The following is a 56246-nucleotide window of genomic DNA, read 5'->3' as shown; positions in this document are numbered from 1 at the left end:
ACATTCTTCCAGGCAGCGGCCATCCGGGCTTGACGGCCCGAACGGGTCGACCCCGACACGCAAGCACGAGCCGCCTCACAGCAGTTTGTGCTTGCGCTTGCCAGCGACACCCTTCATGTTTTCGCTCGATACATATTGGCAGAGCCGATCCACGCTCAAGATCGTGATCCTGCTGCCATCGAGTTCGATCAACCCCTGGCTGCAGAACTCCCGGAAGTAGCGAGACAGTGTTTCGGGCTTCAAGTTCAACTGTGCGGCCATCAGGTGTTTGTGCAAGAACAATTGCACGTTCCTGGTCTCGATGCTGCGCGGCGGGATGAGGCGCAACAGATAGGTCGCCAATCTCGCGGCAGGCGGCTGCAACAGGAAGTCGTCAATGTCATCCACCATCAGATGCAGGCGGTAGGCCAGATTGGCCAGCATGCGCATGGCCAGTCGGCCATCGGATTGCAAAAGCTCGGTCACGACATCTTTGGGGACATAGACGAGGCCTGAGTCCTCCACCGCGATGCCGGTGGTGTAGTGCGCCAATTCCTGCAGCATGGTCGCGTCGCCAAAGCTGTTTCCCATGCCAGCAATCTGGATCGGCTTCTCAAGTCCTTGGCTCGAAAACAAGGACAACCGGATGCGGCCATAGGACACCAGATAGAACCCATCGCAAACGTCGCCCTTGCGATAGACGATGTCTCGCTTCAAGACTCGCATCACGCGCGCCGCCTTCGCGATCTTCTCGACCAGCGCGGCATCCAAGCCTTGAAAAAGCGGCAGATTCTCGATGAGTCCTATGGTGTGCGCGAACTTCATTGCCGGATGCTCCTGAATTTCGGGTGAATTTCCAGCCTGTATCCGCTGCGATGCAGTCGACGGGCGCGCAGGAAGCCATTCGGGGTTGAATACCGTCGTTGGCCTCAAGGGGCGAAGCTACGTAAAACGCCTTGCTGTATCCATAGGAGCGGTCTCGATTTGGCGAAGAAGGGTCCGTCGGGGAGGCACTTCCTGTCGGGCCGTCGCTGCGCATCGCGTGCAAGGGAACGAGCACCGCCAAGCGAGCGGTCGTGCGCGAAGATCGAAGGGGGAGGGTCGTGGCCGCCACGGGATGGCGCCGCACAAATGAAAAAAGAGGCCGAAGCCTCTTTTTTTTTGACTCATGGCGCGCCGTGGACGGCCATGAAACTTGAATTGGAGCGGGAAAAGAGTCTCGAACTCTCGACCTCAACCTTGGCAAGGTTGCGCTCTACCAACTGAGCTATTCCCGCGTTTCGAGCCTCGAATTATATAGCATTTTTTCGGGGCTCCGCAACTCCCGAAGCTCAATGCTTCACCGATCCTTCGGCCGGCGCCGCCGCGCGTTGCTTGGCGAGCTCGGCCACCGCGGCCGCGGACGCAGCGACCTCTTCGTCGGACAGCGGCGTCGGCATCTTCTCGAGCGCGATCTCGAGCACCTTGTCGATCCACTTGACGGGCACGATCTCGAGGCCGTTCTTCACGTTCTCGGGAATGTCCTGCAGGTCCTTGGCGTTCTCCTCGGGGATCAGCACGGTCTTGATGCCGCCGCGCAGTGCCGCCAGCAGCTTTTCCTTCAGGCCGCCGATCGCCGTGACCTCGCCGCGCAGCGTGATCTCGCCGGTCATGGCGACGTCGCCGCGCACCGGGATGCCGGTCAGCGCCGACACGAAGGCGGTGGTCATCGCCGCGCCCGCGCTCGGGCCGTCCTTGGGCGTCGCGCCATCGGGCACGTGGATGTGGATGTCGCGCTTCTCGAACACCTCGTCCTTGATGCCGAGCCGGCGGGCACGGCTGCGTACCACGGTACGCGCCGCTTCCACCGATTCCTTCATGACGTCGCCCAGCGATCCGGTGCGGCTGATCACGCCCTTGCCGGGCATCGTCACCGCCTCGATCGTCAGCAGATCGCCGCCGACCTCGGTCCAGGCCAGGCCGACCACCTGGCCGACCTGGTTCTGCTTCTCGGCCAGGCCGAAGCTGTACTTGCGCACGCCCAGGAAGTCGTTGAGGTTGGCGCCGGTGACCAGCACCTTGGGCTCCATCTTCTTGAGCAGCAGGCCCTTGACCACCTTGCGGCAGATCTTCGACAGCTCGCGCTCGAGCGAACGCACGCCAGCCTCGCGGGTGTAGTAGCGCACGATGTCGCGCACCGCTTCCTCGTTGATCAGCAGCTCGTCTTCCTTCACGCCGTTGTTCTTCATCTGCTTGGGCAGCAGGTACTTCAGCGCGATGTGGGTCTTCTCGTCCTCGGTGTAGCCCGCCAGGCGGATCACTTCCATCCGGTCCAGCAACGCCGGCGGGATGTTCATCGAGTTCGAGGTGGCGACGAACATCACGTCGGAGAGGTCGAAGTCGACCTCGACGTAGTGGTCGCCGAAGGTGTGGTTCTGTTCCGGATCGAGCACTTCGAGCAGCGCGCTCGACGGATCGCCGCGGAAGTCGGTACCGAGCTTGTCGATCTCGTCGAGCAGGAACAGCGGGTTGCGCGTGCCGACCTTGTTGAGGCTCTGCAGCACCTTGCCCGGCAGTGCGCCGATGTAGGTGCGGCGATGGCCGCGGATCTCGGCCTCGTCGCGCATGCCGCCCAGCGCCATGCGGGTGTACTTGCGGCCGGTCGCCTTCGCGATCGACTGCCCGAGCGAGGTCTTGCCGACCCCCGGAGGGCCGACCAGGCACAGGATCGGCGCCTTCACCTTGTCGACGCGCTGCTGCACCGCGAGATATTCCAGGATACGGTCCTTGACCTTCTCCAGCCCGTAGTGGTCTTCGTTGAGCACCGCCTCGGCATTGGCGAGGTCGTGCTTGATCTTGGTCTTCTTGCTCCAGGGCAGGCCGATCAGCACGTCGATGTAGTTGCGCACCACCGTGGCCTCGGCCGACATCGGCGACATCAGCTTGAGCTTCTTGAGTTCGCCCTCGGCCTTCTTGAGCGCTTCCTTGGGCATCTTGGCGAGCTTGATCTTCTTCTCGATCTCCTCGATGTCCGCGCCCTCCTCGCCTTCGCCGAGCTCCTTCTGGATCGCCTTGACCTGCTCGTTGAGGTAGAAGTCGCGCTGGTTCTTCTCCATCTGGCGCTTCACGCGGCCGCGGATCTTCTTGTCGACGTTGAGGATGTCGACTTCGCGCTCGAGCTGGCCGAACAGGTTCTCGAGCCGGGCCTTGATGTCGTCCAGGTCGAGCACCGCCTGCTTGTTGTCGAGCTTGAGCGGCAGGTGGGCGGCGATGGTGTCGGCCAGCCGGCCCGGATCGTCGATGCTCGAGATCGAGGTCAGGATCTCGGGCGGGATCTTCTTGTTGAGCTTCACGTACTGGTCGAACTGCTGCATCACCGCGCGGCGCAGCGCCTCGATCTCGGTTCCCTTCTGGGTCGCGGCCTCGGCCACTTCGACCGGGGTCACGTTGGCCGAGAAATGGGTCTCGCCGTCGTCGATGCGGTTCACGCGGGCACGCTGCTGGCCCTCGACCAGCACTTTCACCGTGCCGTCGGGCAGCTTGAGCATCTGGAGGATGGTCGAAATGCAGCCGACCTCGAACATGTCCTCGACCGAGGGCTCGTCCTTTGCGGCGGCCTTCTGCGCCACCAGCATGATGCGGCGCTCGGCCTCCATCGCCAGCTCGAGCGCCTTGATGCTCTTGGGCCGGCCGACGAACAGCGGGATGACCATGTGGGGAAACACGACCACGTCGCGCAGCGGCAGCAGCGGGAGGTCGAGCTCGGTGGCAGGCAGGGGGGTATGACCGGACATGGGAATCCTTTACTTGATCATGGAAAGATGGTCGGCCGCGCGCACTTTTCAAGTGCGCGGGCACGGTCTTCGTCGAAGACGCCGGACGCCTCGCGGGAAAGGGCCGTCCGGAGCTGCATTCAGGCCTTCTTGGCCGCCTCGCGATAGACCAAGAGCGGCGGCTTGTTCTCGTCGATCGTGGATTCTTCGACCACTACCTTGTCGACATTGGTCGCGTTCGGCAGCTCGAACATGGTGTCGATCAGCGACTGCTCGAGGATCGAGCGCAGGCCGCGGGCACCGGTCTTGCGGGCCAGCGCCTTGCGGGCGATCGCCTTCAGCGCCGCCGGACGGATCTCGAGGTCGACGCCTTCCATTTGCAGCAGCTTGGTGAACTGCTTGACGACCGCGTTCTTGGGCTCGGTCAGGATCTGCACCAGCGCGTCCTCGCTGAGCTCGGCCAGCGACGCCACGACCGGCATCCGGCCGACCAGTTCAGGGATCAGGCCGAACTTGATCAGGTCCTCGGGCTCGACCTCGCGGAACACCTCGGTGAGGCTTCGCTGCTGCTTGCTCTTGACTGAGGCGCCGAAGCCAATGCCAGAGGCCTCGGTGCGGTTCTCGATGACCTTCTCGAGCCCGGCGAAGGCGCCGCCGCAGATGAACAGGATGTTGGTCGTGTCGATCTGCAGGAAGTCCTGGTTCGGGTGCTTGCGCCCGCCCTGCGGCGGCACGCTGGCCATGGTGCCTTCGATCAGCTTCAGCAGCGCCTGCTGCACGCCCTCGCCCGAGACGTCGCGGGTGATCGAGGGGTTGTCCGACTTGCGCGAGATCTTGTCGATCTCGTCGATGTAGACGATGCCGCGCTGGGCCCGCTCGACCTCGTAGTTGCAGCTCTGCAGCAGCTTCTGGATGATGTTCTCGACGTCTTCACCGACGTAGCCGGCCTCGGTCAGGGTGGTGGCGTCGGCCATCACGAAGGGCACATCGAGCATGCGCGCGAGCGTCTGGGCGAGCAGCGTCTTGCCGGAGCCGGTCGGACCGATCAGCAGGATGTTGCTCTTGCTGAGCTCGACGTCGTCACCCTTGGACTTCTCCTTGTGGCGCAACCGCTTGTAGTGGTTGTAGACCGCCACCGCGAGCATCCGCTTGGCGGGCTCCTGGCCGATCACGTAGTTGTCGAGGTTGGCCTTGATCTCGAGCGGCGTCGGCAGGTCGTTGCGCGCCTCGCGCGACTCGTCACCCGCGGGCAGTTCGTCGCGGATGATCTCGTTGCACAGATCGATGCACTCGTCGCAGATGAAGACCGACGGACCGGCGATCAGCTTCTTGACCTCGTGCTGACTCTTCCCGCAGAACGAGCAGTAAAGCGTTTTTTCGCTGGAGGAGCCTTTTTTCTCGGCCATGGGCAGATGCCTCGTAACAGGGGTTTAACAATGATAGCGAAGATGAAAGCCCACAAGCCCGTCGGTGACCTGAAGAAAAACGGCGCTTTCCCCTATGGAAAACGCCGTTGTTGCTCGCGCGCCTCGGCGCGGGGGCTTTTTTTCAGCTGCGCTTGGCGATGACCTGGTCGATCAGGCCGTATTCCTTGGACTCGTCGGCCGTCAGGAAGTAGTCGCGCTCGGTGTCGCGGGCGATCTTCTCGAACGACTGGCCGGTGCGGTCGGCCAGGATGCGGTTCATCTGCTCGCGGGTCTTGAGGATGTCGCGGGCATGGATCTCGATGTCCGTGGCCTGGCCGCGGGCGCCGCCGAGCACCTGGTGGATCATGATCTTGGAGTTGGGCAGCGAAAAACGCTTGCCCTTCTCGCCGGCCGCCAGCAGGAAGGCGCCCATGCTGGCCGCGAAGCCGATGCACAGGGTCGAGACGTCGGGCTTGATGAACTGCATGGTGTCGTAGATCGCCATGCCGGCGCTGACGCTTCCGCCCGGGGAGTTGATGTAGAACGAGATGTCCTTGTCGGGGTTCTCGCTTTCGAGGAACAGCAGCTGCGCCACCACCAGGTTGGCGGTCTGGTCGTTGACTTCGCCGACCAGGAAGATCACGCGCTCCTTGAGCAGGCGCGAATAGATGTCGTAGGAACGCTCGCCGCGGCCCGATTGCTCGATGACCATCGGAACCATGCCGAGGCCTTGAATGTCCTGTGCGCTCATGTGTGCTCTCCAGAGGGGTTTTATACGGTACCCAGACGACATGGGGCCCGTGCCGCAAAGCACAAGCCCCAGGGCGCGGTGGCCGGCAGGATCAACCCTGCTGGGCCATCAGTTCGTCGAAGGACACCGACTTGGCATTGACCTTGGCCTTGCCGAGCACGAAGTCCGTGACGTTGTTCTCGATCACCACCGCTTCGACTTCGGCCAGGCGGCGGTTGTCGCTGAAGTACCAGCGCACCACGTCGGCCGGCTTCTCGTAGCTGGCGGCCAGCTCGTCGATGTGGGCCTTGATCTGCTCGGGCTTGGCCTGGAGGTTGTTGGCGCGAACCAGTTCGGCCACCACCAGGCCCAGGCGCACGCGGCGCTCGGCTTGCGGGCGGAACACGTCGTCGGGGATCGGCGCCTTGTCGGCGTCCTTGATGCCGCGCTGCTTGAGCTCGGCGCGGGCGCCTTCGACCATGCGGTCGACTTCGGCCTGCACGCTGGAGTTGGGCAGGTCGAGTTCGGCGTTGGCGATCAGGGCGTCCATGACGGCGTTCTTGTTGCGCGCCAGCAGGCGGAACTTGACCTCGCGCTCGAGGTTGCGCTTGATGTCGGCGCGCAGGCCCTCGACCGTGGCGTCGGCGATGCCGAGCGACTTGGCCAGCTGTTCGTTGACTTCGGGCAGGTGCGAGGCTTCGATCTTCTTCACGGTGACCATGAAGTCGGCCTGCTTGCCGGCCACGTCCTTGCCGTGGTAGTCGGCCGGGAACGAGAGCGGGAAGGTGCGGCTGTCGCCGGACTTGAGGCCGCGCACCGCGTCTTCGAATTCCTTCAGCATCTGGCCTTCGCCCACGATGAACTGGAAGTCCTCGGCCTTGCCGCCCTGGAAGGTCTCGCCGTCGATCTTGCCTTCGAAGTCGACCGTCACGCGGTCGCCATCGGCCACCGTGGCGTCCTGCGCGCGCTGGGCGAAGGTGCGGCGCTGCTTGCGCAGGATGTCGAGGGTCTTGTCGATCGCTTCGTCGCCCACTTCGGCGTCGAGTTTCTCGACTTCGGCGCCCGACAGGTCGTTGATCTTGACGTCGGGGAAGACTTCGAACACCGCGTCGAAGGCGAGTTGGCCTTCGGGCGACTCTTCCTTCTCGGTGATGCGCGGCTGGCCGGCGACGCGCAGCTTGGCTTCGTTGGCGGCCTGCGAGAAGGCCTCGCCGACCTTGTCGTTCATGACTTCGTAGTGGACCGAATAGCCGTAACGCTGGGCGACGACGTTCATCGGAACCTTGCCGGGACGGAAACCGTCCATCTTGACGGTGCGGGCCAGCTTCTTGAGGCGCGAATCGACCTCGGACTGGATGGTGCCGACCGGCAAGGTCAGCGTGATCTTGCGTTCGAGCTTCTCGAGGGTTTCAACGTTCACGGTCATTTCAGTCTTCCTTTTGAGGGGTCTTTTTTGCTGGTGCGCGGGGCCGGACTCGAACCGGCACGTTCTTGCGAACGTCAGGACCTAAACCTGGTGCGTCTACCAATTTCGCCACCCGCGCAATTCCAGTTTTTCAGGTGAATACCGAGAAAGGCTCAGCTCAGACGTGCCGCGCTTCCGGTAAATGGCGGCGGGTGGGCTTGCGCGCCACCCGCCTGAAATCGGTCAACCGCGTATTTTAAACGCTAACCGGAGCGATTCCTGACGCCACCGGCGTCTCGCGCTTGACGCGGAAGCAGGCTGCGTACATCGCCGGCAACGCCAGCAGGGTCAGCACGGTGGCGACGATCAGGCCGCCCATGATCGCGACCGCCATCGGGCCCCAGAACACGCTGCGCGACAGCGGGATCATGGCCAGCACCGCCGCCGCGGCGGTCAGCACGATCGGCCGCAGCCGCCGCACCGCCGATTCGACGATCGCGTCCCAGGCCGGCACGCCGGCGGCGCGGTCGCTCTCGATCTGGTCGATCAGGATCACCGCATTGCGCTGGATCATGCCCATCAGCGCGATCACGCCCAGCAGCGCCACGAAGCCGAAGGGCCGGTTCAGGGCCAGCAGCGCGCCGGCCACGCCGACGATGCCGAGCGGCCCGGTGATGAACACCAGCAGCGAGCGGCTGAAGCTGTGCAGCTGCAGCATCAGCAGGGTGAACACCAGGAACAGCATGATCGGCACGCCGGCGACGATCGAGGCCGAGCCCTTGCTGCTCTCCTCGACCGCGCCCGCGACGTCGATGCGGTAGGCGCCCTGGCCGTCGGCGGCCCATTTCGCCTCGAGCGCGCGCAGCTGGGGCAGCAGTTCGTTGGTGACGGTCGCGCCCTGCATGCCTTCGACGATGTCACCCTGGACGGTGATCGCGTAGTCGCGGTTCCAGCGCCACATCACGCCCGGCTCCCAGCTGAACACCGGCTTGGCGATCTGGGTCAGCGGGATCGAGCGGCCCGAGCTGGTCGGCAGGTAGGCATTGCCGATGTCCGAGATCGCCTCGCGCTCGTCCGGCGACTGGCGCAGCACGATGTCGATCAGCAGGTCGTTCTCGCGAAACTGGCCGACCGTGGTGCCGCTGAACATGGTGCGCGACGCCTGCGCGATCGCCTGGCTGGTGACGCCGAGCGCGCGCGCCTTGTCCTGGTCGACCTCGAGGCGGATCACCTTGACCGATTCGTTCCAGTTGTCGTTGACGCCGCGCATGTGGGCGTTCTCGCGCATCACGGCCTTGACCTCGTCGGCCCGCACCCGCAGCTGGGCCGGGTCGGCGCCGACGACGCGGAACTGCACCGGGTAGGGCACCGGCGGGCCGTTGGGCAGCAGCTTGACGCGGCCTCGGGCCTCGGGGAATTCCTGCGCCAGCACCGCCGGCAGCCTGAGCCGCAGCTTCTCGCGCCAATGCAGGTCCTTGGACAACAGCAGCAACTGCGACACGTTGGTCTGCTGGAACACCTGGTCGAGCGGCAGGTAGAAGCGCGGCACGCCCGAGCCGATCCAGCTGGTGACGGTGTCGACGCCCTCCTCTTCCTTCATCCGCTGCTCGACCCGCTTGACCACTTCCTCGTTGGCGGCGAACGACGTGCCCTCGGGGAACCAGAGCTCGACCAGGATCTCGGGCCGGCTGGAATCGGGGAAGAACTGCTGCTGGACCTTGCCCATGCCGACGATGCCCAACGCGAACACGAGCACGGTGGCGCCGATGGTGAGCCAGCGGTGCTCGACGCACCAGTTCACCGACTTGCGGAAGGCGTTGTAGAACGGCGTGTCGAACAGCTCGTGCGGCGGCGCGTCGGGGTCGTGCGGCTTGACCTTGAGCAGCAAGGTGCCCAGGTAGGGCACGAAATACACCGAGACGAACCAGCTCAGGACCAGCGCGATCACGGTGACCGCGAAGATCGCGAAGGTGTATTCGCCGGTGACCGATTTCGCCAGCCCGATAGGCAGGAAGCCGGCCGCGGTGATCAGCGTGCCGGTCAGCATCGGCTTGGCCGTGACGTCGTAGGCGAAGGTGGCGGCGCGGACCTTGTCGTAGCCCTCCTCCATCTTGCGCACCATCATCTCGACCGCGATGATCGCGTCGTCGACCAAGAGGCCGAGCGCGATGATCAGCGAGCCCAGCGATATCTTGTGCAGCCCGATGCCGAAGTAGTTCATTGCCAGGAAGGTGACGGCCAGCACCAGCGGGATCGTGATCGCGACCACCAGCCCGGGCCGGATGTCGATATACCAGCCGAAGCGCCCGCCCTTGTGCAGGCCGAGGGCGACGAAGCTCACCGCCAGCACGATCGCCACCGCCTCGATCAGCACGTGCACGAATTCGTTGACCGAGCGCGACACCGACACCGGCTGGTCCTGCACCTGCACCAGCTTGACGCCCAGCGGCAGCCGCTTGTCGATCTCCGTGGTGGCGCCGCGCAGCGCCTTGCCGAGCGCGATGATGTCGCCGCCCTTGGCCATCGAGACGCCGAGCGCGATCACCTCGCGGCCCTCGTGGCGCACCTTGATCGCCGGCGGGTCGATGTAGCCGCGGCGGATCTCGGCGATGTCGCCGAGCCGCAGGTGGTTGCCGGAGCTGCCGCGGATCGGCATGGCGCGCAGCTGGTCGACGCTGATGAACTGGCCCGCCACCCGGACCTGCACCACGTCCTGCGGCGCCTGGATCGTGCCGGCGCTCTCGACCGCGTTCTGCGACCCGATCTGGGCCAGCACCGCATTGAAATCCAGGCCCAGCTGGGCAATGCGCTTCTGCGAGACCTCGATGAAGATCTTCTCGTCCTGGACGCCGAACTGCTCGACCTTGGCCACGTCCTTGACCCGCAGCAGCCGCTGGCGCACGTCGTCCGCGAAGGTCTTGAGTTCGGCGTAGCTGAAGCCGTCGCTCTCGAGCGCGTAGATCACGCCGTACACATCGCCGAAGTCGTCGTTGAAGAACGGGCCCTGGACGCCCGCGGGCAGCGTCTGGCGCATGTCGGAAATCTTCTTGCGCACCGTGTACCAGACGTTGGCGACGTCGCCGGCCTTCGACGAATCCTTGATCTCGAAGATGATCTGCGACTCGCCAGGCTTGGAATAGCTGCGGATCTTGTCGGCGTACGGCGCCTCCTGCAGCGTGCGTTCGAGCTTGTCGGTGACCTGCTCGGCGACCTGCTGCGCGGTGGCGCCGGGCCAGTAGGTGCGCACCACCATCGCCCGGAAGGTGAATGGCGGGTCTTCGTCCTGGCCGAGCTGGAAATAGGACGCGAAGCCCAGCAGCATCAGCACCAGCATCAGGTAGCGGGTGAGAGCCGCGTGCTCGAGGGCCCATTTCGAAAGGTTGAATCCGGCCTTGCCGGCGTCGGCGTTCTGCTGCGCGCTCATCGCGATGTCCTCAGCGCACCGCCACCGGCGCCGCCGCGGACTTGTCGCGGTAGATCGACACTTTCTGCCCCGGCGACAGCACGTGCACGCCGGCCGCCACCACCAGCATGCCGGGCATGAGGCCGGAGGCGATGACCGCCTCGTTGCCGTCGGCGGTCGCCACCTGCACCGGCTGCGAGCGCACCGTCAGGCTGGCCGGATCGAGCACCCAGACGGCGCTGCCGCTGCCCTCCTGGCGCAGGGCGCTGGTCGGCAGCTTGAGCACCGGCGTGCCGTTGTGCGACAGGGCCTTGGGCCGCGCGTAGACAGTGGCGCCCAGCGCCGGCGCCGTGGCGGCATCGATCGCCACCTTGACCGAATAGGTGCGGGTGACGGCATCGGCGCTGGCCGCGACCTCGCGCACCTTGCCCTCGAGTTCGCCGCCGCCGGACCAGCCGCGCACCGCGACCGGCGAGCCCGGCTTGACCAGGGCCGCGCGGTCTTCGGGCACCGCGAAGACCACGTCGCGGGCGCCGTCCTGGGCGATCCGCACCACCGGCGCGCCGGCAGCGACCACCTGGCCGGGCTCGGCTTCGATCGCCGTCACGATGCCGGGCACGTCGGCCACCAGCGAGGTATAGCTGGTCTGGTTGCCCTGCGCCGACAGCTGCGCCTGCGCCTGCTCGAGCTGCGCCTGGGCGGCCTTGTAGGTGCTTTCCCGGCGCTCGAGGTCGGCACCGCTGATGAAGTTCTGCTCGCGCAGTTCGCGATAGCGCTTCAGGTCGGCCAGCGAGAGGTCGCGGTTGGTCAGGGCCGCGGCATGCGCGGCGCGCGCACCTTCGGCGGCCAGCCGGAAGTCCTGCGGATCGAGCTGGGCCAGCACCTGGCCGGCCTGGACGTGCTGGCCCAGTTCAGCCTGGCGCCGGGCGATCTTGCCGGCAACCCGGAAGCCGAGCCGCGACTCGACCCGGGCCTTCACCTCGGCCGAGAACTCGGGCTCGGTGTCGTAGGCGCTGGTCCCGACCTGGACCACCTTGACCGCACGCAAGGGTTCCTCGGCCGCCGGCGGGCGCGAGCAGCCGGCCAGCGCGAGCACGGCCAGCAACAGCCAGGCGCGGCCAGGAAATGGGTTGGAGGTCGACGCGGTCATGGAGCACCCTTGAGATTGCGGATGGGGCCATTAATGACCCGCCGGTTAGTAATCTAGGGTAAACGCGAATCGGTGTCAAACGGAATCGGGGGCGACTGGCCTCCCGCCGGCCCTCCGCTATCCCCGCTGCCCCATCTCCACCAGCCGGTTCCCCGGCAGCTCGAAATAGTCGGAAGCCCGGCCCGCGTTGCGCTGAAGCCAGCGGAACAGGGCCCGGCGCAAGGGGTTCATGCCCGGCAGGTGGGCATCGACGACGGAGGCCCGCGAGACGAAGTACGAGGTCGTCATCGAATCGCAGGCCAGGCCCTTCTGGTAGGCCAGGATGCGGATGAACTCAGGCACGTCGGGGCGTTCCATGTAGCCGTGGCGGGCGGTGACCACCCAGACGCCGCTGCCGAGCGACGCGGCCTCGATCCGCTCGCGGGCGTCGACCCGCGGCGTGTTGCAGGGCAGCACCCGCAGCACGATCGCCTGTTCGTGCAGCACCTGGTTGTGCTTGAGGTTGTGCAGCAACGCGTGCGGGACCGAATCGGCATCGGCATTGAGGAACACCGCCGTGCCGCGGACCCGGTGCGGCATGTGGGCCTCCAGCGAGCGGACGAAGGGTTCGAGCGGCAGCCGCTCGGCCTCGGCCGCGGCCAGCCCGAGCCGGCGGCCCTTGCCCCAGGTCGTGAACAGCAGCATCACCCCCACCGCCACGGCCAGCGTGAGCCAGCCGCCCTGCAGGACCTTCAAACTGTTGGCGGTCACGAAGGTGACGTCGACCAGGGCGAAAAGCAGCACCCCGGCCAGCACCGCCACCCGGTTCCAGCGCCACAGGCGCCAGGCCACCACCCCGGTCAGCAGCGTGGTCGTGACCATCGTGATCGACACCGCGATCCCGTAGGCGGCCGACAGCGCGCTCGAACTGCGAAAGCCGATCACCAGCAGCAGCACGCCCACCATCAGCAGCCAGTTGATGGTCGGCACGTAGATCTGACCGATGGAGTGCCCGCTGGTCTGGACGACCTGCATGCGCGGCAGGTAGCCCATGCGCATGGCCTGCGCCGTGATCGAGAAGGCGCCGGAAATCACCGCCTGCGAGGCGATCACGGTGGCCATGGCGGCCAGCACCACCATCGGCAGCACGCCCCAGGACGGGAAGAGGCGGAAGAACGGGTTGTCGATGGCGGCCGGATTGCCCAGCACCAGCGCACCCTGGCCGAAATAGTTCAGGGCCAGCGCGGGCAAGGCGATGAAAAGCCAGGCCAGCCGGATCGGCCGGGCGCCGAAATGCCCCATGTCGGCATAGAGCGCCTCGCCGCCGGTAAAGGCCAGGAACACCGCGCCCAGCACCGCCAGCGACTGGGCCCGGTGGTGCAGCAGGAAGCCGATCGCGTGCCGCGGGTCGAGCGCCGCCAGCACCTGCGGCTGCTGCAGCACCTGCCACAGGCCCGACAGCCCGATCAGGACGAACCACAGCAGCATCACCGGCCCGAAGATGTTGCCGACCACCCCGGTGCCCTTGCGCTGGACCGCGAAGAAGGCGATCAGGATCGAGACCGTGATCGGGATCACGAAGGGCTGCAGCCCCGGCGCTTCGACTTCGAGGCCCTCGACCGCCGACAGGACCGAGATGGCGGGCGTGATCAGGCTGTCGCCATAGAAGGTGGCGGCACCCACCAGGCCCAGCCAGCCAACGCCCTGAACGAGCCAGCGTCCGGCCGGCGGCTTCGACACCGCGCCCGCGGCCAGCGCCTGCAGCGCCAGGATGCCGCCTTCGCCGTCGTGGTCGGCTCGCAGCACGAACACCACGTACTTCAGCGTCACGACAAACATCAGCCCCCAGAAGATCAGCGACAGGAGCCCGAGGACCGAGTCGGGCGTGAACGGCACGCCGTGTTCCGGGTTCAGCGTCTCCTTGAAGGCATAGAGCGGCGAGGTCCCGATGTCGCCGAAGACCACGCCGAGCGCGGCGACCATGACGAGCGGCAGCCGCGGCCGATGCAGCGCAGAGTGGGAGAGATTCGTCTGCGGCGTCGAGGTGGGCATGGTGGGTGGTCCGTGGCGGCTCCGATCGTAGCGTGCGGGACAATCTGCTGCGTGTCATCCCTCTCCCCTCCCCCGCTCGCAGCCGCGCCCACGCACTACGAGAACTTCCCCGTCGCCTCCTGGCTGTGCCCGCCCCGGCTTCGCCCGCCGATCGCGGCCATCTACGCCTTCGCCCGCACCGCGGACGACATCGCCGACGAAGGCGATGCCGGTCCGGCCGAACGGCTGGAGGCCCTGCGCGACTTCCGTGCCGACCTCGCCGCCGCCGCGGGAGGTGCGGCGCCCGCCAGCCGTTGGCCCGAGGTATTCGGGCCGCTGGCCTTCGCGATGCGCGAATTCGCGCTGCCCGAGAAGCTGTTGGCGGACCTGCTGTCGGCCTTCGTGCAGGACATCGAGAAAACCCGCGATCGCGCCGGCTATGCCGACCGTGCCGAGTTGCTGGACTACTGCCGGCGCTCGGCCAACCCGATCGGGCGCCTGCTGCTGCACCTGTACGGCGTCACCGACGCGCGCTCGCTGGCGCAGAGCGACGCCGTCTGCAGCGCGCTGCAGCTGATCAACTTCTGGCAGGACCTGAGCGTCGACCTGCCGCGCGGGCGCCGCTACCTGCCGCGCGAGGACTGTCGCGTACATGGCCTCGCCGAAGGCGATTTCGACCGCTTCGCGCCGCTGGCGACCACCGCGCCGCCGTCCGCCGCCATTGCGCTGGTGGCGAGCGAAGTGGCGTGGGCCCGCGGGCTGATGCAGGAAGGCGCACCGCTGGTGCACCGGCTGCCCGGGCGCGCCGGCTGGGAACTGCGCTTCGTGGTCCAGGGCGGCAGCCGGATCCTCGACAAGATCGAGGCCCAGGGCTGCGACACCTTCTCGGCCCGGCCGACCCTCGGGCGCGGCGATGCGGCGCTGCTGGCCTGGCGGGCCTTGCGGATGCGGAGACAATCGGCCGCATGAAGAGTCCCGCAAGATGACCCCCGAGCAGTACGTCCAGGACAAGGCCGCTGCGTCGGGCAGCAGCTTTTACTACGCTTTCCTGTTTCTCCCGAAACCGCGCCGCGCGGCGATCACGGCTTTCTATGCCTTCTGCCGCGAGGTCGACGACGTGGTCGACGAAGTCAGCGACCCCGGCGTCGCGGCGACCAAGCTGGCCTGGTGGCGCAGCGAGGTCGCGCAGTCCTTCGCCGGCCAGCCGCACCACCCGGTGATGCAGGCCCTGATGCCGCACGCGGCCGCCTACGGCATCGAGGAACGCCAGTTGCAGCAGGTGATCGAGGGCTGCCAGATGGACCTCGACCAGACCCGCTACCTCGACTTCCCGGCGCTGCGCCGCTATTGCCACCTGGTGGCGGGCGTGGTGGGCGAAGGCGCGGCACGCATCTTCGGCCAGACCGATTCGCAAACCACCGAGTACGCGCACAAGCTGGGCCTGGCGCTGCAGCTGACCAACATCATCCGCGACGTCGGCGAAGACGCGCTGCGTGGCCGCATCTACCTGCCGGTCAACGAACTGCAGCAGTTCGACGTCAAGGCCCACGAGATCCTGAACCGGGTCCATTCCGAGCGCTTCGTGGCGCTCATGAAGTTCCAGGCCGGCCGGGCGCTGGGGGCCTATGACGAGGCCCTGGCGCTGCTGCCCGCGGCCGACCGGCGGACCCAGAAGCCCGGACTGATGATGGCCAGCATCTATCGCACGCTGCTCGAGGAGATCGCGCGCGACGACTTCAAGGTGCTCGACCAGCGCGTGAGCCTGACGCCGGTGCGCAAGCTGTGGCTGGCGTGGCGTGTCCAGGCACTCGGGAAATTGTGACTTGAGCACTGTTGCGGTCGTCGGTGGCGGCTGGGCCGGCATGGCCTGCGCGGTCGAGGCGGCGCGGGCCGGTCATTCGGTCACGGTCTTCGAGGCCGCGCGGCAATGGGGCGGGCGGGCGCGGGCGCTGTCGGCGACGCTGCCCGACGGAAGCCCGCTCTTGCTCGACAACGGGCAGCACATCCTGATCGGCGCCTACACCGAGACCCTGGCGCTGATGGCGCGGGTGGGCGTCGATGCCGGCGCGGCTCTCCAGCGCATTCCGCTGGTGCTGCGCTTTCCGGACGGCGGCGGACTATCGCTGCCGCAGCTGCCGCACTGGCTCGACCGGGCGACGCGCCGGCTGGCACCGCTCGACGTGCTGGCCGGGGTGCTGGCGGCGCGCGGCTGGTCGTGGCGGGACAAGCTGTCGCTGCTGCAGACGTCGACACGCTGGCAGCGGCAAGGCTTCGCCTGCGCCGACACGGCCACGGTGGCCGACCTGTGCAGCACCTTGACGCCGCGCGTGCAGGCCGAGCTCACCGAGCCGCTGTGCCTGTCGGCCCTGAACACGCCGCCGGCCGAAGCCAGCGGCCAGGTGTTCCTGCAAGTACTGGCCGATGCGCTGTTCAAGACGCCCGGCGGGTCGCAGCTGCTGCTGCCGCGGGTCGACCTCGGCGCGCTGTTCCCTGACGCGGCCGATCGATGGCTGCGGCAGCACGGCGCCCGGACCGAAACCGGCCGCCGGGTGCGCACGCTGGCGCGCCATGGCGCCGGCTGGCAGGTCGACGGCGAGCCCTTCGATCGGGTGGTGCTGGCCTGCCCGCCCTGGGAAGCGGCACGGCTGGCGGCCGACGAGGCGCCGCACTGGGCGGCGGCGGCCGGGGCACTGGCGCACGAAGCCATCGCCACCGTCTACCTGCACGGCGACGCCGTGCTGCCGGCGCCGATGCTCGCACTGCGCAGCCGGGACGACGCGCCGGCGCAGTTCGTCTTCGATCGCGGCCAGCTCGGCGGTCCGCGCGGCCTGCTGGCCTGCGTGATCAGTGCCAGCGGTGCCGACCGCGAACAATTGCAGCGGCAGGTGCTGGCGCAAGCCCGGCAGCAACTCGGCCAGCCCGACTTGCAGGTGGTGCTGACGGTGGTCGAGCGGCGCGCCACCTTCGCCTGCGTGCCCGGACTGGTCCGCCCGCTGCAGGCGGTGGCGCCGGGCCTGCTGGCCTGCGGCGACTATGTGGATGGCGCCTATCCCGCCACGCTCGAAGGCGCCGTGCGCAGCGCGATCGACGCCGCGCGCGCGCTGGCCTAAGCCCGCCCCGCCGGCTTGCCGGCACCCGCCCAATCGGCGTGGAAGCCCGCGGACGGCGCATTCATCATGGCCTCGAGCGGATCGCCGACCCGCGGCGAGGGCGTCGGCCGAATCACCGGCGCCGGCTCCGGCCAGACCGGGGCCACGTGAAGCCGGGACTCCGATTCGAGCGCGATGCCGTGCTTTTCCATCAGCCGGTACAGGGTCATGCGCGAGACTCCGAGTTCGCGCGCGGCATGCGTGATGTTGCGTCCCACCCGCGTCAGCGTCAGGCAGATCACGTCGCGCTCGGCCGCCGTGCGCGCCACGTCGAGCCCCATGCCGGCCACGTTCTCGACCGCCTGCAGGCCCAGGTCGGCGGGTCCGATCAGGCGCCGGTCGGTCATGACGACCGCGCGCTGCACGCGGTTGAACAGCTCACGCACGTTGCCGGGCCAGGCGTGGGCGAGCATCGCGGCCAGCGCCTGGCGGCTGAACCCGCGCACCCGCGTGCGGCTCTTGGCGACGCAGCGCTGGAAGAAATACTCGGCCAGGATCGGCACGTCTTCCATCCGCCGGCGCAGCGGCGCGACGTCGATCGACAGCACGTTCAGCCGATAGAACAGGTCTTCCCGGAACTGCCCGACGGCGACCGCCTCGGCCAGGTCCACGTGGGATGCGGCGACCACCCGCACATCCACATGGATGTTGCGCACGCCGCCCACGCGGCTGATCGTCTTTTCCTGCAGGAAGCGCAGCAGGTTGGTCTGCAGCTCGATCGGCAGGTCGCCGATCTCGTCGAGGAAGATGGTGCCGCCGCTGGCTGCTTCGATCAGCCCTCGGCGTTCAGACGATGCGCCGGTGAAGGCGCCGCGCTCGTGGCCGAACAGTTCGGACTGGATCAGCGACGGCGATATCGCGCCGCAGTTGACGGCCACGAAGGACCCGGCCGAGCGGTGCGAGCACTGATGGATCGCGCGCGCCGCCAGTTCCTTGCCGCTGCCGCTCTCGCCTCCGATCAGCACCGGCGCCTCGGTCGCGGCGACCTTGCGGATCTGCTCGCGCAAGCGGGTGATCGCGGGCCCCTGGCCGACCATGCCGAGCGCATCCACCGCATGCCGGCGGGCCGCGTCGTGGCGCTGCCGCAGGATGGCGCGCTGGGTCGCGTGGCCGAGCACCAGTTCCAGCTCGTTCAAGTGGAAGGGCATCAGCAGGTGATCGAAGAAGCTCCCCAGGACGAGGTCGCGGAAGGCCGGAGACTCCAGCGCCTGGGGCTCGCACACCGCCACCCACTCGCTGCCGCCCGAAGCGCCGATGCAGGCCTCGACCGCCGTCTCGGGCACGGTCGACTCGGCGCCAACCACCAACAGGCCGAGCATGAAGCTGCGGTGCGCCTGCAGGCGGCCGGCGGCGGCCAGGTCGTTCGCCTGCGCCAGGTCCCAGCCGCGCCCGAGCAGCTGCTCGGCCACCCGCATCGAATGGCCGCCTAGCGTCACGCAAAGAATGCTGCCTGGTTGCTGCATGGTGACCAATCCCAGCCGCGGCTAGAACGACATCGGCACCCGGACTGTCATCTGGAGATCGGGCGTGTCGCGCGTCAGCCCCGCGCCCACGGTCACGTTCAAGGTGGTCTTGGGGCTGTAGCGATACGAGTAGCCCAGCAGCAGCGAAGCCAGTTGCGTGCGCACCGAGCCGATCACGCGCTGGCCGTTCTGTTCGGTGGGGCCGATCGAATACAGCTCCATGCCGAGGCTGAAGGACGAACGGTCGTTGATGGACAGGCCCATGCCGAAGTTCAAGCCCCACACGTTGCCGGGCTTGACGTCGCCGATGAACTCGCGCTCGCCGTTGAGCACCAGCCGGCTGATGCCGCTGCGGGGGAAGTTGTAGGTGAAGTTAAGACCGCCGAAGAACACCGCGGGGTCCGAAGGCAACAGCCAGGTGAATCCCGGCTGCAGCGAATAGAAGCCCGAACCAGTGGCCAGGTCGAGCGGCAGGCCGGTGCCGGTGGTGTTGCCGATGCAGCGAGTCACGCAGTCGGTGACCACCTCGAACGGGTCCGTGCCGGTCCGGGACTTGAAGCGCAAACCGCCGATCACGTAGGGCATGCCGTCCTTGCCGTCGGTGATCTGGTAGCGAGCCGCGAATTCGGCATCGCCGATGCCTCTTCCCGTGGTATTGAAGACGTTGTCGAACGCCGAGCCGGTGAAAATCTCGCGGCTGATCGTGTCGTCCGAACGCGAGACGTAGGGCAGCTTGGCTTCGAACTCGAGCCGGTTGGTGGCGCCCCAGCGGCCGGTCAGGGTGCCGATGAAGGTGTTGCGCTTGAACTCGCGCACGTCGATCAGCCCGATCAGCAGAGCCGGGATCACGGTGTAGCCCACCAGCGCGGCGCGGTTGCTGGACGAATAACCGTAGAAGAGCGAAGGCTCGAAGACGAACTTGCCCTTGGGCGTGAGGACGCCGGGTTCGTCGAACAGCTGCGCATATTGCGGCGGCTGCGGCGTCTCGTCGCTGGGCGCGACGCCGACCTGCACCGGCCTCGCGCCGGCATCGGCCGCCTCGCCCTCCGGGGCCGGCTTGCGGGTGGCGGTCCGGGTCGCATCGGGGGCTGGCGCGCCGCGCGCCTCCTGGGTCTCGAGGCGCTGCTGCAGTTCGCGGTAGCGAGCCTCCTGCTGGTCGGCCTGCTCCTTCAGTGCGTCGATCTGCCGGCCCTGGTCCTTCACCTGCTGCTGCAGCGCCTCCAGGCGCTTGGCTGCATTGCGCGTCGAGGAAGCACCCTGGCTCTGAGCAAGGGCACCCGACCATGCCAGTGACGAACAGGCCAGCAATGCCAGCGCCCTGTGCGGACCGAAGGTCTCCATGGTGTCCCTCTCATGCTTCTTGGTACGAGCGTTTTCGCGTGCCAGCCTAATCGTAAAGAACAAGCACACCAAGCTACAAGTTGCAAACAAAGGTAAGGAATTTGTAGCGAATTCGGTCGCTGTCTCAGATTTGTTGCACTTCGATCCGGACGACCGCCGGCGGCTGCGCGGCGCGCGGCGCCAAGCCTGGCCTCGCAGCCAAAGGAGCGCCCCCCGAGCAAGGCCTAGCTTCGACGCGATCGACTGTCACACCCACGTGACGAAAAGCACGCCGGGACAAGGCTGGAGTCGGTCCGAGGATTGTCGGACCCTTCGGCGCACGGCCCTGCCGCTACATCGAACGGCCGTCAAGGGAGTGTGACAAAGCGAGTGCTCATTCGATGGGCCCGCAGCCCTTCCGACCGCCGGCGTCGAGCCTGCGAACCGTGGCCGAAGCGGGCCCTTGCCTCTGTACGGAAGCCCTCGCGAAACAAGCCGTAAATTGCTGGCACCGAAGTTGCACATGGCCCCACCGATTTGCGGCCGCATATCAAGTCAAGCCTTGTCCGTTCAACTTACTGGAGGGTTCATGAAAAAGTCACTTCTGGCTTCAGCCATTGCTGTGGCGTTCGGTTTTGGTGGCGCCGCGTTCGCGCAGCAGACGGCCGGCCCATCGGGTGCCGGCGCCGACACCAATGTCAACGTCAACTACAGCGACAGCAGTACCTATTCGCGCACCGACAGCAGCCAGCGCACCCGCACTGACAGCAGCACGCATTCGAGCACGCGTACCGACAGCAGTACCAACAAGGACTCGGGCGACGCCGTGAGCAGTGCGGCGCGTTCAGCTGCGCTGAACAACGGTTCCACGGGCACGTTCGACAACGCCTTCAACTTCAACAAGACCACAGCCACGGCGAGCAGCGAGTTGAATGGCACGGTGTCGAACAACGGCATCTGGGGCATCGGCAACCAAGCCACCAACAACGGCTCGGCCGCGGGCGGCAAGGGCTATGGCGGCACCGGTGGTCGTGGTGCTGGCGGCACCGCCTCCGGAAGCGGCACGGGCGGCAACGGCGGCGTCGGCAACGGCGCGGTCGGCGCATTGGGCGGCACCGCCTCGAACGGCTCCATCACCCATGGCAGCGCCACCAATGGCGGCGCCGGTGACGCCGGCAACGGCGGTCGCGGCTCCGGTGGCAGCGCCAGCGGTTCGAGCGAAAGCGGCAGGGCCGTCTCGAGTGGCGGCGACGGCGGACGCGGCGGCTCGAGCGGCGACAGCGGTCGCGGCGGCGGCAGCGGCAGCCTGGCGGCAGGCCTTGGCGGCCGGACCGGCGGTGGTGGTGGTGGTGGCAGCACCGGCAGCACCTCCGGCGGCTCGGGCGGCGACGGCGGCAACGGCACCCTGGGTGCCGGCGGCGCTGGCGGCGCAGGTGGCGCAGGCGGCACCAGCGGCACGGCCGGTGCGGGCGGCGCGAGCGGCACAGGCGGCGCGGGCTCCGGAACGAGCACCGCAGGCGCAGGCGGCGGGAGCGGTGCCACGGGCGCTGGCGGCGCTGGCGGCGCAGGCGGCGCAGGCGGCGCAGCCACCAGCACCTCGGGCGGCACCCGCACGGCCGGCAACGGCACGGGCGGCAATGGCGGCTCGAGCACCAACGGCAGTGCCACCAACGGCAGCGCCAGCAACGGCAACAACACCGCCGGCAATGGCGGCAACGGCGGCAATGGCACCGGCGGCGCTGGCAGCGGCGGCAACGGTGGAACCAACACGGCCGCAGGCGGTACCGGCGGCGTGGGCCAAGGCGGCTCCGGTGGTGGCGGCGGGACGAACACCGTCGATGCAGGCACGTTCAACATGTCGAACACGATGTCCAGCGTCGGACAAAGTGCAGCCGGCATCATGATCGCTAACCAGAACAGCGGCTTGTCCTCGCTGGTTCAGCAAAGCGTGAACGTGCAGGCCAACCTGTCAGTGGGTCGCTGATCGAAGCGCGGGACCGATCGCCGCCGTGCGTTCCGGGTGACCGGGGTGCACGGCGTGGATCGGCCTGCCCTCCACACAGGCCGAAGGGAGACACGATGAAATCCATCACCCGCCTCGGGCCCATTTGCCTGGCGCTCGGGATCATGCTGCCGGTGACGGTGGCGGCGCAGAGTGCGCAACCGGAACGCGACGCCGCCGGCGCCGAGTCCCGAAGCGTGGCATTCGTCGCCCAACCGGTCGACGCGGACACTCTGGCACACACCCGCGGCGGCGCCGAAGTCGTGAACAACGACATGACCCTGCGCGGCGTCACGGCCAACAACTCGGCACGCAATGTCACGACGGGCGACAACACGATCAGCGCCGGATCGTTCGCCAACATGAGCGGGCTGCCGACGGTGATCCAGAACAGCGGCGCCAACGTGCTGATACAGAACGCCACGATCCTCAATCTCCAGATGAACTGAAGGGCGTTCCATCATGCGTCGGTTGTTGCTCTGCATCGCGTTGTTGGCGACGGCCGACCTGGCCGTCGCCGATGGCGCCTACATGCCGTCGATCGCCATGGGCGACGTCGTCATTCCACTCACGTCGCTGAAGCAGGCCCGTACGGGACGCACGCTGATCCAGAAATACGACTTCAGCTGCGGCTCGGCCGCGCTGGCCACGCTGCTGACCCACCACTACGGCTTCCCGGTCACGGAGCAGACCGTGTTCCAGCAGATGTACGAGCACGGCGACCAGGCCAAGATTCGCACCCAAGGATTTTCGCTGCTAGACATGAAACGCTTCCTCGAGGCCCAGGGCTTCGAGGCCGACGGCTTCAAGCAGCCGCTGGACAAGCTCAGCGAGGCCCGCGTCCCGGCCATCGTGCTGATCAACTCCGACGGCTATCACCATTTCGTGGTCATCAAGGGCCTGCAGGACGACCGGGTCCTGCTCGGCGACCCGGCGCTGGGAACGCGCGCCATGCCGCGCAAGGTGTTCGAGAGCAAGTGGCAGAACGGCCTGCTGTTCGTGATCCACAACCGCATGAATTCCGCGCGCTTCAACGTCGCGGCCGACTGGCGCGCCGCGCCACGGGCACCGGTGGGCACGGGCATCAGCCGCGACGGCATGAACGACATCGCGCTGCCCAAGCTGGGACCGGGAGACTTCTGATGCGCCGCGTACGCGCCCTGTCGATGCGATCGGTCCTCGGCCTGTCGTTGCTGGTGGGCGCCTGCGCCGCCCCGGCCTGGGCCGATGGCCTGGCCGACCCGGTGCAGCGGCACAACGAGACATGGATGGCGGTGGGCGACAGCACCCTCGACAGCCTGCGTGGCGGCTTCGACACCGGCAACGGACTGATGGTGACTTTCGGCATCTCGCGCGCCACCTATGTCAACGGGGACCTGGTGACGCAGACCACCCTCAACTTCGGACAGTTGAACAACCTGAGCGCGGCCCAGGCGGCGCAGCTCAGCAAGCAGATGGCGGCCATCAACCTGATCCAGATCGGCCCCGGGAACAGCTTCCTGCCCCAACAGGCCGGGACCTCAGGCACCGTCATCCAGAACACGCTGGACAACCAGCACATCGTGAACCAGACCGTGATCGATGCCAGCAGCAACGCGCTGGGCATGATCAAGAACCTCAACACCCAGGCCCCCGTGACCGACGGCCTGGCGCGCGCGATCACCGGGCCGCGCTGAAACGCTGCGGATCAGCTCAATCGCGGGCCGTGTCCAGGGCCATGCACAGCGCGTGCAGGTTCGGCACGATCAACTGCGGCCGCGCGCCGTGCTCCCAGGGCCGCTCCTCGCGCACCAGCCAGGCGGCCTGCATGCCGGCATCGAGCGCGCCCACCACATCGAGCGCCGCATCGTCGCCGACGTGCAGCACGTCCTTGGGCAGCAGGCCGACCGAGGCCGCGGCGGCCCGGAAGATCGGCGCGTGCGGCTTGCCGCTGCCGAAATCGCGCGCATTGAAAGCGGTGCGGAACCAGCGTCCGACGCCGGTGCGATGGATGTCGGCGTTGCCGTTGGAGACCGCCACCAGCGGATAGCGTTCGCTGAGCCACTTGAGCGCCGGCAGTGCGTCGTCATAGAGGGTGACGCGCTGTCGCTCTTCGAAGAAGACATCGAAAGCCGGCTCGGCCAGCGCCGGGTCTTCGCCGGCGCGCCGCAGCGCGCCGCGGATCGACTCGCGGCGCAGCGCGCTCAGGTCATGCGCAAGGTCGGAGCGCTCCTTGGCGGCGGCCTCGCGCAGCTCGCGCAGGATGCCCGGCGTCACCAGCAGGTCGGCGGTCCTGGGCGCCTCGCGCAGCAGCCAGTCGTGCAGCACGCGCTCGGCGCGCTCGATGGTGGGCCAGATCGGCCACAACGTGTCGTCGAGGTCGAGCGAGATCGCGGCGATGCGCTTGACGTCGAGCGCGAGGGAATCGGGGGTCGCAAAAGCCATGACCGAGAATATCGCATGCCCTTCAGAGACGAACCGCCCGCCGCCCCCATGACCCCGGAGCGCACCTCGGTGCTCTGGTGCAACCTCGGCTCGCCCGACGAGCCCACCGCCCGGGCCGTGCGGCCGTACCTCGCGGACTTTCTCGGCGATCCGCGCGTGGTCGAGATCCCACGCCTGCTGTGGGCGCTGATCCTGCACGGCATCATCCTGCGGACTCGGCCGGCCAAGTCGGCTGCCAAGTACGCCAGCATCTGGACGCCCGCGGGATCGCCGCTCAAAGTCTGGACCCGCAAGCAGGCCGTGCTGCTGGCCGGCTGGCTCGGGGAGCGCGGCCATCGCCTGACGGTGCTTGATGCCATGCGCTACGGCCAGCCCTCGATCGCCTCGCGGCTGGACGAACTCAAGGCCGAAGGCGCGACCCGGGTGCTGGTGCTGCAGGCCTACCCGCAGTACTCCGCCACCACCACCGCCAGCGTGATCGATGCGGTCAACGCATGGAGCGCACGGGTGCGCCGCCTGCCCGAGCTGCGCTTCGTCAACGACTACCACGACGACCCGCTCTACATCGACGCGCTGGCGCAGAGCGTGCAGCGGCACTGGCAGCACAACGGCCGCGGCGATCTGCTCGTGATGAGCTTCCATGGCATTCCCGAGCGCAACATCCGGCTCGGTGATCCGTACCAGGCGCAATGCCTCGCGACGGCGCGCCTGCTGGCCGAGCGGCTCGCGCTCGCGCCGGCGCAGTACCGCGTGACTTTCCAGTCGCGCTTCGGCCGCGCGAAGTGGCTCGAGCCCTACACCGAGCCCACGCTGCGCGAACTCGGCGCAGCGGGGGTCTCAAGGGTCGATGTGATGTGCCCGGGCTTTCCGGCCGACTGCCTGGAGACCCTGGAAGAGATCGCGATGGAAGGCCGCGAAGCCTTCATCGCGTCGGGCGGCAAGGAGTTCAACTACATCCCCTGCCTCAACGACAGCCCGGCATGGATCACCGCGCTCAGCGGCATCGCCGAGCGCCATCTCGCGGGCTGGCCGACCCGGCCTTAGAAGCGTCCCAGGTAGTCGAGCTTGCTCAGCGGCACGCCGCTGTGCCGCAACACGTCGTAGGCCGTCGTCACGTGGAAGAAGAAGTTCGGCAGCGCGAACTGCAGCAGGTAGCGTTCGGCCGTGAACTTCAGCTCGTTGCCGCGCACCTTCATCACGACCTCGCGCGCCTCGGCGCCGTCGACGCCCGCACGGTCGACGCCATTGAGGAATTCGATCGTCTTCGCGACCCGCGCCTGCAACTCGGCGTAGGTGGTCTCGGTGTCGGGAAAGCTCGGCGCCGTGATGCCGGCGATGCGGGCCGTGCCGAGCTTGGACGCATCGCTGGCGCTCTGCACCTGGCCGGCCAGCGTGAACATGTCGGGCGCGAGGCGCGCATTGAACAAGGCGGCCGGGTCGGTGCCGCTGGCCTGCGCATGGGCCAGGCCCTTGTCGAGCACGTGCGAGAGTTGGCCGAGTCCGCGGACGAAAACCGGGACCGAGATGTCGTAGAACGAAAGCGCCATGGATGAAAGTCTCCGAGTGAATGAGCGGGCCGATTGTCTGCCCGTCTCGATTCACATGCCGGCGGCGCGCACAAAGGCCTCGATCGGCGCCAGATGCCCGGGCACGTTGAGCGCCGGCGCGTGGCCGCAGCCCGGCACCTCGATGATCTGCAGGCGGCCGGCGGCACCGGGGCCGCGGCTGCGCATCTCGGCCAGGGTCTCGGGCAGCACCAGGTCGGAGTCGACGCCGCGCAGGCACAAGACCGGCGCCTCGATCGCGTCGTAGTGCTGCCACACCAGATAGTCGTCCGGATGGGCTTCGAACTGCCGCACCATCGCCGGATCGTAGTGCGGCGTCACGCGGCCGTCGGGCAGGCGCCGGGTCGAGCTCTCGGTCAGGCGGCGCCACTGCGCGTCGCTGAGCCAGCCATAGGGCTTGTAGACGGTGCGGAAGAACTGCTCGAGTTCGACCACCGTATCGAAGGCCGGCGGATGGCCGGCATAGGAACGGATGCGCTCGACCGCTGCCGCGGCGATCTGCGGCGCGTTGTCGTTGAGCACCAGGCTCGCGATGCGCGGCTTCATCGTCGCCTCGAGCAGGCCCGACGCGCAGACCATGCCGATCGCGCCGCCCATCGAGGTGCCGATCCAGTGGACGCGCGCGAGCTTCAGCGCATCGAACAGCCCGAGCGCGAGCCGGCCGTAGAAGGACAGCTGGTAGTCCTCGTCCGGCGCCGGGCTCCACTGGCTCAGTCCGCGGCCGATGGTGTCGGGGCAGATCACGCGGAAGCCGCGCTCGGCGAAGTGCCGGGCCAGCTCGTCCATGTCGCGGCAGGTGCGCGCCAGCCCGTGCCAGGCCACCACCACCGGGCCATCGCGCGGGCCCCAGTCGAGCCAGTGGACCTCGCGGCCGGCGATCTGAAGGTAGTTCGAGCTTGGAGCGTTCATTTCAATGCCCTCGCGCGCAGGCGGCCGACGATGCCGGTCGGGAAGTAGTAGACAGAGAGTACGAACAGCACGCCCAGCCACAAGAGCCAGCGGTCGGGCGACAGCAGCGCCGCGAGCCAGCCGATGCCGCTCGCCGCCTCGCTGCCGATGCGCAGCAGATCCTGCAGGTAGCTCTGCGCGATCACGAACAGCACCGCGCCGACCACCGCGCCATAGATCGTGCCCATGCCGCCGATCACCACGATCAGCAGCACGTCGACCATGATCTCGAAGCTCAGCGAGGTGTCGGGCCCGTTGTAGCGCAGCCAGATGGCGAGCATCGCACCGGCCAGCGTCGCGAACAGCGCCGACAGCACCGAGGCCGTGGTGCGATAGACCACCACGCGGTAGCCGATCGCCTCGGCGCGGAACTCGTTCTCGCGGATCGCCTGCAGGACGCGGCCGAAGGGCGAATTCACGATCCGCAGCAGTGCCAGCACCAGCAGCACCGTGGCGACGAAGAGCAGGTAGTAGCACAGCAGCCGGCCGTCGAGCGAGACGCCGAGGAAGGGCTCTTCGGCAAACTCGAAGCTCGGCGAGATCAGCTCGGGCAGCTTGAAGGTCAGGCCATCCTCGCCGCCCGTGAAATCCGACATCTGCGAGGCCAGGGTCTGGAAGGCCGAGGCCACGGCCAGCGTGATCATGGCGAAGAAGATCGCCCGCACGCGCAGCGAGAACAGGCCGATCGCGAGCGACAGCACGAGCGAGATCGCAAGCGCGGCCCCGAGGCCGACCGCCACCGCGCCCCAGTTGGCGCCCAGCCGACTGGCCGAGATCGCGATGCCGTAGGCGCCGATGCCGAAGAACATCGTGTGCGCGAAGCTCACGATGCCGGTGTAGCCCAGCAGCAGGTCGAAGCTCGCGACCAGCACGATGAAGACCAGGATCTTGGCCGCCACGCTGAGCGCCTTGACGCCCGGGAACAGGAAGGGTGCGAAGGCCAGCGCCAGCACCAGGGCCGCGAGCAGCAAGGCCAGCAGGCGGCTGCGCGGCAGGTCGTTGGAAAGAAGTCGGGACAGCATGGGTTTCTCTTCAACGATTGGCCACCGGGTACACGCCCTGCGGACGCCACAGCAGCACCGCCACCATCAGAAAGATGCTGGCGAACTGGGTCAGCGTCGGCACGATGAAGCCGATGTAGTTGGTCATGAGGCCGACCAGCAAGGCGCCGATCAGGGCGCCGGCGGTCGAGCCGAGCCCGCCGATGATGATCACGATGAAGATCAGCACGTTGACTTGCGCGCCCATCTGCGGGATCAGGTTCTGCTGGAACAGCCCCCACATCACGCCGCCCAGGCCGGCCAGCGCGCTGCCGACCACGAAGACGCCGACGAACAGCCGGCCGATGCGGTAGCCCAGCGACTCGACCATCTCGCGGTCCTGCACGCCGGCGCGGATCAGGAGGCCGATCTTGGTGCGGCCCAGGGTCCAGGCCAGCAGGCCGAAGACGAAGGCGCCGATCACGACCGCGAGGATGCGGTACTTGCTGATCGCCGCGTCGCCAACCAGCAGCGAGCCGCGCAGGGCTTCGGGCAGCGGCAGCGGGATCTGCGCCGGCCCCCAGATGACCTTGATCAGCTCCTCGCCGATGATCATGCCGCCCATCGTGATCAGGATCTGCTTCAGGTGCTGGCCGTACACCGGCCGCACGATGAAGCGCTCGAAGGCCAGGCCGACCACGCCGGCCACCCCCATGGCGACCAGCATCGCGGGGAACACGGCCACCAGATTGCGCCACAGCTCGCCCGAGCCGGTCCAGTCGCCCATCAGGCCGAGCACGCTGCTGGCGACGAAGGCGCCGAGCGCGATGAACACGCCGTGGCCGAAGTTGAGCACGTCCATCAGGCCGAAGATCAGGGTCAGCCCGGAGGCGATGATGAAGATGATCATGCCCATCGCGAGGCCGGCCACCGTGAGCGTGAGCCAGGTCGAGACCGAGCCCGTAAGCGGCAGCGCCACCAGCGCGAGCACCGGCACCAGCAGAAGCGGCTTCCAGTCGAAGTCGGTATTTTTCATAGCGCGAGTCCCAGCAGGGATTGCTGCAGTCGTTCGTCGGCCGAGAACGCGGCCATGCTGCCGCTGTGCACCACGCGGCCGTTGTCCATCACGGCCACCTGGTCGCCCAGGCGCTGCGCGAAGCTGATGTTCTGCTCGACCAGCAGGATCGTCACGCCGCTGCGCTTGAGCTCGCCGAAGGCGTCGATCATGTTGTTGATGATGGCCGGCGCCAGGCCCTTGCTGGGCTCGTCGATGACCAGCAGCTCGCGCGGCTCGACGATCGCGCGCGACACCGCCAGCATCTGCTTCTGTCCACCCGAGAGCTTGCCCGCCGGGTGGTTCCAGAACTTCTCGACCGCCGGGAACAGCTTGAAGATCCACTTCAGGCGCGCGTCGTCCATCTGCTCGGCGTTCTTCGCCTTGCGGGCCGCCAGCAGCATGTTCTCCTTGACCGTGAGGTCCGAGAAGATGCCCATGTTCTCGGGCACGTAGGCGATGCCGAGCTCGGCGATCTGCGGCGTGCGCATCGCCGTGATGTCGGTGTCGCCGAAGCGCACGCTGCCCTGCGAGGCATGCCAAAGGCCCATCAGTGTGCGCAGCGTGGTGGTCTTGCCGGCGCCGTTGCGGCCCAGCAGCATCGTGAGCTGGCCGCGGGGCACGGCCAGGTCGACGCCGTGCAGGATGTGATACGCCCCGATGTGCGTGTGCACGCCCTTCATCTCGAGAAGATTCGTGTTCATGCGGCGGCCTCCTTCGCGACGCCCAGGTAGGCTTCCTGCACGATCGGCGAGGCGATCACTTCCGCCGGCTCGCCGTCGGCCACCAGTTGCCCGTTGTGCAGCACGATGATGCAGTCGGCCAGTTCGCGCACCACGTCCATCTTGTGCTCGACCAGCAGGATGGTCTTGCTCTTGTCCTGCTTGAGCTTGCGGATCAGGTCGAGGATCACCGGTGCCTCGGCCGCGTTCATGCCGGCCGTCGGTTCGTCGAACATGAAGACCTTGGGTTCGAGCGCCATCAGCAGCGCCACCTCGAGCTTGCGCTGGTCGCCGTGCGGCAGGCTGGCCACGGTCGCGTGCTCCTTCGACTTCAGCGCGACGTCGGCCAGGATCTGGTCGGCGCGCTCGGTCAAGGCGCGGTGGTCGCTCCAGATGCTCCACAGGTTGAGGCCGCGCCGATGCGCGCCCTCGCGCGTCGCCTGCACCGCGAGCCGCACGTTCTCGAGCACCGAGAGGTTCGGGAACAGGTTGGTCAGCTGGAACGCCCGGCCGAGCCCGGCCCGCGTGCGCGCCGAGGCCGGCAGGCCCGACAGCAGCTGGCCGTCGAGTGACACCGTGCCCGCGGACGCCTTGAGCTGCCCCGAGATCAGGTTGAAGTACGTGGTCTTGCCGGCCCCGTTGGGACCGACGATCGCAGTGAGCGTGCCCGGCGCGAACGCGCAGGAGACAGCATTCACCGCCACGTGTCCGCCGAAGCGGATGGTGAGATCAGTAGTTTCAAGCATGGAAATGGGGCTCCCCCCAGGTTGGCTCACTTCGTGTAGCCGCCCACCCCCTACCGGGGGCAACGCCTGCGGCCCGGCAAAGCCGGTTCCGCGGCATTTCCCGAATGGGCCGGGCTTCGCCGGCCGCGATCGCTTTCTTAGCGCTTGTTTTTGATGGGAATGTCCATCTCTTCAGGCTTGATTTCGTGCACCAGCTCCGGCACGCCCCAGGCGAAGGCCGGGTCGACCTTGATCTTGAAGTGGTACATCGATTGCATCGCCTGGTGGTCTTCCTTGCGGAAGGTCATCTTGCCCTTGGGCGTGTCGAAGCTCATGCCTTCCATCGCCGTGATCAGCTTGTTGGTGGCGGTGTCGCCGCCGGTCTTCTTGAGCGCGGTCACGATCGCCATCGCGGCCGAGAAGCCGCCGGCTGTGAAGAAGTCCGGCGGCGTCTTGAATTCCTTGTAGTGCATCGAGACCATGGCCTCGTTCACCGGATTCTTCGGAATTCCGAAGTAGTAGTAGGCCGCGCCTTCCATGCCCGGCAGCGCCTTGTAGGCGGCCATCGCAGGCAGGATGTTGCCGCCGGTCGCGATCTCGATGCCGTAGCGCTTCAGGTCGAGGTCGACGATCTTGAAGGGGTTGCCGGCACCGGCCCACACGATCCAGATGATCTTGCGGCCCGGCTGGTCCTTGAGCTTGTCGATCAGGCGCTGGGCGCCGGCCGTGAAGTCGGTGGTGGCCGGTGGCAGGTATTCCTCATGGACCAGCTTGGCCTTCTTCAGCGCGCTGCCGAAAGCCTTCACGCCGTCGCGGCCGAAGGCGTTGTCCTGGGCCAGCGTGGCGACCGTGACGCCGGCCTTGTCGACCGCGACCGCGTTCGAGATCGCGTCCTGCGAGCTGTTGCGGCCGGTGCGGAAGATGTACTTGTTCCACTTGTCGCCGGTGATCGAGTCGGCCACGGCGGGCTCGACCAGGAGGATCTTCTTGTATTCCTCGGCCACCGGCAGCATCGCCAGCGCCACGCCCGAAGAGGTCGGGCCGACTGCCAGTGCTGCCTTGTCGTCGGCATAGGCCGCGGCCAGCAGCGACTTGCCGAGATCGGGCTTGCCCTGGTCGTCCTTTTCGATGACCACGATCTTCTTGCCGTTGACGGTCATGGTGCCGCCGGTCGCGTAGTCCAGGCCCATCATCAGGCCGGTCTGGGTCTGCTTGCCGTAGGCTTCCAGCGGACCGGTCTTGCTGTAGATGTGGGCGATCTTGATCTCGTTGGACTGGGCCCAGGCCGGAGCGGCCAGGGCACCTGCGGCAGCCAGGGTGGCCAGCGCGACGAGGTAGCGACGTTGCATTCTTAGTCTCCTGAAGGTGATGGCTGAATATTGCACAGTTCGTGCCAGCCGCCATCACCTTGAAAACAAAGGACTTTCCCTTGGTTTTCGCCTGAAGCGCCCGGAATCAGGACAACTGTATTGTCCGAATTTCAGGCAATTGCATGTTTTCTATTCAGGGTTTTCCAGACGTTCATAGAGCGTCGCGCGCGAGATGCCGAGGAGCCTCGAGGTCGCGAGCTTGTTGCCGCCGGTCGCGGCCATGGCGGCGGCGATCGCGCGGCGTTCGAGTTCGGCCACCTGCTGTGCCAGCGGCCGCAGCAGCGCCGCGCCTTCGGCCGTATCGGCGGCGGCGCTCGGCAGCGGCTCGGGCGCCGCGATCTTTTCCTGCCCGGCCTCACGCAGGATGCGCTCGAGTTGCGCGGCGTCGATGCGCTGCGAGTCGCTGCGCATGGTCACCTGCTCCAGCACGTTGCGCAGTTCGCGGATGTTGCCGCGCCAGTGCTGCGCGGCCAGCAGCGCCAGCGCGTCGGGCGTGAGCTCGGGCGGCGCTTCGCCGCTGCGCAGCGCCATGTCCTCGCCGAGCGCCTCGACCAGCGCCGGGATGTCGGCGCGCCTTTCGCGCAGCGGCGGCACGCGCACCGGCAGCACGTTGAGGCGGTAGTACAGGTCTTCGCGGAAGCGACCTTCGCGCACCAGCGCCGCCAGATCGCGCGAGGTGGCGGCGATCACGCGGGCATCGAAGGGCACCAGCTTGTTCGAGCCCAGCGGCTCGATCTCGCCCTCTTGCAGGGCGCGCAGCAGCTTGGCCTGCAGGCCCAGCGGCATGTCGCCGATCTCGTCGAGGAACAGCGTGCCGCCGTCGGCCAGCTTGAACTTGCCCTCGCGCGCCTTGCGGTCGGCGCCGGTGTAGGCGCCCGGCGCGACGCCGAAGAACTCGGCTTCGAGCAGGGTGTCGGGCACGGCTGCGATGTTGACGCTGACGAACATCCCGCCGGCCCGCGCCGAGGCGGCATGGATCGCGTGGGCCAGCAGTTCCTTGCCGGTGCCGGTCTCGCCGAGCAGCAGCACCGGGCTCGATGACTGCGCCGCGCGCCGTGCGTGGCGCTTGACCTCGACCGCGGCCGGGCTGCTGCCGATGAAGCTGGCGAAGGTGTACTTGGAGCGCCGCTGGCCGTCGGCCGACTGCTGGTAGAGCGGATTGGCGCGCTGGCTCGCGAGCTCGCGCCGGGCATCGTCGAGGTCACGCTGCAGCAGCGCGAACTTGCTGATCAGCGGCTGCAGCGTGGTCTCGGGATGGTCGAAGAGCACGATGCCGATGGCGCCGATCACCTCGCCCGGCGTGGCGCCGGCATCGCCCTCGCGCTCCTCGCGCAGCGGGATCCGGCTGACCACGAAGGTGCCGGCCTTGTTGGTCAGCAGGTCGATCAGGATCGGCTCGCCGGTGTCGAGCACGCGGCGCATCTGCGTGTTCGGGATCACGTCCTCGACCAGATGGCCGAGGAACTGGTCGATCGACGAGAAACCCAGCGCCGGCAGGAAGCGCCGGTAGCCCTCGTTGACCCAGACGATGCGCCCGCCCCGGTCGACCAGGAACATGCCCTGGCTGATGCTGGAAAACAGATGGAACATCGAGCGCGCGGCGAGCGCGAGGATGCCTTCGGCATCGAGCGGCAGGGCGGGAGGTGCGGCGGCGGGTGGCATGGCGGAATCGTAGCGTGCATCCTTCCGACATCCGAATCGGACGATTCCGACTCGCCGAGTCGCTACCATCGATAGCCCTTTGAAAACGCGGTGCGCGACTACAGAGGCGCTCGAGGGGCCTTGCTATGCTGCGCCCCTTGCACGCACGGTCCACCGGCCGCCTGCCGACGCCCTGGCGCACCCCCCGTTCGCCAGCGCACGTCACCCCCTTTCTTGCGGAATCTCATGAGGAACTCCCGGCTCCCCGCGCTTTGTCTCGTCGCTCCCCTGCTGCTCGCCGCCTGCGCCGTTCCACGGCCGCCCGAGCAGGTCGCGGCGCCGACGCCGGCGCAGTGGCAGACGCCGCTGCCGACCGGCACCGCGGCCCTGCCGCATGGCGGCTCGATGCCGTCGCTGGCCGAGTGGTGGCGGCAGCTCGACGACCCGCTGCTGGTCGAGCTGATCGTCGCCGCCGAGGCCGCCAGCCCGACCGTGGCCAGCGCCCAGGCGCGCATCGGCGAAGCCCGCGCCGCGCGCGTCGCGGCCGGCGCAGCGCTGGTGCCCAATCTCAACGGCTCGCTGTCGGCCAGCCGCGGCAATTCGCCGACTTCCGGCTTCTCGACCGGCGCCACGGGCGGAACCAGCACCGACATCCCTCCGATCACCACCCAGCAGGCCGCCCTGCAGTCGAGCTGGGAGATCGACCTGTTCGGCGGCCTGCGCGCCAGCCGCGACGCCAGCCAGTCGCGCTATGCGGGCGCCGACGCCCGCTGGCACGACGCCCGCGTGTCGGTGGCCGCCGAGACCGCCAACGCCTACCTGGGCGAGCGTGCCTGCCGGCGCCAGCTCGTGGTGTCGACCTCGGATGCGCAATCGCGCGCCGAGACCGCGCGCCTGACCGAGCTGTCGGCGCGCGCCGGCTTCACGGCGCCCGCCGATGCCGCCTTGGCGCGCGCCAGCGCGGCCGAAGCCGCGGGGAGGCTGACGCAGCAGCGCGCGCTGTGCAGCGTGCAGCAGCAGGCGCTGGTGGCGCTGACCGGCATCGAGGGAACGGTACTGGCACCCAAGCTCGCAGCCGCCCCGATCGACGTCACGCTGCCCGCTGTGCAGGCGGTCTACAGCGTGCCGGCCCAGGCGCTGGCGCAGCGGCCGGACGTCTACGCGGCCGAGCTCGACGTCGCCATGGCGAGCGCCGAGGCCGGCGCGGCGCTGGCCCAGCGCTTTCCGAGCCTGACGCTGCAGGGCTCGATCGGCGTGCTGAAGGTGCGCGGCGGAAGGTTCAGCGAAACGCTGGACACCTGGACCCTGGGCCCCCTGGCGCTCACCGTACCGATCTTCGACGGCGGCACCCTGGCCGCCAACTATGACGCCGCCAAAGGCCGCTACGAAGAATCCGTGTCGCTGTACCGCGCCAACGTGCGACGCGCTGTGAGCGAGGTCGAGCAGGCGCTGATCAACCTGCAAAGCACCAGCGACCGCGCGGCCGACGCCGACACCGCGGTGCAGAACTACCAGATCTCCTTCGACGCCACCCAGGCCCGCTTCAACACCGGACTGGCCAGCCTGTTCGACCTGGAGGATGCGCGGCGCACGCTGTTCGTCTCGCAGACCGCCCGCGTCGCGCTGCAGCGCGAACGCGCCGAAGCCTGGGTCTCGCTCTACCGCGCCATGGGCGGCGGCTGGACACGACCCGAAGCCCTCGCCTCCACGGCCTCCGCCTCCGCCCCGTCGCCATGAAAAGAATGAAGCGTTCCACCCTCCTCGCCGTGCTGGCTGCCGCGCTGGTCCTTGTCGCCGGCGCCTTCTGGCTGCTGCGCGGCAAGCCTGCCGCCACGCCCGAGAAAAAGCCCGAGGCCGCAGCCCGGCCGTCGCTGACCGTCACGGTCGCCAAGCCCGAGAACAGCGAACTCAGCGTCACACTGGCGGCCAACGGCAACGTCGCCGCCTGGCAGGAGGCCAGCATCGGCTCCGAATCGACCGGCCTCAAGCTCGCCGAGGTGCGGGTCAATGTCGGCGACGTGGTCAAGAAAGGCCAGGTGCTCGCCACCTTCTCGGCCGAGTCGGTGCAGGCCGACGTGGCACAGGCCAAGGCCTCGCTGGCCGAGGCCCGCGCCACCGCCGCCGACGCCACCGGCACCGCGGCGCGGGCGCGCACGCTGCAGGCCACCGGCGCCATGAGCCAGCAGCAGATCAACCAATACCAGACCGCCGAGCAGACCGCCAAGGCGCGGGTCGAAGCCGCCGAGGCGGTGCTCGCCGCCCAGCAGGTGCGCGGGCGCAACACGCAGGTGCTGGCGCCCGACGACGGCGTGATCTCGGCGCGCACCGCCACGGTCGGCAGCGTGGTCAGTGCCGGCACCGAGCTGTTCCGCATGGTGCGGCAGGGCCGGCTCGAATGGCGCGCCGAGGTCACCTCCTCCGAACTCGGCCGGATCGCGGTCGGCACGCCGGCCGTGATCACCAGCGCCAGCGGCGCCACCGTCAGCGGCAAGGTCCGCAGCATCGCGCCGACGGTCGATCCGCAGACCCGCAATGCGCTGGTCTACGTCGACATCCCGAACGTGCTGCAGAACACCGGCCTCAAGGCCGGCATGTTCGCGCGCGGCGATTTCCAGCTCGGCCGCACCAGCGCGCTGACGGTGCCGCAGGCCTCGGTGGTGCCGCGCGACGGCTTCAACTACCTGTTGCTGCTGCAGCCCGACAACCGGGTCGCCCAGCTCAAGGTCGAGACCGGCCGCCGGGTCGGCGACCGGGTCGAGATCACGACGGCGCTGCCGGGCGACGCCCGCGTGGTGGTCCAGGGTGCCGGCTTCCTGAACGACGGCGACCTGGTGCGCGTGGTCGAGACGCCCGCGGCCGCCGCCAAGCCCGCGGCCGAAGCCGCAGCCAAGTGAAGGAGCAGCGATCTTGAACGTCTCGGCCTGGTCCATCCGCAACCCGATCCCGGCGGTGATGCTGTTCGTGCTGCTGACCTTCGCGGGTCTCTTGTCCTTCAACGCCATGAAGGTCCAGAACTTCCCGGACATCGACCTGCCGACCGTCACGGTGTCGGCCGCGCTGCCGGGCGCCGCGCCCTCGCAGCTCGAGAACGATGTCGCGCGCAAGCTCGAGAACTCGATCGCCACCATCCAGGGCCTGAAGCACATCACGACCAAGGTGCAGGACGGCGCGGCCACGCTGATCGTCGAGTTCCGGCTCGAGAAGCCGGTCCAGGAAGCGGTCGACGACGTGCGCTCGGCGGTGCAGCGGGTGCGCGCCGACCTCCCGGCCGACGTCCGCGACCCGGTGGTCACCAAGCTCGACTTCGCGGCCCAGCCGGTGCTGGCCTTCACGATCGCGTCATCGAAGATGGACGACGAGGCGCTGTCCTGGTTCGTCGACAACGACGTCACCAAGAAGCTGCTGGCGCTGCCCGGCGTCGGCGCGGTGAACCGGGTCGGCGGCGTCACCCGCCAGGTGCATGTCGACCTCGATCCGGCCAAGCTGCAGGCGCTGGGCGCCACCGCGGCCGACATCTCGCGCCAGCTGCGGCTGGTACAGACAGAGAGCGCGGGTGGCCGCACCGACGTCGGCGGCAGCGAGCAGCCGGTGCGCACGCTGGCCACGGTGCAGTCGGCCGACCAACTGGCCGACATGCAGATCGCGCTGACCGACGGCCGCCGCATCCGGCTCGACGAGTTGGCCCGCATCAGCGACACCATCGCCGAGCCGCGCGCCGCGGCGCTGCTCGACGGCCGGCCGGTGGTCGGCTTCGAGGTGGCGCGCAGCCGCGGCGCCAGCGAGGTCGAGGTCGGCGCCGCGATCCAGAAGGCGCTGGCCGAGATGCGCCTGCAGCACCCCGACATCCAGCTCACCGAGGCCTTCAATTTCGTCGCCCCGGTCGAGGAGGAATACGAAGGCTCGCTGCACCTGCTCTACGAGGGCGCGATCCTGGCCGTAATCGTGGTCTGGCTGTTCCTGCGCGACTGGCGCGCGACCTTCATTTCCGCGGTGGCACTCCCGATGTCGGTGATCCCGGCCTTCGTGGGCATGTACCTGCTGGGCTTCTCGATCAACGTGGTGTCGCTGCTGGCGCTGTCGCTGGTGGTCGGGATCCTGGTCGACGATGCGATCGTGGAGGTCGAGAACATCGTGCGTCACCTGCGGATGGGCAAGTCGCCCTACCAGGCCGCGATGGAAGCCGCCGACGAGATCGGCCTGGCCGTGATCGCCACCACCTTCACCCTGATCGCGGTGTTCCTTCCGACCGCCTTCATGAGCGGCGTGGCCGGCAAGTTCTTCAAGCAGTTCGGCTGGACCGCCTCGCTCGCGGTGTTCGCATCCCTGGTGGTGGCCCGGGTGCTGACGCCGATGATGGCGGCCTACATCCTGAAGCCGATCGTCCACGCCGAGAAAGAGCCGCGCTGGCTCAGGATCTACATGCGGATGGCCGAGTGGTGCCTGAAACATCGCTTCACGACGATGGTGCTGGCCACCCTCTTCTTCTTCGGCTCGGTGGCGATGATCCCGCTGCTCAAGACCGGCTTCATCCCGCCCGACGACAACTCGCAGACCCAGGTCTACCTGTCGCTCGCGCCCGGCGCCACCTTGGCCCAGACCACGGCCACCGCCGAGGAAACGCGCCGGCGCCTGATGGCGATCGACCATGTGCGCAGCGTCTACACCACGGTCGGCGGCGGCAGCGCCGGCGGCGACCCCTTCGCCAACTTCGGCACCCCCGAGACCCGCAAGGCGACACTCACGATCCAGCTCGACCCGCGCGGCGACCGGCCACGCAAGCAGGTGATCGAGAACCGCATTCGGGCCGCGCTCGAGACCCTGCCCGGCGTGCGCAGCACCGTGGGCCTCGGCGGCTCGGGCGAGAAATACATCCTGGCGCTGAGCGGCGACGACCCGAACGCGCTGACCACCGCCGCGCGCGCGGTGGAACGCGACCTGCGCACCATTCCCGGCCTCGGCAACATCACCTCGACCGCCAGCCTGATCCGGCCCGAGATCGCGGTCAGGCCCGACTTCGCGCGCGCCGCCGACCTCGGCGTCACGAGTTCGGCGATCGCCGAGACGCTGCGGGTCGCCACGCTCGGCGACTACGACCAGAACCTGCCCAAGCTCAACCTGGCGCAGCGGCAGGTGCCGATCGTGGTCAAGCTGGAGAATTCGGCGCGGCAGAACCTGGCGCTGCTCGAACGGCTCGCGGTGCCCGGCACGCGCGGCCCGGTCATGCTGGGCCAGGTGGCGGCGCTCACGATGGAAGGCGGCCCGGCCGTGATCGATCGCTACGACCGCTCGCGCAACGTCAATTTCGAGATCGAGCTGTCGGGCGTCGGCCTCGGCGACGCCAAGGACGCGGCGATGAAGCTGCCCTCGATCCGCAGCCTGCCGCCCGGCGTGCGGGTGGCCGAGGTCGGCGACGCCGAGGTCATGACCGAGCTGTTCGCGAGCTTCGGCCTGGCCATGCTGACCGGCGTGCTGTGCATCTACATCGTGCTGGTGCTGCTGTTCAAGGACTTCCTGCACCCGATCACGATCCTTTGCGCGCTGCCGCTGGCGCTCGGCGGCGCCTTCGTCGGCCTGCTGATCGGCCAGAAGGCGCTGTCGATGCCTTCGCTGATCGGTCTCATCATGCTGATGGGCATTGCGACCAAGAACTCGATCCTGCTGGTCGAGTACGCGATCGTGGCGCGCCGCGACCACGGCATGAGCCGCTGGGACGCCCTGCGCGACGCCTGTCACAAGCGGGCCCGGCCGATCATCATGACCACGCTGGCGATGGGCGCGGGCATGCTGCCGATCGCGATCGGTCTCGGCGCCGCCGATTCCAGCTTCCGCTCGCCGATGGCGATGGCCGTGATCGGCGGGCTGATCACTTCCACCGTGCTGAGCCTGCTGGTGGTGCCGGCGGTGTTCACCTACGTCGACGACGTCGAGGGCTGGATCAAGCGCACCGCGCGACGCCTGCGCGGCCAGCCGCCGGCGGCCGAAGCAGGCCCGGACGCGGCCCACGGCGCCGGATAGACTAGCCCCGTCACTCGACGGAGCCACACCATGACTCGACCCGTTTCCCGTGCCGCACTGTGCGGCGTCCTGCTGGCCAGCGCCTTCTGCGCCCACGCGCAGACCGCGACCGATCTGCAGCATGCCCAGGAGCGCCACCAACGCCAGCTGGCCGTCTGCAACAGCGGCAAGCTGCCGGCACCCGAGCGCGAAGCCTGCGTGCGCGACGCCGGCGCGGCACTGGACCGCGCGCGCGGCGGACCGCCGGCCAACGTCACGACGCGCACACCCGACCGGCGCGCCACGGTGGTCACGCCGGCCGGCCAGCCGGTGCCGGGCGCGACCGAAACGGTCCGCTCGCGCCGCTCCACCACCGTGGTGCCGGCCGACGCCCCCGCTCGCTGAGCCCCGCCCGCACGACGCCGGTCCGCCCGCCGCACGCCAAGCCGCATAATCGCGCCCATGTCCGCACTCCGCCGCGCCCGCCTCCTCGCCAGCTTCGTGCTGGCGTGGTTCGCGCTGTCGCTCGGTGTCGCGGTGGCCTCTCCGCTGGTCCAGCCGAAGCCGATGGAAATCGTCTGCTCGGCCGCCGGCGCCACCATGCTGGTGGTCATGACCGACGACGGCGCGCAGGCGCCCGCCGCCGGCCACCTCGACTGCCCGCTGTGCCTGCCGGCCGGTGCACCGCCGCCGGCCTTGCCGCTGGCGCAATTGCCGACGGTGCAGCCCCTGGGCCATGCGGTCCAGTCGATCCCGGCCGCGCGCATCGCCGCGGCCACCGCCGCCCCGCTGCCGGCGCGCGGACCTCCTCTCTCCTGAGCTTGCTCCAGCCCTGACGCACACGGCGCATGGAAGGCGCCGCGCTGTGCGTTTCCGCAATGCGCAGGCAGCCGACGGCTGCCGAGGAGATCCTTCCATGAACAAGACCCTGCTGTCGCTCGCGTTGAGCGCGGCTTTTCCCTGGTCGACCCTGCCGGCGTCGGCCCAGGAGCGGCCGGCATCGCGTGCCGCCGACGAGGCCCCCGAGCGCACGCGCTCACTCGGCGTCGTCACCGTGACCGGCGGCCAGCCGACCTCGCTGCCGACCCAGATCCCGACCACCATCGAGGGCATCACCCGCGAGGAGATCGAGACCCGCATCAACGCCACCGACAGCGAGGACGCGCTCAAGTACCTGCCCAGCCTGCTGGTGCGCAAGCGCTACATCGGCGACTACAACCACGCCATCCTGTCGACCCGCGCCTCGGGCACCGGCAACAGCGCCCGCTCGGCGGTCTATGCCGACGGCATCCTGCTGTCGAACTACCTCGGCAACGGCATCGCCAACGGCAGCAACTACGCGCCGCGCTGGGGCCTCGTCACGCCCGAGGAGATCGAGCGGGTCGACGTGATGTACGGCCCCTTCTCGGCCGCCTACCCCGGCAACTCGGCCGGCGCGGTGGTCGACTACGTGACCCGCATGCCCTCGCAGCTCGAGGCCCACGTCAAGATGGGCTACCAGTCGCAGCCCAACGACCTCTACAACACGCGCCAGACCTTCAACAGCTGGCAGACCAGCGCCTCGCTCGGCAGCCGCAGCGGCGATTGGTCGTGGTTCATCGACCTGAGCCGGGGCGACAGCCAGGGCCAGCCGCTGACCTTCACGACCGCGACCGTGGCCTCGGGCACGCCCGGGCGCGCCGGCACCCCGGTGGTGGGCTTCGTGCCGGGCCTCAACACCACCAACACGCCGTGGTACATCCTGGGCACCGGCACCCAGTACCACACGCTCCAGGACCACGCCAAGCTCAAGCTGGCCTACGATTTCTCGCCCACCGTGACCGCCACCTACACGCTGGGCTGGTGGCAGAACAGCTCCGAAGGCCGGCCGGAGAGCTACCTGAGCAATGCCCAGGGCCAGCCGGTCTACACCGGGCTGGTCAACATCCTCGGACGCAGCTTCACGCTCGGGCCGACGGCGTTTCCGCTCACCAACGACGAACAGACCCACTACATGCACGGCCTCTCGGTCAAGAGCAACACCCAGGGCGAGTGGGACTGGGAGGTGGCCGCCAGCCTCTACGACTATTCGAAGGATCAGCAGCGCGCGCCCACGGTGGCGCTGCCGCTGGCGGCCATCGGCGGCGCCGGCACCCTGCAGGACCAGGGTGGCTCCACGGGCTGGAACACGCTGACGGCCAAGGGCACCTGGCGGCCGCAGGGGGTGGGCGGTGCCCACATCGTTGACTTCGGCGTCGAGCGCGATGCCTACAAGCTCGGCATCCTCAAGACCAATGTGATCGGCAACTGGCTCTACGGCCCTTCCGGCACGCTGGTCAGCAACGTCGGCGGCAACACCGAGACCATTGCCGGATGGGCGCAGGACAGCTGGTCCTTCGCGCCGAAGTGGAAGGCCGTGCTGGGCTTGCGATGGGAAGACTGGCAAGCCAGCAACGGCTTCACCGCCACCGCGACCAGCGTCCTGCCCTACCCGTCGCGCAGCGAATCGGACGCCTCGCCGAAAGCGGCGCTGGCCTACCAGTGGGCCGACGACACGGTGCTCAAGGCCTCGCTCGGCCGGGCGGTGCGCTACCCGACCGTGGGCGAGCTGTATGGCGCCACCACCGGCGGCGCGCTGTCTTTCATCAACAACCCCTTCCTCAAGCCCGAGAAATCGTGGACCAGCGAGCTGAGCGCCGAGAAGGACCTCGGCAACGGCCTGGCCCGCGCCACGCTGTTCCACGAGACCACCGACGACGCGCTCTACAGCCAGCTGATCCCGAACACGAGCATCTCGCGGGTGGAGAACATCGCCAAGGTACGCACCACCGGCTTCGAGCTGTCCTACACCGGGCAAAACGTCTGGATGCGCGGCCTCGACATGGGCGCCAGCCTCACCTATGCCGACTCGAAGATCGTCTCGAACCCGTTGTTCCCGGCCAGCGTCGGCAAGTGGCAGCCGCGGGTTCCGCAATGGCGCTCCACCGTCTACGCGACCTACAGGCCCGACGCCCGCTGGGCCTTCACCGCGGCCGCGCGCTACAGCGGCAAGCAGTACTCGACCCTCGACAACAGCGACGTCAACGGCTTCGCCTACTTCGGCGCCAGCAAGTACTTCACGGTCGATCTGCGGGCACGCTTTCAGATCGACAGGCAATGGTCGGCCGCCTTCGGTGTCGACAATGCCAACAACTACCAGTACTGGAACTTCCACCCCTACCCGCAGCGCACGTATTCTGCCGAGTTGCGCTGGGATTACTGAGACCTTGCGGGGCAGACCAAGAAACTGCGAAGCAGTTTTTGCTCTGTCCTCAACTGACTAAAGGAGCCACCCAATGACCCACACCACCCCCCTCCGCACCCTCGCCGCCTGCGCCGCACTCTGCAGCAGCGCCGCCATGGCCCACGTCACCCTGCCCGCCGGCGGCGCCGCGGCCGGCAGCGAATACGACGCTGCCTTCCGCGTCGGCCATGCCTGCACCGACGCCAAGGCCACCACCGGCGTGCGGGTCCAGCTGCCCCAGGGCTTCACGCTGATCCAGGCCCAGCCGCGCCAGGGCTGGACCCTGGCCGCCACGCCGGGCGAGGTGTCCTGGAAGGCCGACTCGGCGCAGACCGCATTGCCGGGCGCCGAGCGGGCCGAATTCATCGTCCGCGGCAAGCTCACCGACAAGCCCGGCCCGCTCTACTTCAAGGTCCTGCAGAGCTGCGACGTCGGCAGCGCCGACTGGGCCCAGGTGCCGGCCGCCGGATCGACCGAGAAGCTGGCCCTGCCGGCGGCCCGCCTCGACGTGCTGCCGGCCGGCGTGGCCGCGGTCGACGTGCGTGACGCCTGGGTCCGCCAGGCGGTGCCCGGCCAGAGCGGCACCGGCGCCTTCATGAAGCTCATGGCGCCCTCGGGGGCCCGGCTGGTCGGCGCCTCGACGCCCGCGGCGGGGGTGGCCGAAGTGCACGAGATGAAGATGGAAGGCGACACCATGAAGATGCGCGAAGTCACCGGCGGCCTCGAACTGCCGCCGCGGCAGACCGTGGAGCTCAAGGCCAGCGGCCTGCACGTGATGCTGATGGACCTGAAGCAGCCGATCGCCAAGGGCGGCAGCATCCCGCTCACCCTGCGCTTCGAGGACGCCAAGGGTGTCAAGAGTTCGCTCCAGGTCGACGTCCCGGTCGGTGCACCGGCCGGCGCTGCGACAGAATCGCACGGCCACATGCACAACTGACTGCCCATGCAAAGCCTGCCGCTCTCCACCGTCCTGTCGCTCTCCAATGCACAGATCGCGATCGAGGCGGCGGCGACGCTGGCATTTGCGATATCGGGACTGATCGAGGCCGCGCGCAAGCGGCTCGACGCGGTCGGCGTGGTCATGGTGGCCGGCCTCGCGGCCTTCGGCGGCGGCACCCTGCGCGATGTGCTGCTCGACCGCCGGCCCTTCTTCTGGGTCGAGCATGCGGGCTGGCTGTGGCTGCTGCTGGCGCTGTGCATGGCGGCGATGCTGTTCCTGCGCGATCGCCATTTCGCGCTCACCGAGCGCGCGATGCAGTGGCCCGACGCGCTCGGCCTGGGCCTCTTCACCGCCACCGGCACGCAGATCGCGCTCGGCGCCTCGATGCCGCCGATCGTGGCCGTGCTGATGGGCATGATGACCGCGGTGTTCGGCGGCGTGCTGCGCGACATCGTCTGCAACGAGATCCCGCGCGCCTTCAGCGACCATCAGCCGTACGCGATCTGCTCTTTCGCGGGCGCCTGGGTCATCGTCGGCGCCGACGCCCTGCAGGCGCCCGATTGGGTCGGACTGACCGCTGCTGCCGCGACCGCGATCGTCTTGCGTCTCGGGGCGCTCTGGACCGGCTGGAAGCTGCCGGCCTGGCGCTCGAACGACTAGGGACCGCCCTCCCGCGCAGGTCAGTCGAAGCCCCGGACTTCGGCCACCAGTCCCGCCAGCCGCGCCACGTCAGGCACCACCAGCGCCTTGCCGTCCTTGGCGAGCACGCCCTCGCGGCGCAGCGCGTTGAGCTCCCGCGTGACCTGTTCGCGGTTGGTGCTGATCCGCCCGGCCAGTTCGGCATGGGTCGGCATCGGCTCCAGCCGCGCGCGGTTGTCGACCACACCGGCCAGTTGGGCGAGCCGCAGCAGTTCGGCGTGCACCCGGTTCTGGACCCCGAGCGTGCTCAGATCGATGACCCGGTCCGACAGCTGCCGCACCAGCGCCGCCAGGCCGCGCATCACGCGCTCGGCGACCATCGGCTCGTCGCGCAGCAGTTCGAGGAACGCAGTGCGGTCCAGGCTGGCCACCACGGCGGGCGTGAGCGTCACGACGTCCGCCGAGCGCGGCTGGCCGTCGATCGCCGCGATGTCGCCGAAATGCTCGCCCGCCTGCGGATCGCGAAAAGTGACCTGCCGGCCATTGGCCGCGTAGGAGGTCACGCGCAGGGCGCCCGAGACCACGAAGTAGACCTCGCTCTTCTGCTCGGAACGCATCAGCACCGGTGTCGCGGCCGGCAGGCTCTTCCATTGGCAGCGCTGCGCCAGCTGCTCCAGCCGTTCGGCCGACAGGCCTTGCAGCAGCGCGATGTGCTGCAGGCCGAGAGTGGAACGTTGGAGCGCCATGGCGGACCTCCCAGCGGCATCGGGCGGATTGAGAAACGAGGTGCCAAAACGCACAGCCCCCAAGGCCCGGAGCCGTCACAGTCACGCCCTGTGATGGCCGCGATGTCCGCGACTGCACGTCCAAGCCTTCGGGAGATTTCATCATGAATGCCAGGCAAGTTCTCGGTGTCTCCGTCCTCGCGCTGGCCGGTGCGACCGCCTTTGCCCAGACGGTCCCGGCCGAGCAGTGGGTCGGAGCGCCCATCACGACCACGGGCGGCGCCTACAGCCGTTCGGCCGTCACGGCCGACATGGCGGCGAGCCGGTCGATGATGAGTGCGCCGCAGGAGTATCGCGTCGGCCCCGCCGATCCCGCGACCGGCGCGATGAGCCGGGTCGAGGTCGCCGCCGATACGAATCTCTGGATCCGCTCCGGCATGAGCCAGGTCGCCAACCGGGACAGCTTCGACCCGTCGAGCCCGGCCTACCGGGCCCAGATGGCGGCCTATCAGCGCATGCGCAGCGGCCCGGAATTCATGGCCGAAATGCAGCGCCTGCAGGGCGCCAGGATGCAGCAGACCGCGACCGCCCCGTCCGACGCGGGCTCGGCCGCGAACTGAGCGCCGCGGCCTCAGGCGGCTGCGGCGGCGCGCCGCTCGCTCAGCCGCTTGGCCACGCGCGGCAGGATCATCACCGCCAGCACGATGATCACCAGCACGATCGACATCGGGCGCTGGAAGAACACCGTCGCGCTGCCCTCGCCGATCGACATCGCGTTGCGCAGCTGCGCTTCGGCCAGCGGCCCGAGGATCATGCCGACGACCACCGGCGCGGTCGGGAAGTCGTAGCGCCGCATCACGACGCCGAGCACGCCGATGACATACAGCAGCACCAGGTCGAAGGCGCTCTGGCGCATGCCGTAGGCACCGACCGTGGCGAAGATCAGGATGCCCGCGTAAAGCTGCGGCTTCGGTATCTTGAGCAGCTTGACCCACAGCCCGACCATCGGCAGGTTCAGGACCAGCAGCATCACGTTGCCGATGTAGAGCGAGGCGATCAGCGCCCAGACCAGCGCGGCCGACGTCGTGAACAACTGCGGCCCCGGCTGGATGCCGTAGTTCTGAAAGGCGCCGAGCAGGATGGCGGTGGTGTTCGAGGTCGGGATGCCGAGCGTCAGCAGCGGAATCAGCGCCGCCGTCACGGTGGCGTTGTTGGCAGCCTCGGGGCCGGCCACGCCTTCGATCGCGCCGCTGGTGCCGAACTCGGCCTTGGCATCCGAATCCTTGGCCAGCTTCTTTTCGGTCGCGTAGCTCAGGAAGGTCGGGATCTCGGTGCCACCGGCCGGGATGCAGCCGAAGGGCGTGCCGATCGCGGTGCCCCGCAGCCAGGCAGGGATCGAGCGCTTCCAGTCGCGCGCAGTCATGTGGACGCGGCTGAGCTTGTTCTGCCCTTCGACCACCTTGCCCTCGTAGAGCACGGCGTATAGCACCTCGGCGACCGCGAACAGGCCGACCGCGACCAGCACGATCTCGATGCCGTCGAGCAACTCGGGGATGCCGCCCGTGTAGCGGCCCTGGCCCGAGATCTGGTCGAGTCCGATACATCCGGCCGCCAGGCCGATGAACAGCGCCGTCATGCCGCGCAGCGTGCTCTTGCCGAGCACCGCGCTCACGGTGGTGAAGGCCAGCAGCATCAGCAGGAAATACTCGGGCGGGCCGAGCTTGACCGCGAAGTCGGCCACGAAGGGCGCGAACAGCGTGACGATCACGGTGGCGATGGTGCCGGCGACGAAGGAGCCGATCGCCGCCGTGGCGAGCGCCGCCCCGGCGCGCCCGCTCTTGGCCATCTTGTTGCCCTCCATGGCGGTCACCATGCTGGCGGTCTCGCCGGGCGTGTTGAGCAGGATCGAGGTGGTCGAGCCGCCGTACATCGCCCCGTAGTAGATCCCCGAGAAGAAGATCATCGAGGCCGTGACGTCGACCTTGCCGGTGATCGGCAGCAGCATCGCGACGGCGACCGCCGGGCCGATGCCGGGCAGCACGCCGACCGCCGTGCCCAGGGCGCAGCCGACCAGGCACCAGAGAAGGTTCGCGGGCGTGATCGCCAGCGCGAAGCCGTGCATCAATGCGTTGAAGATATCCATGTCAGATCCAGCCCGTGGCGGTCAGGCCCGGCAGGTTGATCGCCAGGAACTTGGTGAACGTCCAGAAGACCGGCGCCGCGATCAGCAGGCCGGTCACGAGGTCGATGATCCAGGTGCGCGGCAAGTTGACGCCGCCTTGCCCGCTGGCGCGGCGCAGGCCCTGCACCGCGAGCAGATAGCACAGGGTGCAGCTCAGGATGAAGCCGATGCTGGTGATCAGCGCCGCGTTGAGCAGCAAGCCCGCCGAGACCCAGATGAAACCGGCCCAGTAGGCCTTGGTGGCGCCCGAAGGCTGGTCCATTTCGCGGAAGCCGCCGGTGCGTGACTCCCAGACGATCCAGCCGCCGCAGATGGTCAGCGCGATCGACACCAGCCAGGGCAGGAAGTTGGGCCCGACACCGCCGTAGCCGGCCTCGGACGAAATGCCGATGGCACCGAAGGCGAGCGCCAGCCCGGTGACGAGAACCCCGGCGCCGACCAGCGTCTGCGGCCACAAAGGCGGGGGTGAATGGGGGAGTGAGTCGATGTTGGACATTCTTCTGGACCTCGCTGGGGGCGGAAAAAGGGCGCAGGCCGATCGACGGCCTGCGCCCGTTGCCGTGCCGATCAGGCGTTCAAACCATGCCCGACTTGACCATGGTCGCGCGCAGGCTCGCGAACTCGTCGTCGACGAACTTGGCGAAGGCCTCGCCGGACAGCACTGCCGGCGTCCAGTCGTTCTTCTTGAGCGCCTCGCCCCAGGTCGGCGTCTTGAGCGCCGCCAGCACCATGTCGGTCAGCGCCTTGCGCTGCTCGGGCGTGATGCCGGGCGCGCCGTAGACGCCGCGCCAGTTGCCGATCTCGACGTCGATTCCCTGCTCCTTGAGCGTCGGCACGTTGATGCCCGTCAGCCGCTGGGCCGAGGTCACCGCGATGGCGCGCATCTTGCCAGCATTGATGTACTCGGCGAATTCGCTGAAGCCGCTGCCGCCGACCGTGACATTGCCGCCCAGGATCGCCGCCGTCGCCTCGCCGCCGCCACGGAACGCGACGTAGTTGATCTTCGAGGGATCGACGCCGACCTTCTGCGCGATCATGGCCGCGGCGATGTGCTCGGTGGAGCCGCGCGAGCCGCCGCCCCACTTGACGCTGCCCGGGTCCTTCTTGAGCTGCTCGACCACGTCCTTCATGGTCTTCAGGGGCGAGCTGGCGGGCAGCACGAAGACGTTGTATTCGCTCGTGATGCGGGCGATCGGCGTCGCCTGCGACAGGCTCACCGGCGGCTTGCCGGTAATGATGCCGCCCAGCATCACGGCGCCCATGATCATCATCGCGTTCGGGTCGCCCTTGGAACCGTTGACGAACTGGGCCAGGCCCAGTGCGCCGGCGGCGCCGCCCTTGTTGTCGAAGGTCACGGTGTCGGCCAGCTTGGCATCGGTCAGGGCCTTGCCCAGCGCCCGCCCGGTGGTGTCCCAGCCGCCGCCCGGATTGGCGGGGATCATCATCTTGACGTTGGGAGCGGCCCAGGCCGACAGCGGCAGGGCACCGGTGGCGGCCAGGGCGGCCAGTGACTTCAGAAAGGTATCGCGACGCATGCGGGTCTCCTTGGATTTTGGCAAGCTGAGTAGAAGCTGACGCCGCTATGATGCGCCGCCCTGCTGTCAGTTGGCTGTCCTTCGGACTGGGGTAAACACCGAAAATCGCGCCATGAAGCTGCTGCTAGTCGAAGACGATCCGTCGATGCAAACCACCTTGCAGCGCACGCTCGGGCGGCGCCACATCGACGTCCGGATCTGCGGCGACGGCGCTCAGGCGCTGGCCCAGTGGCGGGCGCTCGAACCCGACGTGGTGGCGCTCGACCTCAGCCTGCCCGGGCTCGACGGCCTGCAGGTGCTGGCCCAGGCGCGCGCCGCCGGGCTGCGCACGCCGGTGCTGCTGCTCACCGCCCGCGGCACGGTCGGCGACCGCATCGTCGGCCTCAACGCCGGGGCCGACGACTACCTGCCCAAGCCCTTCGACCTCGACGAACTCGAGGCCCGCATCCGGGCGCTCAAGCGGCGTCACCAGGGCGCCGAGGCGACGGCGCGCCTGCCGGAAGTCGGGGGCCTGCGCTACGAACCCGACAGCGGCGCCATCTACCACCGCGCCGAGGTGCTCGAACTGACGCCGCGCGAACTGGCGCTGCTGAAAGCGCTGATGGCCAAGCCCGGCCACGCGGTCAGCAAGGAGCGCCTGTTCGAGCTGGTGTTTCCGGGCGAGGCCGACGTGCAGTACGAAGCCATCGAGGTCGTGGTCTACCGGCTGCGCAAGAAGCTCGCCGCCACCGGCGCGACGCTGATGACGCTGCGCGGCCTGGGCTACCTGCTGCGCGAAGACGCGTGATGCGGGCCACCTCGCTGCGCGCCCGGCTGCTCATGGGCATCCTGGGGCCGATCGCCGTGTTCATCCTCATCAACAGCGTGAGCCTCTACCGGCAGAGCCTGGCTGCCGCCACGACCGCCTACGACCGCACGCTGCTGGCCTCGGCCAAGACCATCGGCGAGCAGCTCGACGTCGAAGGCTACGACGAGGCGGCCACGCTGCGCGCCATCGTCCCCTACTCCGCCCTCGAGGCCTTCGAGGCCGACAACCAGAGCCGGATGTACTACCGGGTCTCGGCGCTGGACGGCCAGCTGGTCTCGGGCTTCGAGGAACTGCCCTTCTGGCGTGGCAAGCTGCCGAACCGCCCGCCCTATGCCGCGCTGGTCGACTTCTACGACGCCGAGTTCCGCGCCATGCCGGTGCGCGTCGCCGTGCTGCTGCAGCCGATCGCCAGCGGCCGCGGACGCGCGATGGCCGTGGTGCAGGTGGCGGAGACGCTGGAGTTGCGCGAAACGCTGGCGCGCAAGCTGCTGGTCGACATGTTATGGCGCCAGCTGGTGCTGATGGGGGTGATCGCCGCGGTCACGGTCGTCGTGGTGCAGCGCGCCACCCGCCCGGTGCGCGCGCTGGGCGAGGCGATCCAGGCCCGCGCCGCCGACGACCTGTCGCCGATAGACGCCCCCGACGCGCCGCGCGAGCTGCGCCCGCTGATCGACGCCACGACCCAGGTCATGGGCCGCCTGCAGCGCCTGCTCGACCACCAGAAGCGCTTCGTGCGGGACAGCGCGCACCAGCTGCGCACGCCGCTCGCGGTGCTCAAGGCGCAGGTGCAGTCGGCCCGCCGCGGCGACGTCCCGCCCGACCAGGCGCTGGGCGAGATCAGCGAGACCGTCGAGCGCGCGACCGCGCTGGCCAACCAGATGCTGTCGCTGGCAAAGGTCGAGCAGCTGCGCCAGCAGCCCGAGTCGGTCACCCTGGACCTGGCCGACGCGGTGCGCGCGGTGGCGCTCGACCTGTCGCCGCTGGTCGCCGACAAGGCGCTCGACTTCGAGCTCTCGACGGATTCGGCGCCGGTGCCGGTGCGCGCCCATCTCTGGATGCTGCAGGAGCTCGCGCGCAACCTGCTGCACAACGCCATCAAGCACAGCCCGCGCGCGGCGGCGCTGACGGTGCGGGTTCATGCCGAAGGCGAGCTGGCGCTGCTGCAGGTCAGCGACCAAGGCCGCGGCATCTCCGACGCGCTGCGCCAGCGGCTGTTCGCGCCGTTCGCGGCCGGCGACGTGGGCAGCGGCTCCGGCCTGGGGCTGGCGATCTGCCGCGAGATCGTGCTGGCCCTGGGCGGCACCATCGCGCTGGACAACCGCGAGGCCGGCGGCCGGACCGTCGGGCTGGACGCCGTCGTGCGAATCCCGCTGGCGCGCGACAATCGCTGAACTCATGGACCGACTTCGAATCGACAAATGGCTCTGGGCGGCGCGCTTCTTCAAGACGCGCTCGCTGGCCGCCGACGAGATCGGCAAGAACCGCGTGCAGGTCAACGGCGATGTCGCCAAGGCCTCGCGCGAGGTCAAGGTGGGCGACACGGTCAGCTTGCGTCTCGGCAGCCTGTCGCGGGTGGTCTGGGTGCGCGGCATCAGCGGCCAGCGCGGCCCGGCCCCGGTGGCCCAGCAGCTCTACGAAGAAACTCCCGAGAGCCTGGCGGCCCAGGCGGCGGCACGCGAGCAGCGCCGGCTCGGCAGCGAACCGGCGTTGAGCATCGAGCAGGGCCGCCCCACCAAGCGCGACCGGCGTGACCTCGACGGCGCCCGGCGCGCCGACTGGGACAGCCGCTGGAGCGCCTCCATCGATCCCGACGACGAGACCTGAAAGACCCCCTGCCATGGCCAGTTTCAAGAAATTCCGTGCCGGTCCCAAGTTCAAGCTGTCCGGCGTCGATCCGGCCGCGACGCCGTTCTCTTCCGGCGGCGACGACGCCCAGCGCGAGCAGCTCGACACACTGGCCATCGAGCTCGACCGGCTGCAGAACGTGCTGCACGCCGAAGGCCGGCGCAAGCTGCTGCTGGTGCTGCAGGGGCTGGACACCAGCGGCAAGGACGGCACCATCCGCTGGGTGTTCTCGCGCACCTCGCCGCTGGGCGTCAAGGTGACGGCCTTCAAGGCGCCGACCGAGGAAGAGCGCGCGCGCGACTTCCTGTGGCGCTGCCATGCCGTGGTGCCGCGCGCCGGCGAGATCACGGTCTGGAACCGCAGCCACTACGAAGACGTGCTGGTGCCGGTGGTCGAAGGCTGGATCGACAAGGACCAGACCCGGCAGCGCTATGCCCAGATCAACGACTTCGAGCGCCTGCTGACCCAGACCGGCACAGTCATCGTCAAATGCATGCTGCACATCAGCAAGCAGGAGCAGCGCGTGCGCCTGCAGGAGCGGGTCGACCAGCCCGACAAACACTGGAAGTTCTCGCTCGACGACCTGGCGGTGCGCAAGAAGTGGGACGCCTACCAGGCGGCCTACGAAAAGGCGCTGACCGCCACGTCGACCGACGACGCGCCGTGGTACGTCATCCCGGCCGACAGCAAGCATCACCGCAACCTGATGATCGCCGGGCTGCTGGTGAAGACGCTCAAGGACATGAAGCTGCGCGTGCCGCCCGCCGATCCGGCTCTGAAGGGGCTGGTCGTCGAGTAGTCAGAACTTCGGCACGATGCCGTAGGCGATGATGGCCAGGAAGCCCACGATGCCGACCATCATCAGCGCCGGACCCCACTTGCGCTCACGCCAGGCGAAGCCGACGGTCATGATGGCGGCGAAGGTCACGGCGACGACGGATGCGAGTTCCAGGGTGAATTCAGGCATCACGGAATGGTAGCGCGCGCCGCGCGCGGAGGAATTAGGCGGCGGCCGTCACGAGCCGATCCAGCCACTGTGCAGCGGCGGCATCGGCGGCCGCGACGGCTGCGGACTCCGAATCGAAGAACAGGTGGGTCGCGTGATGCGAATCCATCTCGCCCGCCGCCGTCGGCTCGGTGACCACGAAGACGGCCTCGAATCGCCCGTCGTCGAGCGCCTTGCCGTAGCCCCTCAGGGCAAAAGGCCCTCTGTACTGAATCTGCATTCGCCTGTTCCAAAGAAAAAGCCCCGAAGCTGGATCAGCGTCGGGGCTTTCAAAGATCATTGAAGATCAATTTGGCGGAACCGGAGGGATTCGAACCCTCGATGAGGCTCTACACCCCATACTCCCTTAGCAGGGGAGCACCTTCGGCCACTCGGTCACAGTTCCTGAGCCTTGGATTATGCCATCTTCAGGCGGTCGGTTGGTCCAGATCGAAGGCTTTATGCAACGCGCGGACCGCAAGTTCCATGTATTTCTCGTCGATCACGACCGAGGTCTTGATCTCGCTGGTCGAGATCATCTGGATGTTGATGCCCTCTTCGCTCAGCACGCGGAACATCTTGGATGCAACGCCGACGTGGCTGCGCATGCCGATGCCGACGATGCTGACCTTGCAGATCTTGGTGTCGCCGACGATGTCGGCGGCGCCCAGGGTCGGCAGCACCTTGTCCTTGAGCAGGTCGACCGCGCGGGCGTAGTCGTTGCGGTGCACCGTGAAGCTGAAATCGGTGCGGCCGTCCTTGCTCAGGTTCTGGATGATGACGTCGACTTCGATGTTGGCGTCGGCCACCGCGCCCAGGATGTGGTACGCGATGCCCGGCTTGTCGGGCACGCCGAGCACCGAGATCTTGGCCTCGTCGCGGTTGAAGGCAATGCCGGATACGACGGCTTTTTCCATGTTTTCGTCTTCCTCGAAAGTGATCAGGGTGCCGGACTTGGCTTCTTCCTCGATGTCGATGTCCCAGGGCGTGAAGCTCGACAGCACGCGCAGCGGCACCTTGTACTTGCCCGCAAACTCGACCGAGCGGATCTGCAGCACCTTGGAGCCCAGGCTCGCCATCTCGAGCATCTCCTCGAAGCTCACGGTCTTGAGCCGGCGGGCGTCGGGTTCGACCCGCGGGTCGGTCGTGTAGACGCCGTCGACGTCGGTGAAGGTCAGGCACTCGTGGGCCTTCAGCGCCGCGGCGATCGCCACCGCCGAAGTGTCGCTGCCGCCGCGCCCGAGGGTCGTGATGTTGCCGCCTTCGTCGACGCCCTGGAAGCCGGTGATGACGACCACGCGGCCGGCATCGAGGTCGGCGCGCACGCGCTCGTCGTCGATGCTCTCGATGCGTGCCTTGGTGTAGGCGCTGTCGGTCTTCACCTGGACCTGCCAGCCGGCGTAGCTCACGGCCTCCAGGCCCTCGGCCTGCAGCGCGATCGCCAGCAGCGCCGACGAGGCCTGCTCGCCGGTGGAGGCGAGCATGTCGAGTTCGCGGTAGTGGCCGGCACCGGGGGTGGCGGGCGCCAGTTCCTTGGCGAGGCCGAGCAGGCGGTTGGTCTCGCCGCTCATGGCGCTCGGGACCACCACCATCTGGTGGCCGGCGCGTGCCCACTTGGCAACGCGCTTGGCGACATTCCGGATGCGCTCGGTCGAGCCCATCGACGTGCCGCCGTATTTATGAACGATCAATGCCATGGGTGAAAGTCAAAGAGAAGGATTCGGATGCCGCATCGCCGGCCATCGCTGCTGCTGGCCGACAAAGGCCTTGCAGAGCTTCCGCCGGGCCGGATTCAGCGCTTCAACGCTAACGCTTCCGCGCCGGGTCGGCGGACCGCGACAAGGGCGAAGCATTGTACCAATGCAGCACGGCGCCCTCCCGCTCGACCCGCCCGGAGGCGATCTTGAGGCGGATCTGGTGCCCGCGCGTGCTGCAGGCCGCGATCTGATCCTGCAGCTGCTCCAGCTGCGCCTCGCTCGGCACCACGCCGTGGTCGCGCCGCAGCCAGTGGCGCAGCGCATTGGCCAGGCGTTCCCGCGGCAGCGCCCGCAGGACGGCCAGCGCCGGCGGCGCGCCGGCCTCCGCCAGGTCCAGGACCGCCAGCTCGGCCAGCAGCGCCGAGCCCCGGGCCGCATTGCGCGCCGAGCGGGCGAAGGTCTCGCGGAACTGCGGCAGCGCGGCCTCCAGCGCCGGCAGCACCAGCTGCCGGAGCCGGTTGCGCGTGTAGCGCAGGTCGGCGTTGGTGGGATCGACGACATGGGCGACGCCGCTGGCGGCGAGCCAGGCGCGCAGCGCGTCGGCAGGCACGTCCAGCAGCGGCCGGTGGAAGCTCACGCCGTGCCGCGCCATGCAGCGCGGCATGCCCGCCAGGCCGTCGAGGCCGGCGCCGCGGCCAAGCGCGATCAGCATCGTCTCGACCTGGTCGTCCGCATGCTGGGCCAGCGCCACGTGGCGCAATCCCCGGGACAGCGCCAACGCCGCCAGCGTGGCGTAGCGGGCCCGGCGGGCCGCGTCCTCCGGGCTCTCGCCGGGTGCGTGGCGGGCGTCGACGCGGGCCGAATGCAGCGGAACGCCCAGCACCGCGCAGGCAGTGGCGCAGTGCGCCTCGAAATCATCGGCCGCCTGCTGCAGGCCATGGTGCACGTGCAGGGCATGCACCTGCCCGGGCCAGCGGGCCGCGGCCGCGTGCAGCAGCGCGGTCGAATCGGCGCCGCCGCTGTAGGCGATCGCGAGCGGCAACGGCGCCGCCGCCCAGGACGCGAGAGCTTGGGCGGCCGGATTTTCCATGGAACCGAGCGGGCGGTGGAGCGCCGGGCCTGCCCGGTGCTCAGCGCCTCACTTGCTGCTGTCGGCCTTGGTATCGGCGAAGCGGCCGTAGCTCTGGAGCCGCTCGTAGCGTCGGTTGAGCAGGTCCTTGGTCGACAGGTCGCCGACCTGGCGGAAGGCATCGTTGAGCGCCCGCTTGAGGAAGGCGGCCATCTGGCGATGGTCGCGGTGCGCACCGCCCACCGGCTCGTTGACGATCTTGTCGACCAGCCCGAGCGCCTTCAGCCGATGCGCGGTGATGCCGAGCGCATCGGCCGCTTCCTGGGCTTTGTCGCTGGTCTTCCAGAGGATCGAGGCGCAGCCTTCGGGGCTGATCACCGAATAGATCGAATACTGCAGCATCACCAGCTGGTCGCCGACCGAGATCGCCAGCGCGCCGCCGGAGCCGCCCTCGCCGATGATGGTGACGATGATCGGCACCTCGAGCTGCGCCATCTCGAAGATGTTGCGGCCGATGGCCTCGGACTGGCCGCGCTCCTCGGCATCGATGCCCGGGTAGGCGCCCGGCGTGTCGACAAAGGTGAAGACCGGCAGCTTGAACTTCTCGGCCGTCTTCATGAGGCGCAGCGCCTTGCGGTAGCCCTCGGGCTTGCTCATGCCGAAGTTGCGCGCCGTGCGCTCGCGGGTGTCGCGGCCCTTCTGGTGGCCCAGCACCATGCAGGGCGTGCCGTTGAAGCGCGCCAGGCCACCGACGATCGACAGGTCGTCCGAGAAATGCCGGTCGCCGTGCAGTTCGACGAAATCGGTGAAGATCTCGTTCACGTAGTCGAGCGTGTAGGGGCGTTCCGGATGGCGGGCGATCTTGGTGATCTGCCAGGGCGTCAGGTCGCTGTAGATGTCCTTGGTGAGCTGCAGGCTTTTCTTGCCCAGCTGATCGATTTCTTCCGAGATGTCGACCGCGGATTCGGTCTGGACATAACGCAGTTCTTCGATCTTGCTTTCGAGCTCGGCCACGGGCTGCTCGAAGTCGAGAAAGGTTCGTTTCGCCAACGTCTTCTCCTGTTTTTCAAATTGCGACCGGTAGCGGGTCGAGCGATCGCCAAATATACCAAGTCGCCACGCTGCAATACGGGGCCCAGGCCACGGCGACCTCGCGGGCATCGCTGCGGCTGACCGGATCGCCCGAAAAGTAATTCTGGCTGATGCCGCTGATGAGGCCGGGGTCGTCCAGCGGCAGCACGTTGGGCCGCATCAGGTGGAAGATCAGGAACATCTCGGCGGTCCAGCGTGAGATGCCGCGGATCGCGACCAGTTCCGCGATGATCATCTCGTCGGACATGTTTTCCCAGGCGTCGACGTGCACCGCG

51 protein-coding genes and 3 tRNA genes (2 of these 54 cut by a window edge) are annotated in these 56246 nt (G+C 68.3%); 22 read left to right on the top strand and 32 right to left on the bottom strand.

Annotation, left to right across the window (positions count from 1 at the left end; genetic code table 11):
* A protein-coding gene (locus QZH52_RS16315) for an MFS transporter (protein WP_301810868.1) crosses the window boundary here: on the top strand, positions 1–33 show its final stretch. Its footprint begins 1245 nt before the window's first position; the window shows 33 of its 1278 coding nt (coding positions 1246–1278); the start codon falls outside the window, past its left edge; it ends in the stop codon at positions 31–33.
* Between the two features lie 42 nt (positions 34–75).
* On the opposite strand, the gene QZH52_RS16310 is transcribed toward QZH52_RS16315, so the two are convergent.
* From QZH52_RS16310 to QZH52_RS16265, 10 genes are all read right to left on the bottom strand, one after another.
* Complete coding sequence (locus tag QZH52_RS16310) at positions 76–804, bottom strand: Crp/Fnr family transcriptional regulator (protein ID WP_301810867.1); 729 nt, start codon at positions 802–804, stop codon at positions 76–78.
* Positions 805–1180: 376 nt separating this feature from the next.
* Positions 1181–1256, bottom strand: a tRNA-Gly gene (locus tag QZH52_RS16305).
* A gap of 54 nt (positions 1257–1310) precedes the next feature.
* Positions 1311–3752, bottom strand: coding sequence for an endopeptidase La (gene lon, locus QZH52_RS16300; protein ID WP_301810866.1), 2442 nt, complete (start codon positions 3750–3752; stop codon positions 1311–1313).
* A gap of 119 nt (positions 3753–3871) precedes the next feature.
* Entirely contained in the window at positions 3872–5137 is a 1266-nt protein-coding gene (gene clpX / locus QZH52_RS16295; protein ID WP_286531626.1) for an ATP-dependent Clp protease ATP-binding subunit ClpX, read from the bottom strand.
* Positions 5138–5279: 142 nt separating this feature from the next.
* Positions 5280–5888, bottom strand: coding sequence for an ATP-dependent Clp endopeptidase proteolytic subunit ClpP (gene clpP / locus QZH52_RS16290; RefSeq protein ID WP_286504210.1), 609 nt, complete (start codon positions 5886–5888; stop codon positions 5280–5282).
* Between the two features lie 91 nt (positions 5889–5979).
* Positions 5980–7293 carry a trigger factor gene (gene tig, locus QZH52_RS16285; RefSeq protein WP_286531625.1) on the bottom strand — a complete coding sequence of 438 codons (1314 nt, stop codon included), beginning with the start codon at positions 7291–7293 and terminating at the stop codon, positions 5980–5982.
* A gap of 31 nt (positions 7294–7324) precedes the next feature.
* Positions 7325–7411, bottom strand: a tRNA-Leu gene (locus QZH52_RS16280).
* A 117-nt stretch (positions 7412–7528) separates the two neighbouring features.
* Positions 7529–10696: an efflux RND transporter permease subunit gene (locus QZH52_RS16275; RefSeq protein ID WP_301810861.1), complete on the bottom strand. Its 3168-nt coding sequence runs from the start codon at positions 10694–10696 to the stop codon at positions 7529–7531.
* Between the two features lie 10 nt (positions 10697–10706).
* Positions 10707–11825 (bottom strand): efflux RND transporter periplasmic adaptor subunit, encoded by a 1119-nt coding sequence (locus QZH52_RS16270; RefSeq protein ID WP_301810860.1) that lies wholly within the window; start codon positions 11823–11825, stop codon positions 10707–10709.
* A gap of 117 nt (positions 11826–11942) precedes the next feature.
* Complete coding sequence (locus QZH52_RS16265; RefSeq protein WP_436411590.1) at positions 11943–13856, bottom strand: potassium transporter Kup; 1914 nt, start codon at positions 13854–13856, stop codon at positions 11943–11945.
* Positions 13857–13907: 51 nt separating this feature from the next.
* Between QZH52_RS16265 and hpnC the strand changes: the two genes are divergently transcribed.
* From hpnC to hpnE, 3 genes are read left to right on the top strand one after another with little or no spacing between them, the layout of a single operon-like run.
* A complete protein-coding gene (gene hpnC / locus QZH52_RS16260) occupies positions 13908–14804 on the top strand; it encodes a squalene synthase HpnC (protein ID WP_301810858.1) in 897 nt (298 codons plus the stop codon).
* Positions 14805–14817: 13 nt separating this feature from the next.
* Entirely contained in the window at positions 14818–15657 is an 840-nt protein-coding gene (gene hpnD / locus QZH52_RS16255) for a presqualene diphosphate synthase HpnD (RefSeq protein ID WP_301810856.1), read from the top strand.
* Position 15658: 1 nt separating this feature from the next.
* Positions 15659–16945: a hydroxysqualene dehydroxylase HpnE gene (hpnE, locus tag QZH52_RS16250; RefSeq protein ID WP_301810854.1), complete on the top strand. Its 1287-nt coding sequence runs from the start codon at positions 15659–15661 to the stop codon at positions 16943–16945.
* Here hpnE and QZH52_RS16245 read toward each other — a convergent pair.
* Complete coding sequence (locus tag QZH52_RS16245; RefSeq protein WP_301810853.1) at positions 16942–18447, bottom strand: sigma-54 interaction domain-containing protein; 1506 nt, start codon at positions 18445–18447, stop codon at positions 16942–16944. The genes hpnE and QZH52_RS16245 overlap by 4 nt on opposite strands.
* A gap of 21 nt (positions 18448–18468) precedes the next feature.
* The gene (locus QZH52_RS16240; RefSeq protein ID WP_301810851.1) at positions 18469–19788 is read right to left on the bottom strand and encodes a tol-pal system YbgF family protein; all 1320 of its coding nucleotides are present in this window, start codon (positions 19786–19788) and stop codon (positions 18469–18471) included.
* 568 nt (positions 19789–20356) lie between these two features.
* On the opposite strand from QZH52_RS16240, the gene QZH52_RS16235 reads away from it, so the two are divergent.
* The 4 genes from QZH52_RS16235 (at position 20357) to QZH52_RS16220 (ending at position 23445) form a co-directional block, all read left to right on the top strand.
* A complete protein-coding gene (locus QZH52_RS16235) occupies positions 20357–21751 on the top strand; it encodes a hypothetical protein (protein ID WP_301810849.1) in 1395 nt (464 codons plus the stop codon).
* 95 nt (positions 21752–21846) lie between these two features.
* Positions 21847–22218 carry a hypothetical protein gene (locus QZH52_RS16230; RefSeq protein ID WP_301810847.1) on the top strand — a complete coding sequence of 124 codons (372 nt, stop codon included), beginning with the start codon at positions 21847–21849 and terminating at the stop codon, positions 22216–22218.
* 13 nt (positions 22219–22231) lie between these two features.
* Positions 22232–22912: a C39 family peptidase gene (locus QZH52_RS16225; RefSeq protein WP_436411589.1), complete on the top strand. Its 681-nt coding sequence runs from the start codon at positions 22232–22234 to the stop codon at positions 22910–22912.
* Complete coding sequence (locus QZH52_RS16220; RefSeq protein WP_301810844.1) at positions 22912–23445, top strand: hypothetical protein; 534 nt, start codon at positions 22912–22914, stop codon at positions 23443–23445. Before QZH52_RS16225 ends, QZH52_RS16220 begins: the two co-directional genes overlap by 1 nt.
* Before the next feature lie 16 nt (positions 23446–23461).
* On the opposite strand, the gene QZH52_RS16215 is transcribed toward QZH52_RS16220, so the two are convergent.
* The gene (locus QZH52_RS16215) at positions 23462–24193 is read right to left on the bottom strand and encodes an HAD family hydrolase (RefSeq protein WP_286522490.1); all 732 of its coding nucleotides are present in this window, start codon (positions 24191–24193) and stop codon (positions 23462–23464) included.
* Between the two features lie 15 nt (positions 24194–24208).
* Between QZH52_RS16215 and hemH the strand changes: the two genes are divergently transcribed.
* Complete coding sequence (gene hemH / locus QZH52_RS16210; protein ID WP_301810842.1) at positions 24209–25237, top strand: ferrochelatase; 1029 nt, start codon at positions 24209–24211, stop codon at positions 25235–25237.
* Here the strand turns inward: hemH and QZH52_RS16205 are convergent.
* From QZH52_RS16205 to QZH52_RS16170, 8 genes are all read right to left on the bottom strand, one after another.
* Complete coding sequence (locus QZH52_RS16205; RefSeq protein ID WP_301810839.1) at positions 25234–25740, bottom strand: DUF1993 domain-containing protein; 507 nt, start codon at positions 25738–25740, stop codon at positions 25234–25236. The genes hemH and QZH52_RS16205 overlap by 4 nt on opposite strands.
* A 51-nt stretch (positions 25741–25791) precedes the next feature.
* A complete protein-coding gene (locus QZH52_RS16200) occupies positions 25792–26667 on the bottom strand; it encodes an alpha/beta fold hydrolase (RefSeq protein ID WP_301810838.1) in 876 nt (291 codons plus the stop codon).
* A complete protein-coding gene (locus QZH52_RS16195) occupies positions 26664–27728 on the bottom strand; it encodes a branched-chain amino acid ABC transporter permease (protein ID WP_301810836.1) in 1065 nt (354 codons plus the stop codon). The genes QZH52_RS16200 and QZH52_RS16195 overlap by 4 nt, the downstream gene beginning before the upstream one ends.
* A 10-nt stretch (positions 27729–27738) precedes the next feature.
* Positions 27739–28722, bottom strand: a complete 984-nt coding sequence (locus QZH52_RS16190; RefSeq protein WP_301810834.1) for a branched-chain amino acid ABC transporter permease — start codon at positions 28720–28722, stop codon at positions 27739–27741.
* Complete coding sequence (locus tag QZH52_RS16185) at positions 28719–29444, bottom strand: ABC transporter ATP-binding protein (protein ID WP_301810833.1); 726 nt, start codon at positions 29442–29444, stop codon at positions 28719–28721. The genes QZH52_RS16190 and QZH52_RS16185 overlap by 4 nt, the downstream gene beginning before the upstream one ends.
* On the bottom strand, positions 29441–30208 hold the full coding sequence (locus QZH52_RS16180; RefSeq protein WP_301810831.1) for an ABC transporter ATP-binding protein: 768 nt from the start codon (positions 30206–30208) through the stop codon (positions 29441–29443). Before QZH52_RS16180 ends, QZH52_RS16185 begins: the two co-directional genes overlap by 4 nt.
* Positions 30209–30345: 137 nt before the next feature.
* On the bottom strand, positions 30346–31536 hold the full coding sequence (locus QZH52_RS16175; protein WP_301810829.1) for a substrate-binding domain-containing protein: 1191 nt from the start codon (positions 31534–31536) through the stop codon (positions 30346–30348).
* Positions 31537–31686: 150 nt separating this feature from the next.
* A complete protein-coding gene (locus QZH52_RS16170) occupies positions 31687–33219 on the bottom strand; it encodes a sigma-54 interaction domain-containing protein (RefSeq protein ID WP_301810826.1) in 1533 nt (510 codons plus the stop codon).
* A 225-nt stretch (positions 33220–33444) separates the two neighbouring features.
* On the opposite strand from QZH52_RS16170, the gene QZH52_RS16165 reads away from it, so the two are divergent.
* The 8 genes from QZH52_RS16165 (at position 33445) to QZH52_RS16130 (ending at position 44054) form a co-directional block, all read left to right on the top strand.
* On the top strand, positions 33445–34935 hold the full coding sequence (locus QZH52_RS16165; protein ID WP_301810824.1) for an efflux transporter outer membrane subunit: 1491 nt from the start codon (positions 33445–33447) through the stop codon (positions 34933–34935).
* Positions 34932–36092, top strand: a complete 1161-nt coding sequence (locus QZH52_RS16160; RefSeq protein ID WP_301810822.1) for an efflux RND transporter periplasmic adaptor subunit — start codon at positions 34932–34934, stop codon at positions 36090–36092. The genes QZH52_RS16165 and QZH52_RS16160 overlap by 4 nt, the downstream gene beginning before the upstream one ends.
* Positions 36093–36105: 13 nt before the next feature.
* Complete coding sequence (locus QZH52_RS16155) at positions 36106–39213, top strand: efflux RND transporter permease subunit (RefSeq protein ID WP_301810821.1); 3108 nt, start codon at positions 36106–36108, stop codon at positions 39211–39213.
* A gap of 30 nt (positions 39214–39243) precedes the next feature.
* A complete protein-coding gene (locus QZH52_RS16150) occupies positions 39244–39597 on the top strand; it encodes a hypothetical protein (protein WP_301810818.1) in 354 nt (117 codons plus the stop codon).
* Between the two features lie 57 nt (positions 39598–39654).
* Positions 39655–40011 (top strand): DUF2946 family protein, encoded by a 357-nt coding sequence (locus tag QZH52_RS16145; RefSeq protein ID WP_301810816.1) that lies wholly within the window; start codon positions 39655–39657, stop codon positions 40009–40011.
* Positions 40012–40108: 97 nt separating this feature from the next.
* Positions 40109–42433, top strand: a complete 2325-nt coding sequence (locus QZH52_RS16140; protein ID WP_301810814.1) for a TonB-dependent receptor — start codon at positions 40109–40111, stop codon at positions 42431–42433.
* A gap of 73 nt (positions 42434–42506) precedes the next feature.
* Positions 42507–43391 (top strand): copper chaperone PCu(A)C domain-containing protein, encoded by an 885-nt coding sequence (locus QZH52_RS16135; RefSeq protein WP_301810813.1) that lies wholly within the window; start codon positions 42507–42509, stop codon positions 43389–43391.
* Positions 43392–43397: 6 nt separating this feature from the next.
* A complete protein-coding gene (locus tag QZH52_RS16130; protein WP_301810811.1) occupies positions 43398–44054 on the top strand; it encodes a trimeric intracellular cation channel family protein in 657 nt (218 codons plus the stop codon).
* A gap of 20 nt (positions 44055–44074) precedes the next feature.
* Here the strand turns inward: QZH52_RS16130 and QZH52_RS16125 are convergent, their stop codons facing one another.
* Positions 44075–44779 carry a Crp/Fnr family transcriptional regulator gene (locus tag QZH52_RS16125; protein WP_301810808.1) on the bottom strand — a complete coding sequence of 235 codons (705 nt, stop codon included), beginning with the start codon at positions 44777–44779 and terminating at the stop codon, positions 44075–44077.
* A 143-nt stretch (positions 44780–44922) separates the two neighbouring features.
* Between QZH52_RS16125 and QZH52_RS16120 the strand changes: the two genes are divergently transcribed.
* Positions 44923–45378, top strand: coding sequence for a hypothetical protein (locus QZH52_RS16120; RefSeq protein ID WP_301810805.1), 456 nt, complete (start codon positions 44923–44925; stop codon positions 45376–45378).
* A gap of 11 nt (positions 45379–45389) precedes the next feature.
* On the opposite strand, the gene QZH52_RS16115 is transcribed toward QZH52_RS16120, so the two are convergent.
* The 3 genes from QZH52_RS16115 to QZH52_RS16105 form a co-directional block, all read right to left on the bottom strand.
* Positions 45390–46901 carry a tripartite tricarboxylate transporter permease gene (locus tag QZH52_RS16115; RefSeq protein WP_301810803.1) on the bottom strand — a complete coding sequence of 504 codons (1512 nt, stop codon included), beginning with the start codon at positions 46899–46901 and terminating at the stop codon, positions 45390–45392.
* 1 nt (position 46902) lies between these two features.
* A complete protein-coding gene (locus QZH52_RS16110; RefSeq protein WP_301810801.1) occupies positions 46903–47436 on the bottom strand; it encodes a tripartite tricarboxylate transporter TctB family protein in 534 nt (177 codons plus the stop codon).
* 79 nt (positions 47437–47515) lie between these two features.
* On the bottom strand, positions 47516–48475 hold the full coding sequence (locus tag QZH52_RS16105) for a Bug family tripartite tricarboxylate transporter substrate binding protein (protein ID WP_301810800.1): 960 nt from the start codon (positions 48473–48475) through the stop codon (positions 47516–47518).
* 112 nt (positions 48476–48587) lie between these two features.
* Here QZH52_RS16105 and QZH52_RS16100 point away from each other — a divergent pair, with 112 nt between their 5' ends.
* Genes QZH52_RS16100 through QZH52_RS16085 form a run of 4 tightly spaced genes read left to right on the top strand, consistent with a single transcriptional unit; the run spans position 48588 to position 51927 of the window.
* Positions 48588–49262 carry a response regulator transcription factor gene (locus tag QZH52_RS16100; protein ID WP_301810798.1) on the top strand — a complete coding sequence of 225 codons (675 nt, stop codon included), beginning with the start codon at positions 48588–48590 and terminating at the stop codon, positions 49260–49262.
* Positions 49259–50674 carry a sensor histidine kinase gene (locus tag QZH52_RS16095; protein ID WP_301810795.1) on the top strand — a complete coding sequence of 472 codons (1416 nt, stop codon included), beginning with the start codon at positions 49259–49261 and terminating at the stop codon, positions 50672–50674. Before QZH52_RS16100 ends, QZH52_RS16095 begins: the two co-directional genes overlap by 4 nt.
* A 4-nt stretch (positions 50675–50678) precedes the next feature.
* On the top strand, positions 50679–51107 hold the full coding sequence (locus tag QZH52_RS16090; RefSeq protein WP_286522528.1) for an RNA-binding S4 domain-containing protein: 429 nt from the start codon (positions 50679–50681) through the stop codon (positions 51105–51107).
* A gap of 13 nt (positions 51108–51120) precedes the next feature.
* Positions 51121–51927, top strand: a complete 807-nt coding sequence (locus QZH52_RS16085; RefSeq protein ID WP_301810793.1) for a PPK2 family polyphosphate kinase — start codon at positions 51121–51123, stop codon at positions 51925–51927.
* Here QZH52_RS16085 and QZH52_RS16080 read toward each other — a convergent pair whose 3' ends face one another.
* From QZH52_RS16080 to QZH52_RS16050, 7 genes are all read right to left on the bottom strand, one after another.
* Positions 51928–52095: a hypothetical protein gene (locus QZH52_RS16080; protein WP_301810792.1), complete on the bottom strand. Its 168-nt coding sequence runs from the start codon at positions 52093–52095 to the stop codon at positions 51928–51930.
* A gap of 34 nt (positions 52096–52129) precedes the next feature.
* Complete coding sequence (locus QZH52_RS16075) at positions 52130–52414, bottom strand: hypothetical protein (RefSeq protein ID WP_301810791.1); 285 nt, start codon at positions 52412–52414, stop codon at positions 52130–52132.
* Positions 52415–52426: 12 nt separating this feature from the next.
* A tRNA-Ser gene (locus QZH52_RS16070) sits at positions 52427–52519 on the bottom strand.
* A gap of 22 nt (positions 52520–52541) precedes the next feature.
* Positions 52542–53810, bottom strand: a complete 1269-nt coding sequence (locus QZH52_RS16065) for an aspartate kinase (RefSeq protein WP_286531584.1) — start codon at positions 53808–53810, stop codon at positions 52542–52544.
* 109 nt (positions 53811–53919) lie between these two features.
* Entirely contained in the window at positions 53920–54900 is a 981-nt protein-coding gene (gene tilS, locus QZH52_RS16060; protein ID WP_301810787.1) for a tRNA lysidine(34) synthetase TilS, read from the bottom strand.
* Between the two features lie 48 nt (positions 54901–54948).
* Positions 54949–55929, bottom strand: a complete 981-nt coding sequence (locus QZH52_RS16055; protein ID WP_286522537.1) for an acetyl-CoA carboxylase carboxyltransferase subunit alpha — start codon at positions 55927–55929, stop codon at positions 54949–54951.
* A 16-nt stretch (positions 55930–55945) separates the two neighbouring features.
* Positions 55946–56246, bottom strand: the 3' portion of a protein-coding gene (locus QZH52_RS16050; RefSeq protein WP_286523179.1) for a DNA-3-methyladenine glycosylase family protein. It continues 350 nt past the right edge of the window; only the last 301 of its 651 coding nucleotides appear in the window; its start codon lies beyond the right edge, outside the window — the gene reads right to left on this strand; the stop codon is at positions 55946–55948.

The sequence above is a fragment of the Variovorax ginsengisoli genome (genome assembly GCF_030486595.1).
GTDB classification, from domain to species: Bacteria; Pseudomonadota; Gammaproteobacteria; order Burkholderiales; family Burkholderiaceae_C; genus Variovorax; species Variovorax ginsengisoli_B.
The sequence above is the reverse complement of the archived record's forward strand: the minus strand, read 5'-3'. Positions and strand labels throughout refer to the sequence as shown.

Coding starts and splice junctions, on each gene's coding strand:
- QZH52_RS16310 (WP_301810867.1), bottom strand. CDS start 804: ATGAAGTTCGCGCACACCATAGGACTCATCGAGAATCTGCCGCTTTTT.
- lon (WP_301810866.1), bottom strand. CDS start 3,752: ATGTCCGGTCATACCCCCCTGCCTGCCACCGAGCTCGACCTCCCGCTG.
- clpX (WP_286531626.1), bottom strand. CDS start 5,137: ATGGCCGAGAAAAAAGGCTCCTCCAGCGAAAAAACGCTTTACTGCTCG.
- clpP (WP_286504210.1), bottom strand. CDS start 5,888: ATGAGCGCACAGGACATTCAAGGCCTCGGCATGGTTCCGATGGTCATC.
- tig (WP_286531625.1), bottom strand. CDS start 7,293: ATGACCGTGAACGTTGAAACCCTCGAGAAGCTCGAACGCAAGATCACG.
- QZH52_RS16275 (WP_301810861.1), bottom strand. CDS start 10,696: ATGAGCGCGCAGCAGAACGCCGACGCCGGCAAGGCCGGATTCAACCTT.
- QZH52_RS16270 (WP_301810860.1), bottom strand. CDS start 11,825: ATGACCGCGTCGACCTCCAACCCATTTCCTGGCCGCGCCTGGCTGTTG.
- QZH52_RS16265 (WP_436411590.1), bottom strand. CDS start 13,856: ATGCCCACCTCGACGCCGCAGACGAATCTCTCCCACTCTGCGCTGCAT.
- hpnD (WP_301810856.1), top strand. CDS start 14,818: ATGACCCCCGAGCAGTACGTCCAGGACAAGGCCGCTGCGTCGGGCAGC.
- QZH52_RS16245 (WP_301810853.1), bottom strand. CDS start 18,447: ATGCAGCAACCAGGCAGCATTCTTTGCGTGACGCTAGGCGGCCATTCG.
- QZH52_RS16240 (WP_301810851.1), bottom strand. CDS start 19,788: ATGGAGACCTTCGGTCCGCACAGGGCGCTGGCATTGCTGGCCTGTTCG.
- QZH52_RS16235 (WP_301810849.1), top strand. CDS start 20,357: ATGAAAAAGTCACTTCTGGCTTCAGCCATTGCTGTGGCGTTCGGTTTT.
- QZH52_RS16230 (WP_301810847.1), top strand. CDS start 21,847: ATGAAATCCATCACCCGCCTCGGGCCCATTTGCCTGGCGCTCGGGATC.
- QZH52_RS16225 (WP_436411589.1), top strand. CDS start 22,232: ATGCGTCGGTTGTTGCTCTGCATCGCGTTGTTGGCGACGGCCGACCTG.
- QZH52_RS16220 (WP_301810844.1), top strand. CDS start 22,912: ATGCGCCGCGTACGCGCCCTGTCGATGCGATCGGTCCTCGGCCTGTCG.
- QZH52_RS16215 (WP_286522490.1), bottom strand. CDS start 24,193: ATGGCTTTTGCGACCCCCGATTCCCTCGCGCTCGACGTCAAGCGCATC.
- hemH (WP_301810842.1), top strand. CDS start 24,209: ATGCCCTTCAGAGACGAACCGCCCGCCGCCCCCATGACCCCGGAGCGC.
- QZH52_RS16205 (WP_301810839.1), bottom strand. CDS start 25,740: ATGGCGCTTTCGTTCTACGACATCTCGGTCCCGGTTTTCGTCCGCGGA.
- QZH52_RS16200 (WP_301810838.1), bottom strand. CDS start 26,667: ATGAACGCTCCAAGCTCGAACTACCTTCAGATCGCCGGCCGCGAGGTC.
- QZH52_RS16195 (WP_301810836.1), bottom strand. CDS start 27,728: ATGCTGTCCCGACTTCTTTCCAACGACCTGCCGCGCAGCCGCCTGCTG.
- QZH52_RS16190 (WP_301810834.1), bottom strand. CDS start 28,722: ATGAAAAATACCGACTTCGACTGGAAGCCGCTTCTGCTGGTGCCGGTG.
- QZH52_RS16185 (WP_301810833.1), bottom strand. CDS start 29,444: ATGAACACGAATCTTCTCGAGATGAAGGGCGTGCACACGCACATCGGG.
- QZH52_RS16180 (WP_301810831.1), bottom strand. CDS start 30,208: ATGCTTGAAACTACTGATCTCACCATCCGCTTCGGCGGACACGTGGCG.
- QZH52_RS16175 (WP_301810829.1), bottom strand. CDS start 31,536: ATGCAACGTCGCTACCTCGTCGCGCTGGCCACCCTGGCTGCCGCAGGT.
- QZH52_RS16170 (WP_301810826.1), bottom strand. CDS start 33,219: ATGCCACCCGCCGCCGCACCTCCCGCCCTGCCGCTCGATGCCGAAGGC.
- QZH52_RS16165 (WP_301810824.1), top strand. CDS start 33,445: ATGAGGAACTCCCGGCTCCCCGCGCTTTGTCTCGTCGCTCCCCTGCTG.
- QZH52_RS16160 (WP_301810822.1), top strand. CDS start 34,932: ATGAAAAGAATGAAGCGTTCCACCCTCCTCGCCGTGCTGGCTGCCGCG.
- QZH52_RS16150 (WP_301810818.1), top strand. CDS start 39,244: ATGACTCGACCCGTTTCCCGTGCCGCACTGTGCGGCGTCCTGCTGGCC.
- QZH52_RS16145 (WP_301810816.1), top strand. CDS start 39,655: ATGTCCGCACTCCGCCGCGCCCGCCTCCTCGCCAGCTTCGTGCTGGCG.
- QZH52_RS16140 (WP_301810814.1), top strand. CDS start 40,109: ATGAACAAGACCCTGCTGTCGCTCGCGTTGAGCGCGGCTTTTCCCTGG.
- QZH52_RS16135 (WP_301810813.1), top strand. CDS start 42,507: ATGACCCACACCACCCCCCTCCGCACCCTCGCCGCCTGCGCCGCACTC.
- QZH52_RS16130 (WP_301810811.1), top strand. CDS start 43,398: ATGCAAAGCCTGCCGCTCTCCACCGTCCTGTCGCTCTCCAATGCACAG.
- QZH52_RS16125 (WP_301810808.1), bottom strand. CDS start 44,779: ATGGCGCTCCAACGTTCCACTCTCGGCCTGCAGCACATCGCGCTGCTG.
- QZH52_RS16120 (WP_301810805.1), top strand. CDS start 44,923: ATGAATGCCAGGCAAGTTCTCGGTGTCTCCGTCCTCGCGCTGGCCGGT.
- QZH52_RS16115 (WP_301810803.1), bottom strand. CDS start 46,901: ATGGATATCTTCAACGCATTGATGCACGGCTTCGCGCTGGCGATCACG.
- QZH52_RS16110 (WP_301810801.1), bottom strand. CDS start 47,436: ATGTCCAACATCGACTCACTCCCCCATTCACCCCCGCCTTTGTGGCCG.
- QZH52_RS16105 (WP_301810800.1), bottom strand. CDS start 48,475: ATGCGTCGCGATACCTTTCTGAAGTCACTGGCCGCCCTGGCCGCCACC.
- QZH52_RS16100 (WP_301810798.1), top strand. CDS start 48,588: ATGAAGCTGCTGCTAGTCGAAGACGATCCGTCGATGCAAACCACCTTG.
- QZH52_RS16090 (WP_286522528.1), top strand. CDS start 50,679: ATGGACCGACTTCGAATCGACAAATGGCTCTGGGCGGCGCGCTTCTTC.
- QZH52_RS16085 (WP_301810793.1), top strand. CDS start 51,121: ATGGCCAGTTTCAAGAAATTCCGTGCCGGTCCCAAGTTCAAGCTGTCC.
- QZH52_RS16080 (WP_301810792.1), bottom strand. CDS start 52,095: ATGCCTGAATTCACCCTGGAACTCGCATCCGTCGTCGCCGTGACCTTC.
- QZH52_RS16075 (WP_301810791.1), bottom strand. CDS start 52,414: ATGATCTTTGAAAGCCCCGACGCTGATCCAGCTTCGGGGCTTTTTCTT.
- QZH52_RS16065 (WP_286531584.1), bottom strand. CDS start 53,810: ATGGCATTGATCGTTCATAAATACGGCGGCACGTCGATGGGCTCGACC.
- tilS (WP_301810787.1), bottom strand. CDS start 54,900: ATGGAAAATCCGGCCGCCCAAGCTCTCGCGTCCTGGGCGGCGGCGCCG.